General features: G+C 65.7%; 61 protein-coding genes and 3 pseudogenes (1 of these 64 cut by a window edge). 35 read left to right on the top strand and 29 right to left on the bottom strand.

From position 1 onward, the window contains the following. The 9 genes and pseudogenes from RTU05_RS02435 to RTU05_RS02400 form a co-directional block, all read left to right on the top strand. Window positions 1-543, top strand: partial view of a SulP family inorganic anion transporter gene (locus RTU05_RS02435; protein WP_291535263.1) — the end only. Its footprint begins 942 nt before the window's first position; the window shows 543 of its 1,485 coding nt (coding positions 943-1,485); its start codon lies beyond the left edge, outside the window; the stop codon is at window positions 541-543. Next, window positions 543-1,121, top strand: a complete 579-nt coding sequence (locus RTU05_RS02430) for a hypothetical protein (protein ID WP_291535265.1) — start codon at window positions 543-545, stop codon at window positions 1,119-1,121. Before RTU05_RS02435 ends, RTU05_RS02430 begins: the two co-directional genes overlap by 1 nt. Window positions 1,122-1,293: 172 nt before the next feature. Next, complete coding sequence (locus tag RTU05_RS02425; protein ID WP_291535266.1) at window positions 1,294-1,629, top strand: helix-turn-helix transcriptional regulator; 336 nt, start codon at window positions 1,294-1,296, stop codon at window positions 1,627-1,629. A gap of 6 nt (window positions 1,630-1,635) precedes the next feature. Then, window positions 1,636-2,058 (top strand): arsenate reductase (glutaredoxin), encoded by a 423-nt coding sequence (arsC, locus tag RTU05_RS02420; protein ID WP_291535267.1) that lies wholly within the window; start codon window positions 1,636-1,638, stop codon window positions 2,056-2,058. Continuing rightward, the gene (gene arsB, locus RTU05_RS02415; RefSeq protein ID WP_291535268.1) at window positions 2,058-3,146 is read left to right on the top strand and encodes an ACR3 family arsenite efflux transporter; all 1,089 of its coding nucleotides are present in this window, start codon (window positions 2,058-2,060) and stop codon (window positions 3,144-3,146) included. The genes arsC and arsB overlap by 1 nt, the downstream gene beginning before the upstream one ends. Next, entirely contained in the window at window positions 3,146-3,904 is a 759-nt protein-coding gene (arsH, locus tag RTU05_RS02410) for an arsenical resistance protein ArsH (protein WP_291535269.1), read from the top strand. The genes arsB and arsH overlap by 1 nt, the downstream gene beginning before the upstream one ends. 66 nt (window positions 3,905-3,970) lie before the next feature. Beyond that, window positions 3,971-4,267, top strand: a pseudogene (locus RTU05_RS18265) (FAD-dependent oxidoreductase); the annotation flags it as partial. Continuing rightward, the gene (locus RTU05_RS02405) at window positions 4,179-4,475 is read left to right on the top strand and encodes an NAD(P)-binding domain-containing protein (protein WP_312595367.1); all 297 of its coding nucleotides are present in this window, start codon (window positions 4,179-4,181) and stop codon (window positions 4,473-4,475) included. The pseudogene RTU05_RS18265 and the gene RTU05_RS02405, both read left to right, overlap by 89 nt. A gap of 42 nt (window positions 4,476-4,517) precedes the next feature. Next, entirely contained in the window at window positions 4,518-4,775 is a 258-nt protein-coding gene (locus tag RTU05_RS02400; protein ID WP_291535270.1) for a hypothetical protein, read from the top strand. Window positions 4,776-5,233: 458 nt separating this feature from the next. Here the strand turns inward: RTU05_RS02400 and RTU05_RS02395 are convergent, their stop codons facing one another. Together RTU05_RS02395 and RTU05_RS02390 are read right to left on the bottom strand one after the other, a co-directional pair. After that, a complete protein-coding gene (locus RTU05_RS02395; RefSeq protein WP_291535271.1) occupies window positions 5,234-5,563 on the bottom strand; it encodes a hypothetical protein in 330 nt (109 codons plus the stop codon). Then, window positions 5,560-6,561 (bottom strand): class 1 fructose-bisphosphatase, encoded by a 1,002-nt coding sequence (locus RTU05_RS02390; protein ID WP_291535272.1) that lies wholly within the window; start codon window positions 6,559-6,561, stop codon window positions 5,560-5,562. The genes RTU05_RS02395 and RTU05_RS02390 overlap by 4 nt, the downstream gene beginning before the upstream one ends. Before the next feature lie 561 nt (window positions 6,562-7,122). On the opposite strand from RTU05_RS02390, the gene RTU05_RS02385 reads away from it, so the two are divergent. Genes RTU05_RS02385 through RTU05_RS02360 form a run of 6 tightly spaced genes read left to right on the top strand, consistent with a single transcriptional unit; the run spans window position 7,123 to window position 13,069 of the window. After that, window positions 7,123-9,981, top strand: a complete 2,859-nt coding sequence (locus tag RTU05_RS02385; protein WP_291535401.1) for a monovalent cation/H+ antiporter subunit A — start codon at window positions 7,123-7,125, stop codon at window positions 9,979-9,981. A gap of 5 nt (window positions 9,982-9,986) precedes the next feature. Next, a complete protein-coding gene (locus tag RTU05_RS02380) occupies window positions 9,987-10,328 on the top strand; it encodes a Na+/H+ antiporter subunit C (RefSeq protein ID WP_409411586.1) in 342 nt (113 codons plus the stop codon). Continuing rightward, window positions 10,325-11,866 (top strand): monovalent cation/H+ antiporter subunit D, encoded by a 1,542-nt coding sequence (locus RTU05_RS02375; protein ID WP_291535276.1) that lies wholly within the window; start codon window positions 10,325-10,327, stop codon window positions 11,864-11,866. The genes RTU05_RS02380 and RTU05_RS02375 overlap by 4 nt, the downstream gene beginning before the upstream one ends. After that, window positions 11,863-12,354 carry a Na+/H+ antiporter subunit E gene (locus RTU05_RS02370; protein ID WP_291535277.1) on the top strand — a complete coding sequence of 164 codons (492 nt, stop codon included), beginning with the start codon at window positions 11,863-11,865 and terminating at the stop codon, window positions 12,352-12,354. The genes RTU05_RS02375 and RTU05_RS02370 overlap by 4 nt, the downstream gene beginning before the upstream one ends. Further along, window positions 12,351-12,632, top strand: coding sequence for a K+/H+ antiporter subunit F (locus RTU05_RS02365; RefSeq protein WP_291535279.1), 282 nt, complete (start codon window positions 12,351-12,353; stop codon window positions 12,630-12,632). Before RTU05_RS02370 ends, RTU05_RS02365 begins: the two co-directional genes overlap by 4 nt. Beyond that, window positions 12,629-13,069, top strand: a complete 441-nt coding sequence (locus RTU05_RS02360) for a Na+/H+ antiporter subunit G (RefSeq protein WP_291535280.1) — start codon at window positions 12,629-12,631, stop codon at window positions 13,067-13,069. The genes RTU05_RS02365 and RTU05_RS02360 overlap by 4 nt, the downstream gene beginning before the upstream one ends. A gap of 41 nt (window positions 13,070-13,110) precedes the next feature. On the opposite strand, the gene RTU05_RS02355 is transcribed toward RTU05_RS02360, so the two are convergent. From RTU05_RS02355 to trkA, 3 genes are all read right to left on the bottom strand, one after another. Further along, entirely contained in the window at window positions 13,111-14,070 is a 960-nt protein-coding gene (locus RTU05_RS02355) for a glutathione S-transferase family protein (protein ID WP_291535281.1), read from the bottom strand. Window positions 14,071-14,307: 237 nt separating this feature from the next. Then, window positions 14,308-15,798, bottom strand: coding sequence for a TrkH family potassium uptake protein (locus RTU05_RS02350; protein WP_291535283.1), 1,491 nt, complete (start codon window positions 15,796-15,798; stop codon window positions 14,308-14,310). Then, the gene (gene trkA / locus RTU05_RS02345) at window positions 15,798-17,183 is read right to left on the bottom strand and encodes a Trk system potassium transporter TrkA (RefSeq protein WP_291535285.1); all 1,386 of its coding nucleotides are present in this window, start codon (window positions 17,181-17,183) and stop codon (window positions 15,798-15,800) included. The genes RTU05_RS02350 and trkA overlap by 1 nt, the downstream gene beginning before the upstream one ends. A 146-nt stretch (window positions 17,184-17,329) precedes the next feature. Between trkA and RTU05_RS02340 the strand changes: the two genes are divergently transcribed. Beyond that, window positions 17,330-17,566 (top strand): hypothetical protein, encoded by a 237-nt coding sequence (locus RTU05_RS02340; protein WP_291535286.1) that lies wholly within the window; start codon window positions 17,330-17,332, stop codon window positions 17,564-17,566. Window positions 17,567-17,673: 107 nt separating this feature from the next. Here the strand turns inward: RTU05_RS02340 and RTU05_RS02335 are convergent, their stop codons facing one another. The 5 genes from RTU05_RS02335 to RTU05_RS02310 form a co-directional block, all read right to left on the bottom strand. Beyond that, the gene (locus RTU05_RS02335) at window positions 17,674-18,069 is read right to left on the bottom strand and encodes a hypothetical protein (RefSeq protein ID WP_291535288.1); all 396 of its coding nucleotides are present in this window, start codon (window positions 18,067-18,069) and stop codon (window positions 17,674-17,676) included. Window positions 18,070-18,099: 30 nt separating this feature from the next. Then, window positions 18,100-18,561 (bottom strand): Na+/H+ antiporter NhaA, encoded by a 462-nt coding sequence (locus tag RTU05_RS18260; RefSeq protein WP_409411584.1) that lies wholly within the window; start codon window positions 18,559-18,561, stop codon window positions 18,100-18,102. A gap of 251 nt (window positions 18,562-18,812) precedes the next feature. Beyond that, complete coding sequence (locus RTU05_RS02320; RefSeq protein ID WP_291535290.1) at window positions 18,813-20,372, bottom strand: acetyl-CoA hydrolase/transferase family protein; 1,560 nt, start codon at window positions 20,370-20,372, stop codon at window positions 18,813-18,815. A 144-nt stretch (window positions 20,373-20,516) separates the two neighbouring features. Beyond that, the gene (locus RTU05_RS02315) at window positions 20,517-20,957 is read right to left on the bottom strand and encodes a hypothetical protein (protein ID WP_291535291.1); all 441 of its coding nucleotides are present in this window, start codon (window positions 20,955-20,957) and stop codon (window positions 20,517-20,519) included. Next, window positions 20,957-21,790, bottom strand: coding sequence for a universal stress protein (locus RTU05_RS02310; RefSeq protein ID WP_291535292.1), 834 nt, complete (start codon window positions 21,788-21,790; stop codon window positions 20,957-20,959). The genes RTU05_RS02315 and RTU05_RS02310 overlap by 1 nt, the downstream gene beginning before the upstream one ends. 50 nt (window positions 21,791-21,840) lie before the next feature. On the opposite strand from RTU05_RS02310, the gene RTU05_RS02305 reads away from it, so the two are divergent. Beyond that, window positions 21,841-22,317, top strand: coding sequence for a cytochrome c (locus tag RTU05_RS02305; RefSeq protein WP_291535294.1), 477 nt, complete (start codon window positions 21,841-21,843; stop codon window positions 22,315-22,317). Here the strand turns inward: RTU05_RS02305 and RTU05_RS02300 are convergent. Further along, window positions 22,314-22,556 carry a hypothetical protein gene (locus tag RTU05_RS02300; protein ID WP_312595351.1) on the bottom strand — a complete coding sequence of 81 codons (243 nt, stop codon included), beginning with the start codon at window positions 22,554-22,556 and terminating at the stop codon, window positions 22,314-22,316. The genes RTU05_RS02305 and RTU05_RS02300 overlap by 4 nt on opposite strands. Window positions 22,557-22,767: 211 nt before the next feature. On the opposite strand from RTU05_RS02300, the gene RTU05_RS02295 reads away from it, so the two are divergent. Together RTU05_RS02295 and RTU05_RS02290 are read left to right on the top strand one after the other, a co-directional pair. Beyond that, window positions 22,768-23,361, top strand: a complete 594-nt coding sequence (locus tag RTU05_RS02295) for a cyclic nucleotide-binding domain-containing protein (RefSeq protein WP_291535296.1) — start codon at window positions 22,768-22,770, stop codon at window positions 23,359-23,361. Between the two features lie 76 nt (window positions 23,362-23,437). Next, window positions 23,438-23,986, top strand: a complete 549-nt coding sequence (locus tag RTU05_RS02290; protein WP_291535299.1) for a pyridoxamine 5'-phosphate oxidase family protein — start codon at window positions 23,438-23,440, stop codon at window positions 23,984-23,986. A gap of 269 nt (window positions 23,987-24,255) precedes the next feature. Here RTU05_RS02290 and RTU05_RS02285 read toward each other — a convergent pair whose 3' ends face one another. Then, window positions 24,256-25,104 carry a universal stress protein gene (locus RTU05_RS02285; RefSeq protein WP_312595347.1) on the bottom strand — a complete coding sequence of 283 codons (849 nt, stop codon included), beginning with the start codon at window positions 25,102-25,104 and terminating at the stop codon, window positions 24,256-24,258. 237 nt (window positions 25,105-25,341) lie between these two features. Between RTU05_RS02285 and RTU05_RS02280 the strand changes: the two genes are divergently transcribed. Both RTU05_RS02280 and RTU05_RS02275 read left to right on the top strand, forming a co-directional pair. After that, window positions 25,342-25,629: a hypothetical protein gene (locus tag RTU05_RS02280; RefSeq protein ID WP_312595345.1), complete on the top strand. Its 288-nt coding sequence runs from the start codon at window positions 25,342-25,344 to the stop codon at window positions 25,627-25,629. A gap of 30 nt (window positions 25,630-25,659) precedes the next feature. Beyond that, window positions 25,660-25,983 (top strand): HPF/RaiA family ribosome-associated protein, encoded by a 324-nt coding sequence (locus RTU05_RS02275; protein WP_291535304.1) that lies wholly within the window; start codon window positions 25,660-25,662, stop codon window positions 25,981-25,983. Between the two features lie 155 nt (window positions 25,984-26,138). Here the strand turns inward: RTU05_RS02275 and RTU05_RS02270 are convergent, their stop codons facing one another. Continuing rightward, the gene (locus RTU05_RS02270; protein ID WP_291535305.1) at window positions 26,139-26,444 is read right to left on the bottom strand and encodes a hypothetical protein; all 306 of its coding nucleotides are present in this window, start codon (window positions 26,442-26,444) and stop codon (window positions 26,139-26,141) included. 141 nt (window positions 26,445-26,585) lie between these two features. Here RTU05_RS02270 and RTU05_RS02265 point away from each other — a divergent pair, with 141 nt between their 5' ends. The 5 genes from RTU05_RS02265 to RTU05_RS02245 are packed head-to-tail and all read left to right on the top strand — an operon-like array spanning window position 26,586 to window position 30,429. Next, on the top strand, window positions 26,586-27,134 hold the full coding sequence (locus tag RTU05_RS02265; protein WP_291535307.1) for a BON domain-containing protein: 549 nt from the start codon (window positions 26,586-26,588) through the stop codon (window positions 27,132-27,134). A gap of 60 nt (window positions 27,135-27,194) precedes the next feature. Then, window positions 27,195-28,253: a sensor histidine kinase gene (locus RTU05_RS02260; protein WP_291535309.1), complete on the top strand. Its 1,059-nt coding sequence runs from the start codon at window positions 27,195-27,197 to the stop codon at window positions 28,251-28,253. Window positions 28,254-28,265: 12 nt separating this feature from the next. Further along, complete coding sequence (locus RTU05_RS02255) at window positions 28,266-28,985, top strand: alternative oxidase (RefSeq protein WP_291535310.1); 720 nt, start codon at window positions 28,266-28,268, stop codon at window positions 28,983-28,985. 4 nt (window positions 28,986-28,989) lie between these two features. Further along, window positions 28,990-29,955, top strand: a complete 966-nt coding sequence (locus RTU05_RS02250) for an L-lactate dehydrogenase (protein ID WP_291535311.1) — start codon at window positions 28,990-28,992, stop codon at window positions 29,953-29,955. Window positions 29,956-30,012: 57 nt separating this feature from the next. Continuing rightward, complete coding sequence (locus RTU05_RS02245; RefSeq protein ID WP_291535312.1) at window positions 30,013-30,429, top strand: cytochrome c; 417 nt, start codon at window positions 30,013-30,015, stop codon at window positions 30,427-30,429. On the opposite strand, the gene RTU05_RS02240 is transcribed toward RTU05_RS02245, so the two are convergent. The 9 genes from RTU05_RS02240 to guaB all read right to left on the bottom strand — a co-directional run bounded on the left by RTU05_RS02240 (window position 30,426) and on the right by guaB (window position 41,124). Further along, window positions 30,426-31,094, bottom strand: a complete 669-nt coding sequence (locus RTU05_RS02240) for a YoaK family protein (protein WP_291535313.1) — start codon at window positions 31,092-31,094, stop codon at window positions 30,426-30,428. The genes RTU05_RS02245 and RTU05_RS02240 overlap by 4 nt on opposite strands. A gap of 2 nt (window positions 31,095-31,096) precedes the next feature. After that, a complete protein-coding gene (locus RTU05_RS02235; RefSeq protein ID WP_312595335.1) occupies window positions 31,097-33,142 on the bottom strand; it encodes a cation transporting ATPase C-terminal domain-containing protein in 2,046 nt (681 codons plus the stop codon). Window positions 33,143-33,365: 223 nt separating this feature from the next. After that, on the bottom strand, window positions 33,366-33,905 hold the full coding sequence (locus RTU05_RS02230; protein WP_312595333.1) for a hypothetical protein: 540 nt from the start codon (window positions 33,903-33,905) through the stop codon (window positions 33,366-33,368). A gap of 136 nt (window positions 33,906-34,041) precedes the next feature. After that, window positions 34,042-35,295: a tyrosine-type recombinase/integrase gene (locus RTU05_RS02225; protein ID WP_312595373.1), complete on the bottom strand. Its 1,254-nt coding sequence runs from the start codon at window positions 35,293-35,295 to the stop codon at window positions 34,042-34,044. 290 nt (window positions 35,296-35,585) lie between these two features. Further along, a complete protein-coding gene (gene guaA, locus RTU05_RS02220) occupies window positions 35,586-37,148 on the bottom strand; it encodes a glutamine-hydrolyzing GMP synthase (RefSeq protein ID WP_312595331.1) in 1,563 nt (520 codons plus the stop codon). After that, on the bottom strand, window positions 37,145-37,630 hold the full coding sequence (locus RTU05_RS02215; RefSeq protein ID WP_312595329.1) for a 5'-methylthioadenosine/S-adenosylhomocysteine nucleosidase: 486 nt from the start codon (window positions 37,628-37,630) through the stop codon (window positions 37,145-37,147). The genes guaA and RTU05_RS02215 overlap by 4 nt, the downstream gene beginning before the upstream one ends. 219 nt (window positions 37,631-37,849) lie before the next feature. Further along, window positions 37,850-39,259: an RsmB/NOP family class I SAM-dependent RNA methyltransferase gene (locus tag RTU05_RS02210; protein ID WP_312595327.1), complete on the bottom strand. Its 1,410-nt coding sequence runs from the start codon at window positions 39,257-39,259 to the stop codon at window positions 37,850-37,852. 1 nt (window position 39,260) lies between these two features. After that, window positions 39,261-39,662: an MAPEG family protein gene (locus RTU05_RS02205; RefSeq protein WP_312595325.1), complete on the bottom strand. Its 402-nt coding sequence runs from the start codon at window positions 39,660-39,662 to the stop codon at window positions 39,261-39,263. Between the two features lie 4 nt (window positions 39,663-39,666). Then, window positions 39,667-41,124 (bottom strand): IMP dehydrogenase, encoded by a 1,458-nt coding sequence (gene guaB, locus RTU05_RS02200; RefSeq protein WP_312595323.1) that lies wholly within the window; start codon window positions 41,122-41,124, stop codon window positions 39,667-39,669. A 128-nt stretch (window positions 41,125-41,252) separates the two neighbouring features. Between guaB and RTU05_RS02195 the strand changes: the two genes are divergently transcribed. Further along, entirely contained in the window at window positions 41,253-41,795 is a 543-nt protein-coding gene (locus tag RTU05_RS02195; protein ID WP_312595322.1) for a DUF2061 domain-containing protein, read from the top strand. Between the two features lie 4 nt (window positions 41,796-41,799). On the opposite strand, the gene RTU05_RS02190 is transcribed toward RTU05_RS02195, so the two are convergent. After that, a complete protein-coding gene (locus RTU05_RS02190) occupies window positions 41,800-42,510 on the bottom strand; it encodes an RlmE family RNA methyltransferase (RefSeq protein ID WP_312595321.1) in 711 nt (236 codons plus the stop codon). Window positions 42,511-42,582: 72 nt separating this feature from the next. Between RTU05_RS02190 and RTU05_RS02185 the strand changes: the two genes are divergently transcribed. The 3 genes and pseudogenes from RTU05_RS02185 to RTU05_RS18255 all read left to right on the top strand — a co-directional run. Continuing rightward, window positions 42,583-43,044 (top strand): peptidylprolyl isomerase, encoded by a 462-nt coding sequence (locus RTU05_RS02185; RefSeq protein ID WP_312595319.1) that lies wholly within the window; start codon window positions 42,583-42,585, stop codon window positions 43,042-43,044. 73 nt (window positions 43,045-43,117) lie between these two features. Further along, the gene (locus RTU05_RS02180; protein WP_312595317.1) at window positions 43,118-44,215 is read left to right on the top strand and encodes a glycosyltransferase; all 1,098 of its coding nucleotides are present in this window, start codon (window positions 43,118-43,120) and stop codon (window positions 44,213-44,215) included. A 118-nt stretch (window positions 44,216-44,333) separates the two neighbouring features. After that, window positions 44,334-45,107: pseudogene (locus tag RTU05_RS18255) on the top strand (glycosyltransferase family 4 protein); the annotation flags it as partial. Between the two features lie 129 nt (window positions 45,108-45,236). On the opposite strand, the gene RTU05_RS02170 reads toward RTU05_RS18255, so the two are convergent. Then, entirely contained in the window at window positions 45,237-45,650 is a 414-nt protein-coding gene (locus RTU05_RS02170) for a DUF2177 family protein (RefSeq protein WP_312595313.1), read from the bottom strand. A gap of 10 nt (window positions 45,651-45,660) precedes the next feature. After that, complete coding sequence (locus tag RTU05_RS02165) at window positions 45,661-46,686, bottom strand: cyclopropane-fatty-acyl-phospholipid synthase family protein (RefSeq protein ID WP_312595311.1); 1,026 nt, start codon at window positions 46,684-46,686, stop codon at window positions 45,661-45,663. A 338-nt stretch (window positions 46,687-47,024) separates the two neighbouring features. Here RTU05_RS02165 and RTU05_RS02160 point away from each other — a divergent pair, with 338 nt between their 5' ends. Further along, window positions 47,025-47,750, top strand: coding sequence for a CoA transferase subunit A (locus RTU05_RS02160; protein ID WP_312595309.1), 726 nt, complete (start codon window positions 47,025-47,027; stop codon window positions 47,748-47,750). Between the two features lie 2 nt (window positions 47,751-47,752). Next, complete coding sequence (locus RTU05_RS02155; RefSeq protein ID WP_312595307.1) at window positions 47,753-48,403, top strand: 3-oxoacid CoA-transferase subunit B; 651 nt, start codon at window positions 47,753-47,755, stop codon at window positions 48,401-48,403. A 13-nt stretch (window positions 48,404-48,416) separates the two neighbouring features. On the opposite strand, the gene RTU05_RS02150 is transcribed toward RTU05_RS02155, so the two are convergent. Continuing rightward, the gene (locus RTU05_RS02150) at window positions 48,417-49,256 is read right to left on the bottom strand and encodes a hypothetical protein (protein ID WP_312595305.1); all 840 of its coding nucleotides are present in this window, start codon (window positions 49,254-49,256) and stop codon (window positions 48,417-48,419) included. A 28-nt stretch (window positions 49,257-49,284) separates the two neighbouring features. On the opposite strand from RTU05_RS02150, the gene trmFO reads away from it, so the two are divergent. Further along, on the top strand, window positions 49,285-50,682 hold the full coding sequence (gene trmFO / locus RTU05_RS02145) for a methylenetetrahydrofolate--tRNA-(uracil(54)-C(5))-methyltransferase (FADH(2)-oxidizing) TrmFO (RefSeq protein WP_312595303.1): 1,398 nt from the start codon (window positions 49,285-49,287) through the stop codon (window positions 50,680-50,682). A 15-nt stretch (window positions 50,683-50,697) separates the two neighbouring features. On the opposite strand, the gene RTU05_RS02140 is transcribed toward trmFO, so the two are convergent. After that, window positions 50,698-51,903, bottom strand: coding sequence for an MFS transporter (locus tag RTU05_RS02140; protein WP_312595301.1), 1,206 nt, complete (start codon window positions 51,901-51,903; stop codon window positions 50,698-50,700). Window positions 51,904-51,967: 64 nt separating this feature from the next. Between RTU05_RS02140 and RTU05_RS02135 the strand changes: the two genes are divergently transcribed. Next, window positions 51,968-52,459, top strand: coding sequence for a MarR family transcriptional regulator (locus tag RTU05_RS02135; protein WP_312595299.1), 492 nt, complete (start codon window positions 51,968-51,970; stop codon window positions 52,457-52,459). A gap of 1 nt (window position 52,460) precedes the next feature. Here RTU05_RS02135 and RTU05_RS02130 read toward each other — a convergent pair whose 3' ends face one another. Together RTU05_RS02130 and RTU05_RS02125 are read right to left on the bottom strand one after the other, a co-directional pair. Then, complete coding sequence (locus RTU05_RS02130) at window positions 52,461-53,108, bottom strand: squalene/phytoene synthase family protein (RefSeq protein WP_312595297.1); 648 nt, start codon at window positions 53,106-53,108, stop codon at window positions 52,461-52,463. 2 nt (window positions 53,109-53,110) lie between these two features. Further along, window positions 53,111-54,052, bottom strand: a complete 942-nt coding sequence (locus RTU05_RS02125; protein ID WP_409411585.1) for a polyprenyl synthetase family protein — start codon at window positions 54,050-54,052, stop codon at window positions 53,111-53,113. 225 nt (window positions 54,053-54,277) lie between these two features. Between RTU05_RS02125 and RTU05_RS02120 the strand changes: the two are divergent. Beyond that, window positions 54,278-54,412 (top strand): annotated as a pseudogene (locus tag RTU05_RS02120) (methyltransferase); the annotation flags it as partial.

The raw sequence follows: 54,412 nt of genomic DNA, 5'->3' as shown, positions 1-54,412 counted from the left end.
GCCCGGATTCCCATGGCGGCGCTGGTGGCGGTGATGATCATGGTTTCGGTCGGGACCTTCGACTGGGGTTCGGTGCTGAAGCTGAGATCGACTCCGATCCAGTCGTCGATCGTTATGATCGCTACGACGGCAACGGTGGTGGTCACCCACGACCTGTCCAAGGGCGTCGTTCTGGGCGTCATCCTCTCCGCCGTCTTCTTCATGCGGAAGGTCGGCAAGACCGTCGTCGTCCAAGAGATCGAGACCGAACAGGACGGTGTGCTGCGCTACCGGGTGACCGGTCAGCTCTTCTTCGCCTCGGCTGACTTTTTCGCAGCAGCCTTCGAACACCACGGCCATCCGACCCGGGTTGAGATCGATATGACCGACGCGCACCTTTGGGACCTCACGGGTGTCGCTGCGGTCGACAAGGTGGTCTTCCGCTACCGCCGCCAAGGGGCGCAGGTCGATCTCATCGGGATGAACGAAGCAGGGCGGACGTTGATCGACCGCGTCGGCAAACACGACAAGGACCATCTTCCCTCCGGTTCGGCAGCCCACTGATGACCGCGATCAGCGAGACCTCCACAAGGCGCTTTCAGGCTCTGATCGCAACGATTTCTGAGCTCGCGAAGACCGTTCGACCTGACAGCCACGTTGCGCTGGCCGATCGCAGTAGTCCCACCGTCGTTCAACGGCTGGACCTCGACACGGGAACCTTGAGCGGGGGAGAAGCGACTTACGACGTGGTCATTCTGGACAGCGAAGCGTCACGACGCCTGTCGACCGCTGACGTCGCCGATCTGTTTCAGCGCCTCAGCGCAGAGGGGGTGATCGCCATACACCTCCGACCTTCGCTCATGCCGGTGCTGCGGAAGCTCTTTCGGCGACGCAGCGACGATGTCGGTCAAGACCCCTTTCTTCGCGGTCTGCCTCGATCTGAAGCGGCCCTCCTCGCGTCTCGACTGTGTGTGCGGCAACTGAAGGTCCATGCCCGCCCCAGGCACGTCGAGCGCTGGGTGATCGGGAGCGCCGCGCCGCTCGTTGACACTCGTTATCGAGATCAGATTGGCAGGGTTGCTACGGATTATCTGAGAGCCGTCGGCCCCATCATCGGCGGGGGGCACATTCCGAGCATTTGATACCGAGGTCCACATACCACCCTGAGCGGTCACGGAGACTCCGCCCAGAACACGACATTCCGTGTGCTGAAGTCCGCTTTCAGGCGCGATGCCTTTATCGCAAAATCGACCCAAAGGAGACTTTTCGAAGACGCAGATTGTCACGCTTCGATTATTCCCGTAATAACGAAAGATGGACAACGAGCTCGCTGTCAGATGCTTCTCAGCTCTGGGTCATCCCCGGCGGTTGGAGGTTCTCCGGTTGCTGATCAGACACGCTCCCGACGGCCTTAGAGCCGGGAGCATCGCGCAGGAGTTCGGACAGCCCGCCAGCACCATGTCGTCCCATCTTCGCATATTGTCGGATGCGGGTCTGGTGTCGTCCCAGCGCAAAGGCCGAGAAATCTACTTCGCCCCAGACATTGATCGTCTCAGAGATCTGGTCTTGTTCCTCGTAGCCGATTGCTGCGGCGGCGAGGCGGTCAAGTGCGGGCCCTTGCTGGCCGAACTCCTGCCCTGCTGCCCCTGAGCCCCCATGGACATCGTCATCTATCACAACCCCGCTTGCGGGACCTCGCGCAACACCCTGGCCCTGATCCGTCACGCCGGGATCGAGCCGCACGTCATCGAATATCTGAAGACTGCGCCATCGCGGGCGATGGTCGCTGAGTTGGCGGCGCGGACGGGTCAATCGCTTCGGACGCTGCTACGCGAGAAGGGAACCCCATATGCGGACCTCGGCCTCGGCAACGACGCGATCACCGACGAACAACTCCTTGACGCCATAGAAGCGCACCCGATCCTGCTGAACCGGCCCCTCGTGGTCTCACCGCTCGGCGTCCGTCTGTGTCGTCCGTCAGAGGCAGTGCTGGACCTTCTCCCTGCTGAGGGGCTCAAGCCCTCCATCAAGGAAGACGGAGAGGTCGTCATCGACCAGACAGGGCGAAGGGTCCGCTGATGGTTGATACCCCCGTCGCCTATGACAACGAGCCGCGTCGGCTGTCCTTCCTGGACCGTTGGCTGACGCTCTGGATCTTCGTGGCCATGGGGCTGGGGGTGCTGCTGGGCACCGTGGTTCCCGGCCTGCCCGGGTGGCTGGACAGTCTGTCGGTGGGATCGTCAAACATCCCCATCGCCATCGGGCTGATCCTGATGATGTATCCGCCGCTGGCGAAGGTGAAATACGAGGAACTGCCGCGCGTTTTCGCCGACAAGCGGGTGCTGGCGCTGTCGCTGTTCCAGAACTGGGTCCTCGGCCCGGTGCTGATGTTCGCGCTGGCCGTGATTTTCCTCCGCGACCAACCGGAATACATGACCGGCGTGATCCTGATCGGGCTGGCCCGGTGCATCGCCATGGTGCTGGTCTGGAACCAGCTTGCGAGAGGTGACAACCAGTATGTCGCGGGGCTGGTGGCCTTCAACTCCATCTTCCAGATCGTCTTCTTCAGCGCTTACGCGTGGTTTTTTCTGTCCTTCCTGCCGCCGGTGCTGAGGCTGCAAGGCAGCGTCGTCGACGTCAGTTTTTGGACCATCGCGGGGGCCGTCCTGGTTTATCTCGGCTTGCCCTTCCTCGGCGGGTTCCTCACGCGCCGCGTGCTGATCGCGCGCAAGGGGGCCGACTGGTATGAGCGCCGCTTCCTGCCGCGCATCGGCGCAATCACCCTAATCGCCCTGCTGTTCACCATCGTCGCCATGTTCAGCCTGAAGGGCGGGGACGTGGTGGACCTGCCGCTCGACGCGCTGCGCATCGCGATCCCTCTGACCATCTACTTCCTCGTCATGTTCGTGGTCAGCTTCCTGATGGGTAGGCTGATCGACGCCGACTACCCGCGCACCACCGCGCTGGCGTTCACTGCCGCCTCGAACAACTTTGAACTCGCCATAGCCGTGGCGATTGCAGCTTTCGGACTGGCCTCGCCGGTCGCGTTTGCAGCTGTCATCGGACCGCTTGTCGAGGTGCCGGTGCTGATCCTGCTGGTGTCTGTCGCCCTGTGGCTGGGTCGCCGGTTCTTCCCTGCGACGGCTCCGACGAAGGATGTGTGCTGATGGATCGCTTGCGCGTGTTAACTGACCCGGACGATCTGCCCGCCCTAGACCCCGACCATCTCTCAAGGACACCGGCGTCCGCCCTTGGTCTGAGCCATCGTCCGCCCCGCATCCTGCTCCTCTACGGATCGCTGCGTCAGCGTTCCTACTCCCGGCTTTGCGTCGAGGAAGCAGCGCGCTTGCTCAAGTTCATGGGCTGCGACATCCGCATCTTCGACCCCTCGGACCTGCCCCTGCCCGGCTCCCCCGGTGACGAAGATCATCCGGCGGTCAAGGAGCTACGAGAACATGCCTTCTGGTCGGAGGGCATGGTCTGGTGCAGCCCGGAACGGCACGGGCAGGTCTCAGGCCTAATGAAGCTGCAGATCGATCACCTGCCGCTGAGCATCGGCGGCGTGCGACCCACGCAAGGTCGGACATTGGCGGTCATGCAGGTGTCTGGTGGCTCGCAGAGCTTCAACGCGGTGAATACCCTGCGTCTGCTAGGCCGGTGGATGCGGATGATTACAATCCCGAACCAGTCCAGCGTCGCAAAGGCGTATCAGGAGTTTGACGATAGCGGGCGTATGAGGCCGTCCAGCTACTATGACCGGATCGTCGACGTGATGGAGGAGCTTGTCCGGTTCACCGTGCTGACGCGGCCCTACGCCGCTGAACTAGTCGACAGGTATTCCGAGCGGAAATCTGCGGCAGCCACAATCGATCTGCGCACCGACCTTTCGGCGATTGCGATACGGCCAACGGCGCCGTCGCCGTAGCCAACATGATGCGGTCGCACATTCAGGTGTGGTCGTCACTGAGGCCTCACGGGACGGACACATCAAATGACGAACGATCCGAACGCCGACCTGGATGTCATCGTCATCGGAGGCGGACAGGCCGGTCCGGCGACCGCCTACTATCTGCGCCGCGCGGGCCTTCGGTATGAAGTGCTGGACGCTGGCGAGAAGCCTGGGGGAGCCTTGAAACCACGGATGGGATTCGCTCCAGCTCTTTTCGCCCAGTGGCTGGAGTTTGCTTCCATGCTGGCCGATGCCTCCCAAGCCTGGCGTCGACTTTCCCACGCGCGACGACGTCATCGAATATCTGAGCGCCTACGAGCCACGGTATCAGTTGCGGTCGAACGCCCCGTCAAGGCTTGCCGTCAATGCGATAGATGGGGGCCTGGAGGTCGTCACAGACCGTGGGCCGCGCAGGTCGAAAATGGTCGTCAGCGCCACCGGGACGTGGAGCCATCCCCTCATCCCCGAGTATCCCGGGCGGACGCAGTTCGCGGGCCTGCAGACCCACTCGGCGCAGTATCGTTCGCCAGAAGTGTCCACCGGCTAACGGGTCCTAGTCGTCGGGGGTGGAAACTCCGGCGCCCAGATCATGGCTTACGTTTCTCTGGTGGCCGATGCGACCTGGGTGACGACCACCGAGCCGCTGTTCCTGCCCGCCGATGCGGACGGTCGCGTCCTGTTCCAACGCGCCACCGACCGCTGGAAAGCGCAACTGGAGGGTCGCGCCGTCGAAGCTCCGATTGGCGGTCTTGGCGACATCGTCGCCATTCCCGGCGTGCGGGCCGCGCGGGCACGAGGCGTCCTCAGAGCAGACGCCCGTTTACGGCCATGCATGCGCTCGGAGTGACGTGGTTCGACGGGGCGACAGAAACCATAGACGCGATCATCTGGTGCACCGACTTTCGCCCCGCCCTGGACCATCTCGCCGTCCTCAGCGTCGTAGAAGCGGATGGACGGGTTGCGGCGGAAGGCAAACGATCGATCCAGCAACCTACGTCTCTGGCTCATCGGCTACGGCGACTGGAGGGGTGCGGCGTCGGCGACCATCGTGGGAGTTACCCGCACCGCCAGAGAGATGCGTATCCAGCAGGATATTCGAGCGCTGTAGGTGGGTCTTACATTGGCGATGCTGAGCTTGGGGCGTCTAAAGCTACTGTGCGCAAACGTCTGCTTTTCCACCCCTAGCAGACCCTCGCCCTGTCCGTTCTTGAGCCGAGGCCGCAATGTCGGGCCCCATCTATCGAGGCCAGCGTAGGCGTTTCAACTGTGGGGTCTTCTGGTGCGTCCCGCTGCTGACCACTGTCCTCAGTCCATAGCCCAAATGCTCCAACTTGTGGGGCTGACACGATGCCGTCCAAAGTTCCGATGCATAGCGACGCCGCGCTTCTGGCCAGCTGTAGTCATGACTGTGCCGCTTGTAGCCCGGTGGCATTCCGCGCAGATCGGAACATCTGGCGTCACCGCGTGCTGCTGCGCGACGCGATAAATAACGGGAAACAGTGCTTGTGTGGGTTCCACATCGTGCGCCGAAGCGGGATCGCCGCAATATAGGCAGACACCGGTTCTCAGGCATTTCAACAGCCACTCTTCATAGCGCGCGCGTCCCTCGGCGAAAGTTCGCGGCAGCGCGGTCATTGCTGGGCTCCGAAGAAAGCCTCGAAGGCTGTGACGTCCTCCGTCGAACCCAAGGCGACCGAGACCCGCTGATGGAGCGTCGAGGGTTCAATCGCGGTGATCGCCGTCCGACCATCCGTTGATCGCCCTCCCGCTTGTTCAATCAGCCAACCAGCAGGCGAGCACTCATACAAGAGCCGTAGCTTGCCATTAGCGTGTCCCGGCCTGCGGTCTGCGGGATAGATAAAGATGCCTCCTCGAATAAGGATGCGGTGAACATCTGCCACCATCGCGCCGCTCCAGCGCATGTTCCGATCTGCTCCCAACGGTCCTGACGCACCAGCTTCGCAGGCATCGACATAGGAGCGGACACCAGGCTCCCAGTGCCTGCGATTTGCTGCGTTGATAGCGTATTCATTGCTTCGTTGCGGAACCCTCATCTCTGCATGGGAGCGTCGCCACACACCTTCTAGGCGGTCCAGGGTGAATCCCACCACGCCCGAGCCCCGACTAAAAACCAGTAGCGTCTGAGCCCCATACAGCGCGTAACCGGCGGCCACCTGCCGGATACCGGGTTGCAGAAACTCCTGCTCCTGCACGGGTCCGCCAACGTGTTCCTTGGATCGTGGCAGGATGGAAAAGATTGATCCGACTGGTGCGGAAATTTCGATGTTGCTTGAGCCATCCAGGGGGTCGAACACCAGCAGATAAGGAGAGTCCGTGCGGTCTTTTCGTGCCCAGTGGACATCCATTTCCTCGGACGCGAGGCCCGCGAATGCGGTGGATTCTCCGCAGCCAAGCAGGAAGAGGTCGTTCGCAATGACGTCCAACGCCTTCTGGGTTTCGCCTTGGATATTTGATTGGTCGAGGGCACCCATGTGTCCCGTGAACGATGCCATCTCAATCCGCCGGTCAATTTCGCGACAGGCTGCGGCCACGCTCAACAAACCTTCGCGAAGCCGTGTGGGCAGGCCGTCGAGCTTGTCGAGATAAGTTTTGAGGGTTGCAGTGTCAGACAAGTGGAATCCTGCATGGAGAACGGCTGGGTTTGCAAGCCGAGTTAGATGCTCTCCTCATCAGCTTCCCGACATAACCTCATCAAACCTGTTTCGTTCAGGTCTGGACGATGTCGGCTACCCGCCCCAACGAGACATCGGGGAAATTGCTTCTCCGCCAATAGTCCTCGGACCGACGACCTGCCTAACACGCAGCCTCGCTCCAGCCAAAGCCCCTTCAGAAACCCGCGCCGAACTGAACCCGCGCGGATGGCAAACTGGATCTCTCGATCGTGGGCAGCGGCGCCGGATAGGCGTCGAACCCAGCTTCGCATCGGGATGAAATCCGTCACCGTATCGCGTACCGCGCCCAAACTCATCGAGCAGGCGGCGGGTCTTTGCATCAATCTGGGTGTCAGGCCGGATCATTGCTCATAGGTGTTGTCGGACACGAGAACGGTTCATTTATAAGGTTCTCAGAGTGGCCAGCCCTCCAACGGATCGGCTAAGGTCGTTGCGACGCCCATTCATCGCCTGCTTTCCACCACGATCTAAGCCGCCACGAGAGGGCAATCCTTGCTGTTTGTGCTTGCCCTGTTGCCTCTGATCGGCGCCCTCGCACCGGCCCTGGCCATTCGCGCGGGTCGCAATGCCAGCGCCGTGGCGGCCGGGACGGTCACGCTGGCGGCGCTGGTGATCCTCGGCTCGCTCGCCCCGGCCGTGCTGGCGGGCGAGGTGGTGCAGGTCCGGATCGATTGGATTCCGCTGCTGGGGCTGAACCTCACCCTGTTCCTCGACGCGCTCGGCCTGATGTTCGCGGGGATGATCCTGGGTATCGGCCTGCTGGTCATCGTCTACGCCCGGTTCTACCTGGCCAAGGCCGATCCGATGGGGCGGTTCTTCGTCTATCTGCTGCTGTTCCAGGGGGCGATGATGGGCATCGTCCTGTCGGACAACGTCCTGCTGCTGCTGATCTTCTGGGAGCTGACCAGTCTGTCGTCCTTCCTGCTGATCGGCTTCTGGCGGCATCTGCCCGAAGGTCGTCAAGGGGCGCGGATGGCGCTGGCGGTCACGGGCGCGGGCGGGCTGTCGCTGATCGGCGGGCTGCTGATCCTGGGCAACATCGCCGGCTCCTACGATCTGACCGTCATCTTGCAGAACCGCGAGGCGATCCAGGCCTCGCCCCTGTACCTCCCAGCTCTGCTGCTGATCCTCGGCGGCTGCTTCACCAAATCGGCCCAGTTCCCGTTCCATTTCTGGCTGCCCCACGCCATGGCCGCCCCGACGCCGGTCAGCGCCTATCTGCATTCCGCCACCATGGTGAAGGCCGGCATCTTCATGCTGGCGCGGCTGTGGCCGGTCCTGTCGGGCACGGATGAATGGTTCTACCTGGTGGCGACGACGGGTCTCGTGACCATGGTGTTCGCCGCCGTCGTGGCCCTGTTCAAGGACGACCTGAAGGGACTGCTGGCCTATTCGACCATCAGCCACCTGGGCTTCCTGACCATGCTGTTCGGCTTCGGCACGCCGATGGCGGCGGTGGTGGGGGTGTTCCACATCCTCAACCACGCCACGTTCAAGGCCGCCCTGTTCATGAACGCAGGCATCGTTGACCATGAGGCGGGCACGCGCGACATCAAGCGGCTGGGCGGTCTGGCGACCCTGATGCCGATCGCCGCCACCCTGGCGGTCGTCGCCGCCCTGTCAATGGCGGGCATCCCGCCGCTGAACGGCTTCATCTCCAAGGAGATGATGCTGGAGGAGGCCTCCCATACCGTTTGGTGGAGCCAGCCCTGGTTGGTGCCGGCCCTGGCGACCCTTGGGGCGACCTTCTCGGTGGCCTATTCGTTCCGCTATATCGTCCATGTCTATTTCGGGAAGACACGCACCGACTATCCGAAGACGCCGCATGATCCGGGCATCGGCCTGTGGGGCCCGCCCGCCGTTCTGGTCGGCCTGGTCGTCGCCATTGGCCTTTTCCCCGCCGTCGTCGCCGGGCCGCTGGTCGAGGCGGTTTCGCGGGCCGTCATCGGGGGCGACACCCCCTACTACTCCCTGTCGCTCTGGCATGGGGTGACCCCCGCCCTGTTCATGAGCGTCGCGGCCATCGGGCTGGGGCTGGTGATCCTCAGCGCGCATCGACCGATCGCCGCCGTCTGGCATCGTCTGGTGCTGCCCGATGCCAAGGCCCTGTTCGATCGGGGGCTCGGTGCGGCAAGCCGGGCGGCGACGGCCTTCACCGACCGCACCCAGAACGGGTCGCTGGAACGCTACATCGCCATGTTCATCGGCGCAGCCCTCGTGGTCGGGTTCGCGAGCTTTTCCGGTTTCGAGTTCGTCGCCGGCGACCGGCCGACGACTCCGGCCTCGCCGATGGCGATCATCGCCTGGGGCGCCCTGATCACGGCGACGGTTCTGGTGCTGCTCCATCACCGCGCGCGCTACCTGTCGCTGATCTATATCGGCATCGTCGGGCTGGTGATCTCGCTGGGCTTCGTGCACCTGTCCGCGCCGGACTTGGCCCTGACGCAGATCTCGGTCGAGGTCGTCACCATCCTGCTCATGCTGCTGGCGCTGAACCTGCTGCCCAAGACCAGCCCGCGCGAGAGCGGCCTGCCGCGTCGCCTGCGCGACGGCGGACTGGCCGTGCTGTCAGGTCTGGGGGTGGGCGGCGCGGCCTGGGCCGTCATGACCCGGCCCCTGGACAGCATCTCCGCCTATTTCTGGGAGAACGCCTATTCGGGCGGGGGCGGCACCAATGTCGTCAACGTCATCCTGGTCGATTTCCGGGGCTTCGACACCTTCGGCGAGATCATCGTCCTGGGCATCGCCGCCCTGGCCATCTTCGCCCTGCTGGAAACCGTAGGGACGGGGGCCAGTGGACGCCGGATCCTGGCCTGGGCGCCCGACACCCCGCGCTCGCCCGAGCACCACCCGATGATGCTGGTGGTCGCCACTCGCCTGCTGCTGCCTCTGGCCGTGATGGTGGGCCTGTACATCTTCCTGCGCGGCCACAACCAGCCGGGCGGCGGCTTCATCGCGGGCCTGGTCATCTCCATCGCCATCCTGATGCAGTACATGGCCTCCGGCTATCAGTTCGCGGCCCAGCGGCTGCGCGCGGACCACCACACCCTGATCGGCCTGGGCGTGCTGATCGCGGCCGCGACCGGCCTGGGCTCGCTGCTGTTCGGGGCCCCCTTCATGACCACCGCCTTCGACTATTTCAGCCTGCCCGTGATCGGCGCGTTCGAGCTCGCCACTGCCATGCTGTTCGACATCGGCGTGGCGCTGACGGTCATCGGCGCGGTGATCCTGGCCTTGGCCCAGCTGTCGCAGGTCGCCCAAAGCGCGGAGAAGCAGGGGCCCCTGCCCGCCGATGCGGCGATGGACATCGACCCGTCCCGCGCGACGCCGCACCCTGCCTCGACGGAGGCGGACCAATGATCAGCCTGGAGTTCCTGATCGCCTCGGCCATCGCCGTCCTGACGGCGGCGGGCGTCTATCTGGTCCTGCGGCGACGGACCTTCCCCGTCGTGCTCGGCCTGGCCTTCCTGTCCTATGCGATCAACGTGTTCCTGTTCGCCATGGGGCGGCTGGTGATCGACCGGCCGCCGCTCTACGACAAGGCGGCGGACAGCTACACCGATCCCCTGCCCCAGGCCCTCGTCCTGACCGCCATCGTCATCGCCTTCGGCATGACGGCCTTCGTCGTCGTCCTGGCCCTGCGTAGCTTCCTGGAGACGGGCGTCGACCGCGTCGATGGCCGCCCGGATGCGGAGGGCGACCAATGAACCTGATCGTCTCCTGGTGGGTGGTCGCCAGCCTCCTCCTGCCCGCCGTCGTGGGCGCCGCGATGGTCCTGCTGCTGCGCCATCGCCTGACCCTGTCGCGACTGGCCTCCATCGGATCCTGCCTGATCCTGATTGTCGTGGCCGCCGTGCTGGTGCACCAGGCGAGTGGCGGCACGGTCCAGAGCTATGCCCTGGGCAACTGGCGCGCACCCTTCGGCATCGTCCTGGTGCTCGACCGCCTGTCGGCGATGATGCTGCTGCTAACCGCGGTCCTGGCCCTGATTGTCATGGTCTATGCCATCAGCACCGGTACGGACCGCAAGGGGTGGCATTTCCACCCCCTGTTCCAGTTCCAGCTTCTTGGCCTGAACGGGGCCTTCCTGACGGGCGACCTGTTCAACCTGTTCGTCTTCTTCGAGGTCCTGCTGATCGCCTCCTACGGCCTGATGCTGCACGGCCAGGGCGGGCAGAGGCTGAAGGCGGGGGTCCATTATGTGATCATCAACCTGGTCGGATCCACCCTGTTCCTCGTCGCCGTCGGCCTGCTGTACGGGGTCACGGGCACGCTCAACATGGCCGATATGGCGGTGCGGGTGGCTGCGGCGCCGGCGGGGGATCAGGGACTGATCGCCGCCGCCGGCCTGCTGCTGACGACGGTTTTCGCGCTGAAGGCCGCGCTGGTGCCGCTGCATTTCTGGCTGCCCGGCACCTATGCGGCGACGACGGGGGCGGTTGCGGCCCTGTTCGCCATCATGACCAAGGTCGGGGCCTATTCCATCATCCGCACCAGCACGCTGATCTTCGGCGAGGACGCGGGCGGACTGGCGTTCCTCGTCGGCCCCTGGCTGCTGCCGGCCGCGCTCGTGACCATCGTCATCGGGTTCCTGGGGATGTTCGCGGCGCGCGGCCTGCGCGATCTGGCCGCCTGGGCCGTAGTCGGCTCGATGGGAACGGCGCTGTGCGCCGTCTCGGTCTTCACCGTCCAGGCCATGGGGCCGGCGCTCTACTACCTCCTGCATTCAACCCTGGCGGGGGCGGCGCTGTTCCTGATCGTCGACCTGATCGCGCAGCGACGCGCCCAGCACGGCGACTCCCTCACCCTGGCCCCCCGCTTCCGCCAGATCGAGATCCTGTCGGGCCTGTTCTTCCTGGCCGCCATCGCCGCCGTCGGCCTGCCGCCGCTGTCGGGCTTCGTGGGCAAGCTGCTGGTGCTGGACGGCGTGCGGGCCGCGCCGCAGGCCGCCTGGATCTGGGGCGTGATCCTGATCACCACCGTTCTCGGCGTGGTGGCCTTCGCCCGGGCTGGCAGCCTGATCTTCTGGAAGAGCGCGGCGGTCGAGGGCGAGATCGAGCTGCGGACCCTGCGCGGCACGCGCGGGGGCGTAGGGGCGGCCGCCGCCCTGTTGCTGACGCTCGCCGGTCTGACGGTGGTGGCGGGGCCGGTGACCCGCTATACTGCGGCCGCTGCGGCGCAGCTGTTCGCGCCGGCGCAGTATATCGAGGCCGTCCTGGGTCCCCAGTCCGGAGGTCGCCGATGATCCGCCGCCTCTTCCCTCATCCCGGCCTGAGCGCGATGCTCGTCGTGGTCTGGATGTTGCTGGTCAACGCCTTCACCTTCGGGGCCCTGTTCCTGGCCCTGGTGTTCGGGGTGCTGGTGCCGCTGTCCATCAGCCGTTTCTGGCCTGATCAGCCTAAGGTGCGTTTCGGCCGCGCCCTGATCGGTTACATCGGCATCGTCCTGTTCGACATCGTCATCGCCAATTTCCACGTCGCCTGGGTCATCCTGACGCGACGCAACCGCGACCTGCGCGCCCAGTGGCTGGTGATCCCGCTTGAGCTGCGCTCGCCGGAGGCGATCACGACGCTGGCGGCCACCATCAGTCTGACCCCCGGCACGGTCTCCAGCGACATCTCCGGCTGCGGCCGTTTTCTGTTGGTTCATGCCCTGGACGTGTCCGATCCGGAGGCGGAGGTCACCCGCATGAAACGCCGCTATGAGGATCGTCTGTTGAAGGTGTTCATATGACCGGAACCCTCCTGCCCATGGCGCTGGGCTTCGCCTTCTTCTGCGTCAGCCTGTCGATCCTGCTGAACCTGTTCCGGCTGTGGCGAGGACCGCTGTCGGCGGACCGGATCCTGGCGGTCGACACCCTGACGATCAACGCCATCGCCCTGATCGTGTTGTTCGGCATCGCCTATGCGACCTCGGCTTATTTCGAGGCGGCGCTGCTGCTGGCCATGGTCGGGTTCGTGGGCACCGTCGCCTACTGCAAATTCCTGCTGCGCGGGGACATCGTCGAATGAACCTGTTCGCCGAAATCGCGATCTCGCTGCTGCTGGTGGTCGGCGGGGCCTTCACCCTGGTCGGGTCCTGGGGCCTGGCCAAGCTGCCCTCGGTCATGACCCGGCTGCATGGACCGACCAAGGCCACCACCCTGGGCGTCGGGGCGTGCCTGATCGCCTCCATGATCTATTTCCCGGCCCGGGGCGGGGACTTTTCGGCGCACGAACTGCTGATCGCCCTTTTCCTGTTCCTGACCGCCCCCGTGTCGGCCAATATGATCGCCAAGGCGCACATCCACCGCCAGGGCCGCGGCGTCGACCCCAATCCCAGCGATCACATCATCAACGGCCTTCCGTCGCCTCCCGGGGATTCGGACTGGGCCACTTTCGTCGGCGCGGACAGGGCGGCCCACAAGGCGGCGACTGAGACGATCGAGACGCCGCCGCCCAGGCCCTAGGCGGTACTCGCGCGAAGGCGGGCGACACGTCTTCTGGACTGTCAGCGACGACCCCACGCAGGGATCGGTCCGGCCGGGACGATCCCTGACGGGTTGAGATCCAGATGGCTGGCGTAATAGTGCGTCTTGATCGGTGCAAAGTGGACCGTGCCGGCGATCGCCGGGATGTCCATCATGCGCTGGAGAAACGCCGACAGAGCGGGGTAGTCCGCGATCCGCCGCAGGTTGCATTTGAAGTGAGTGGAATAGACGGCGTCGAACCGGATCAGGGTGGTGAAGAGACGGATATCGGCCTCGGTCATTCGGTCCCCAACCAGCCATTCTGAAGTGTTCAGGCGCGCTTCCAGCTCATCGAGGGCATCGAACAGCGGAAACACGGCGGACTCATACGCCAGCTGCGTCGTCGCGAACCCCGCCTTGTAGACACCGTTGTTTACGGCCTCGTAGACCCTCGCGTTCACCTGATCGATCTCATCAATCAGGTCCGGGGGGGAGAGATCCAAACTCGTGGCGCCGAGATCGTCGAAGGCCCGGTTGAAGATGCGGATGATCTCTGACGATTCATTGTTGACGATCCTGCTGTCCTTCCGGTCCCAGAGGACGGGAACGGTCACCTTGCCGGAATAGTCGGGGCGCGCCTTGGCATAGAGCTGCCAGAGGAAGTCGAGACCGTTTTCCAGATCGCCGGTGGCATCTTCCCCCGCCTGGAACGTCCATCCGTCGTCACGCATCAGGGGATGGACCACGGAAACCGGGAGCAGCGGTTCAAGCTGTTTGAGCGCGCGGACGATCAGGGTGCGATGGGCCCAGGGACAGGCATGGCTGACATAGAGGTGGAAACGGCCGACTTCGGCGCAGACTGCCGGCTGGCCATCAGGACCCGGCTCGCCTTTCGCCGTGATCCAGTCGCGAAATCCGCTGTCCTGGCGCTTGAAGTCGCCGCCCTTGCTGGCTTCGGTGGCCTCTCCCGCGCGCCACCGTCCATCGATCATCTGTCCCATAGGCGCTCCTTACTTGGATTGCTCTGAACGAGCCCAAGCTGCGGTTGATCCCTAGTGGAGCTGTCGTGTCGCAGCGCCGATCGTCTCACCCGCGACAAACGGTCACCATGGCCGCTAGCCGTCAGGCGGCGCCCTCAACGTCCATGAGCGACCGAGTCCCACACTTGCATGTCTCCGCGACGATCCGTTCCTGTCTGTGGCGGATGGCTGTACTGCGGCGGCCGGCAACCTCGTGGCTCAGCGCTTCCAGAACCGAGGAAAGAAGAGAACCAGGATGGTGAAAAGTTCCAGCCGCCCGAGCAGCATGCCAAACGACAGAAGCCACTTCGCCTCTGCCGGCAGAGGCGCAAAGGTGCCGGCCGGGCCGATGATGGTCCCCAGACCCGGCCCGACATTAGAGAGCGCCGTCGCGGCGCCGCTGGCGCTGGTGAGGAAGTCCAGCCCGATCGCCATGAGGGCGATAGTGAGGACCGCGTAGGAGACGAAGAAGACGGAAACGAAGGCGACGACCGATCCCACGACATCATCGGCGAGGGGCCGTCCGGCATAGGAGCGCGGAAACACTCCTCTAGGATGTATCAAACGATCGAAATGGTCCTTCAGCATCACCGCCATGACCTCGAAACGGAAGATCTTGATGCCGCCTGAGGTCGATCCCGTGCACCCGCCAACGAACATCAGCCCGAAGAACAGGCCCACGGCAGCGTTGCCCCAGAGCTGGTAATCCGTTGTCGCATACCCGGTGGTGGTGACCACGGAGACCACGTTGAAGGCGGCATGCCGGAACGCCGCCTCGAGGCCGAACTGGCCCGAGGCCGCCAGCCACCCGCCGAGGCCGGCGGTCACGGCGGCAACGACGATCAGCAGCGTCCGAACCTGACGATCGAAGAAGGCTCTACGATCTCCGGCAATGAAACGCACATACAGGACGAAAGGGACGGCCCCCGCCAGCATGAAGAGCGCCCCGAACCACTGGATGCCGTTCTCGCTCCAGGCGCCGAAAGATCGGTCGGACGTCGAGAACCCGCCGGTGGCGATGGATGTCAGGGCATGGGCCAGAGCGTCGAACGGACCCATCCCGAGGACCCAGTAGACAAGGAAGGCGACTACCGTCAGCCCGAGATAGACGAGACTGAGCGTCGCCGCGATTTGCTTGACGCGCGGCATGGCCTTCTCGGAGCGATCGGAAGACTCTGTACGGAATAGCTGCATGCCCCCGATTCCAAGCGTGGGCAGAATGGCGATGGCGGTTGCGATGATGCCGATGCCACCCATCCATTGGAGCAACGCCCGCCAGAGGAGCAGGCCGGGAGGCGCGCGCTCCAGATCCGAGATGACAGTGGCGCCCGTGGTCGTGATGCCGGAGACGGCCTCGAACACAGCGTCAGGCAGGCTGCCGCTGACACTGCCAAAGTCCGACAGGAAAAATGGCGCGGCGCTGACGGTGGCGACGCTGAACCATGTCAGGGGGGTGAGCAGAAAGGCCTGGCGAACGGTCAGGCCTGCCCGCAGGGCGCCCCGGCTTGAGACCGTGGCGGCGGCGCCGATGACCGCGGCGACGCCTGCAGACCAGGCGAACGCCGTCCAGTCGGCGTTTCCGTAAGCCAGGTCGACGATCAGGGGAAACAGCATCATCCCGGCTGTCGCCAGCAGAACCAGGCCGATGACGTGGACCACCGGAGCCAGGCCCCAGAAAGACTCCGACTTCACCGGTCGTGTGCCGGCCATCACCGCTTGCGTCCCTGCTCGGCCCCGAGCCAGGCCTCCGCCAGTCGGAGATAGCTGTAAGTGACAAGGGCGATCACCTGATCGCCTTCCTGCAGTTGGGTGTCGTCGTTCGGCACGAAGGCGACGCCGTCTCGGACGACCGCGCCGATCCGCATCCCGGGCGGCAGGCCCAGCATTCCCAACGGCGCGCGCAGCAGCCTCGACGCCGCGGTGATATCAGCCTCAATAACCTCCCCGAAATCCTCGCGAAGCGTGTAGAGGGCCGTAATCGACCCCCTGCGCACATGCCGCAGCACCGACGAGATTGTGACGGCGCTGGGGCTCACCACGGCGTCGATGCCGAGAGTGGGGATCAGGCCCTCGTAGGTGCGTTTGTTGACGAGGGTGATAGCGCGCCTACAGCCAGCCTGTTTGGCCAGGACCGACACGAAGATGTTCGTTTCGTCATCATTAGTGACCGCGACGACGGTCTCGGCCCGGCCGACTTGAGCCTCGTCCAGGAGGTCGCGATCCAGGGCATCCCCCTGCAAGACAATGATACCCGAGCCGAGTTCGCGCGCCACGGCTTCGGCCCGGGCTTTGTTCTGTTCGATCAGGGTGATCGAGATGCGGCGCGATGCGCGCCGCAGCTTCTGAGCCAGGTGAACACCCACATTGCCCGCGCCGACGATCACGATCTGCCTGGCGATCTTGTCCCGATGGCCAAAGAGCGCCATCACCTCGCTTACGCGCGCCGTGGGGGCGATGACATAGACGTCGTCTCCGATCTGCAGGCGATCATCGCGGTCGGGGACGAAGGACCGGCCGTCCCTCATGATGGCTACGATGGACATGGGTTGGCTGGCCTCGCCATCCTGCCAGTCGGCCAGACGCCGGTCGAGGATCGCGCAGCCCCCCGTGTCCACATGGATGCCCAGCAACTCGACCCGGTTGCCCGCCATGGGGACCATGTCGAAGGCGCCAGGCGCGCGCAGGCGGTGACTGATCCCTTCGGCGACCTGGATTTCGGGAGAGATGATGACGTCGATCGGCAGGTGTTCGGCGGCGTAGAGGCCGGCCTTGTCCTGGGCGAGGTATCCGGCGTGGCGTAGACGGGCGATCCGGCGTTTGACGCCGAAGAGGGAATAGGCGACCTGGCAGGCGACCATGTTGACTTCGTCGGACTGAGTGACGGCGATCAGCATGTCGGCGTCGCGCGCGCCGGCGTTAGCCAAGACGTGGGGATGAGAGGCGTGCCCCACGACGCCCCGGACATCATAGCTCTCATCCACACGCCTGATCTGGTCCTCATCCAGATCGATGACCGTGACGTTCATACCTTCGGTCGACAGGTGCCGAGCAATCGTCGTGCCGACTTGGCCCGCGCCGCAGACAATGACCTTCATGAGTGCCTCTGGTCCGCTTCGCGGATTGCGAGATCAGAGCCGATCACGCACTGCGGCTCAACGACGCTGCCGGCTAATCCCCGCCGGTCTGCGTTGACGCGTGGCGCTTTCCCTGCGTCCCTGAGGCATCGATAAGGAGGATAGATATGGTCACCTCTCGTTTGCTCGTTGAGCGTGGCTCCAGCAAGGACCCATCCCAGGACTGGGGAGAGTTCCACTTTCTGGGCCTGCCGTCGCCTGCCGACCGCATCGCGGTGGAGTATGAGGGGCGTGTGCAATATCTCACCGTGCTCAGTGTTCACCACCGACCTGTCCCGAGCGGTACGACCACGGAGGCGCCGGCTGGTGACGTGGTCGCCAAATGGACAGGGGCCGAGCCCTGAGGCTTTCATTCTGCGTTTCGAGGTCCGTTCGGCGCGGGCAAGGTAGACTCCTGCCTCGCGAACTCCCCAATAGGTCCGACAACGCAGCGTGCCAAAGCCAACGCGCATCAGGGCTGGACGAGGACCCAGATCACCAGCCCTCCCATCGCGATGGAAACAGGCGCGATAGCCCGGACGCCTCCCACCGGGATTCGCTTGGCCCACCAAGCCGAATAGGCCGCGTGCCACAGACGCGGCAAGGCCAGGATCACACAGGCCGACAGAACCAGGAACAGGCCCACGACGGACATCAAGGTCGGATGGCGGGTGGACGCCGAGGCGATCAGGAACGCGGCCCCGGCGAGGAGGCGGAGCATCATCTCACCGATATGAACGCCCGGCGACCCACCGAGCCGGGCGAGAGCGGCCAAGGCCAGCCGTGGCCGGGCCAGCATAAATACGCCCAGCCCGACGAGCCAGACTCCGACAAGCACGACGAAGCCTCTTGAGGCCCAGACGATCATTGATGTTTCCTGCATATGCCGGCCCGTTCTTCAGGACTGCTCGACGCCGATCGGTTCGACGTTCGGGTCCGCCGCGACGGGATCGACTTCCCGACGTCGGCTCGCAAGGCCCAGCACAATGGCTGCGCCGATCGCTGACAGGATCGAACCGCCGATGACACCGAGTTTGACCTCTATCTGCTCGGGCGAATCCACCGCGCCCGGGAAGGCGAGAACGCCGATGAAGAGGCTCATCGTGAAGCCGACGCCGCACAGGAGCGACACGCCGTAGACCTGCATCCAGGTCGACCCTTCCTTGATCCAATCGGATATGGTCTCCTCCAGACGGATCGGACCGATCTGAAGCGCATGGGTGCTCTTTAGCCATGTGAAATAATCCGCCGACCAGGGTGAGTTGGCGACGGCGACCGCCGCGAGGCCCAGAACCGTGCCGGACGCAGCCTCGGTCTCCAGAAAATCGAGCGTCAATTTGCGCGCCACGGCGGCCTCCATCAATGCTGAAGCGTTCGTGACGCCAGGTTATCGACGGGCGTCGGACCGGATTCATCGCCACAGCGACGCCAGCCTGGCCGCGCAGCGGCCTGATTTCTACGTCAGTCCTTAGCTGATATCGACCAGACATCAAAGATGGACGATCAGAGATGAGCCGATCATGCCGCCAGCGGAGCTTCCTCGACGCCTCATAACCGGATTGTCGGCGCGAAACGCCATAAGCGTCGGCGACACCGTGCGTCATGGCGCGATCATTGACTTGACCGCGCCACCTCGAAGCTCCCGTCCGAAAGCGACGCCTGGACCATGGATTGGGTGCTTAGGTATCGCCTGTGCCAGGACAGTGCTTCGTCAAGCAGCATCGGCGTTTGCTGGCCGTATGATCCATTTACAGCCCGCTGATAGTAGTCCGCCAGCATCGGCCGATAGATGGGGTGGGCGCAGTTTTCGATCACGACCTTCGCGCGTTGCTTGGGCGACAGGCCGCGAAGGTCCGCAAGCCCCTGCTCCGTGACGATAACCTGGACATCCTGGTTGATGTGATCGACATGCGAGGCGTGAGGGACGATCGTCGAGATCGCCCCGCCCTTCGCCGTCGATGCGCTCATGAAGATCGAGATATAGGCGTTCCTGGCGAAGTCACCGGAGCCGCCGATGCCGTTCTGGATGCGCGAGCCCATAATATGGGTCGAGTTGACGTTGCCGTAGATGTCCGCCTCGATCATTCCGTTCATCGCGATGACGCCGAGACGCCGGATCAACTCGGGATGGTTGCTGATCTCCTGGGAGCGCAGGATGATCCGGTCGCGATATCCGCCCATGCGTCGGTTGACGCTCTCGCTGAGGTCCGGGCTCAGGCTGAGGGCCGTTGATGACGCCATTCGCAGCTTGCCGCTGTCCAGCAGCGCCATCATCCCGTCCTGGATCACCTCCGTGTAGGCGGTCAGGTTCTCGAACGGCGCCTCGATCAGACCGGTCAGGACCGCATTGGCGGTGTTTCCAACGCCTGACTGCAGCGGCAGCAGCGACGGCGGCAGGCGGCCCTTCTTCACCTCATGCTCGAGAAACTCCAGCAAATGCCCGGCGATGGCGAGGTCGTCGGCGCCAGGGATCGTAAACCCGGCGTTGCGATCCGGCCGGTCCGTCTCGACGATGGCGACGATCTTTTCGGGGTCACAACGGAAACAGGGTTCGCCGATCCGGTCGCCTGAACGGACCAGCGGGATGGGCACACGGTTTGGCGGCAGCGCTGCGCCGTAGTAGACGTCGTGCACGCCCAACAACTCGGGGCTCTGCCAATGGTTGACCTCGAGGATCACCTGGGTGGCCCGATCGAGCCAGGTCTTGTTGTTGCCCACTGACGACGCGGGGATCAGCGCTCCGTCTTCCCGGATGCCCGTCACCTGGATGATCGCCGTATCGAGCGGGCCAAGAATGCCCTGCCAGGCCGCGGGCGCGACCTGGCTGAGGTGCATGTCGAAATACTCCATCTGGCCACGGTTGATCTTGTCACGGCAGGTCGGGTCGGAGTTGTAAGGCAGCCGGAACTCGATCCCGTCGGCCTTGGCCAGGGCGCCGTCCAACTCCGGTCCGGTCGAGGCGCCGGTCCAGATACGCAGCTTGAAGGGTCGCCCCGCCGCATGCTCGGCCTCGATCCGGGCGGCGAGCGCCAAGGGCACTGCCGTCGGATAACCCGAGGCCGTGAAGCCGCTGAGACCGACCGTGGTGTTCGGTTCGATCAACCGAGCCGCGTCCTCGGCCGACATGATCTTGGCGCGATGTTCCGCGCTAAGGATGCGTTGATCAGTCATCTTCGGTTCCAATGCTCAATACAGTCCCAGCCGCAGGCCGCCGCCCGGCTCGATCTCCTCGGCGTCTTCGCGCGCAAACAGGCTCCCTTCGCGCACCCTGCCAACAGGCGACGTCGACAGCGGTCGAGGGCGGCCTTTGACAGGTCAAGGCGGCGCCGCACCGATGATGCCCACCGCCCGCGCGGCGAGCAGCATCAGCGCCACGGCGAGAACCGGCCCGAAAATCACAAACGTGTGGCGGGTGAGCCGTTCAGGCAAATAGGTGTCGGGAACACACGCTTGCCCCTGGGCGAGCCGGTTCACAACGGTTGTCAGCGGACAACTCAGGCCGCTCATCACGAAGAGCCCGATCTCCGCCGCCAGAAGCGGGCCGATGACGGACAGGGTCGCCAAGGCCTCGCCAGTGATGGCGACGAAAATGAGCATGGCGGTGGCGCCCGTCATCACGGCATAGATGAGCGTATGGAGCCCTCGCACTGCCTCGATCATGAGATCCGCGGGCGCGCGCGGCGAGATCTCGGACTCCCGCCTGGTTTTGTTCAGGCGTGCTGCTGGGGCTTCCGCGACGCGGGTTTGACGATCCATCAATGGCTGACGATCAGACAGACGGGAGCACCGATGAGAAGGTCATGGGTGACACCGCCCGACGCCCCGTCACGCATCTGAGCGTGTCCAGAGCCGCCAGCGACGATGAGGCCTGCTCGGGCGGTCTGGGCGAAACGAATGATCTGCTCGCCCCGTGCCGATCCGTCGCTCCGGACGACGTGTGCGCTGGCGACGACGCCATGGGTTCCCAGATAGTCCGCGACATCGGCCGTTCGCACCTTAGCGCCTGAGAGGGCGCCTTCTGCCGCGATCTCGATGACATGGACCCCTGAGGCTGACTTCAACATCGGCAAGGCGCCCAGGACGGCGCGCTGGGCCTCCGGACTGTCGGTCCAGGCGACGACGGCCGCCTCACCAATGGGCCCGCGCTCGGGATGCGACGGCGCTATGAGCAGGGGTCGCCCCGTGGCCATCAGAAGGTCTGCCGGATCGAGCGCCTCTATGGAAGCCGTCTCCACCCGGCGTTGGCCAAGCATCAGGATGTCCGCCGCCCGCAAGGTCTGGATCACGACCTCGCGGGGGCAACCTGTGCGTCCGCGCCACTCGAACCGCCCTGTCGTCGCATTCGCGACTTCCCAGAACGCCGCCTCGGCCCTGTTGACCCGTGTCGCCCCAATGTCCTGGTAGAGGGTCGCCGCTTCGCCGAGCATGGCTCCGCTCGTGTCGCCGTCTGTCGCCGGAGCCTCCGTCGGGCTCCCCATCACACCTAAGACACGGCCCCCAAAACGGGCGGCGATGTCTGCCGCGAGCCTTACGCGGGCCATGCCGACCTCGTTGTCTTCGACGTGGACCATCACGCTCGAGTAGTTCATCGCCGGCCTCCTGTGAGCCGACAGGAGATCGCAACGGCGAACGTCTCGCATTGATCGGGATCAACGAATTTCGGGCCGAACTCTGGGAGAAACGCTTTTCCCTCGAGGATTCACCCATGGTCATCCGGTCCGCCGTGGCGGCACTACTGCTTGCGTCGTGCGCGGGGGCAGACCACACGACGGCGCTCTCGGCTACCCCCATGACGGATGTCCCTGCCCTCGACCTGCCCGCTTCGGCTCAGCGCGGAAGGGCGTTTGCCCAGGCGCAGTGTTCAGCCTGTCATGCGATCGGTCCCGAAGGGACAAGCCCGCTGTCGCAGGCCCCGCCGTTGCGGGACCTCAGTCAACGCTACCCCGTCGAAGAGTTGGGGGAAGCCTTTGCCGAAGGCTTCTCCACCGCCCACACCACGATGCCGGAGTTCGTGCTCGATGCAGCCGATAACCGGGACCTGATCGCCTACCTGGCCTCCATCCAAAGCCGCCCCGCCCAGCCGAGGCGCGCTGTGCGACAACCCACTCGCCCCTAGTTTTGTCCGGGCCTTCGCGCCCGTCCGGAGAAGGTTTCGAAAAGGGCGAAGGGGCCGAGATGGCTGCTCAGGCGATGCAAATAGATTGCTGTCGAGCGGTAAACCTTCAAGAAAAACGCGACCGCTCGACAGGACGCTCCATCACGATCGGCTATCAATCCTTCCAAGGCGAAGCTTACATTTGAGACGATAGTGGCCGGCTTCAATATTTCCGGCAGCGTCATTTTGATCCAGGTCAAGCAATTGCCTAGGTGATCGCCCCATCTGGGCGCACAGTGTCTTATGTTGGTCGTTACGAAGCCTTTGCTTGCGCCGCGATCACCTCCGCCCCCCGGATGTGCCGAACGGCCCAAGGTCGCCGATTGCGACAGCTGCGGCGCTCGCGCGCTCAGCGTCTGCGGGGCCGTTGATGCGCCCGATCTTCAACGACTCGGCGACCTGGCCGAGGTGATGAAACTGAGAACGGGCGCCGTACTGATCCGCGAAGGCGAGCCGGCGCCGCATGTCTTCAACATCACGACGGGGTCGCTGCGGGTCTATAAGCTGCTGCCGGACGGGCGACGTCAAATCACAGGCTTCCTGTTCGCGGGCGATTTTCTCGGGTTGGCGATCGGCGAGACCTATGTTTTCTCGGCGGAGGCTATGGAACCCTCGACCGTGTGTCGGTTCCGCAAGGGCCCCTTCCGCGCGCTTGTCACGCAGTCGCAGCCTCTCGAGCACATGCTGCTGCATCGAACGTCCCACGAGCTTGCGGCGGCCCAAAACCAGATGTTGCTTCTGGGCCGCAAGACGGCGATCGAGCGGATGGCGTCCTTCCTGCTCGATCTGCCCGGGAACGATCCGGCCCGTCCATCGGCGCCGGGCCACGTCCGCCTGCCCATGAAACGCGGCGAGATCGCCGACTATCTCGGCCTGACCATTGAGACCGTGAGCCGCGTTCTCACCCGGATGAAGGTCAAGGGACTGATCTCGATGCCGTCGCGCAATGAACTCATCGTCGAACGTCCGCTGCGGCTCCGGCAGCACGCGCTTGGCGAAGTCTGACCGAAGCTGTTTGCGCCAGATCAAGGCTCGCGCGGCGCGCTTGCGCTAATGGGCAGGACCTGAGGAGATCTAGACCATGACGACGCCTGACATCTATCCGCCCATTTCCGGCGAGGCGGTCGAGGCGATCGCGCGCCTGTTGGCTCACGAACGGCTCCTAAGCATCGGGATCAATCGACCGGACGGATGGCCTCAGGTGACCACAGTCGGCTACATCAACGACGGGCTGAACCTGTATTTCGTCACCGGCCGCGAGAGCCAGAAGCTGGCCAATCTCCAGGCCGATCCTCGCGTCTCGATCGCGATCCATGCGCACGGCGATGCAAGCGGCGCCGTCGGAGTGTCTATGGCGGCCCGCGCCGCCGAGGTGACGGACGCTCATGAGGTCGAGCGCCTCAACCAGCTGATGTTCGCCAGTTGGCCGTTGATCAGCGTCTATTGCCCGGCGAGCAGCTCCGTCGCAATCATTCAGGTCAAGCCCGAGCTCATCTGCGCCATCAGCGCTTTCAAGGGACGCAGCAAGACCGAATGCTTCTCCCTCGGAGACGCCGCCATGCCACGATCGGCGGCGCCCGCAAAACGCGACGACGCTCAGACAGCCAGTCTGGAAGCGCGGTTGTTCTGACCACGAGGCCTTGCCGGCGGGTCGGCTCCGAACCCGGCCCTCCGGCCAGCGCCGCCGCGCCGTCGTCGGCGTCCCCAGCCTTCCGTCGCCTTGACCGCTGACCGGACAGCGGGGTCTGCAGCCTTGCGGCCTGCCGGCATGAGGACCCATGCGGTGCTGCGTCGGCCAGGACGACAGCCTTGCTCAGCTCTGTGATCTTGCCGTCCTGACCCGTTTTCCGCACCAGTAGCGACGCACAGAGCAGTTGCGCCCGATCGGCGAAGCCTCTGTCAGTGCGACAGCATCACCGGCGCCGTCATCGTTGCGCTCAACATGTGCTGCGTTGCGCCGCCCAGAATGAAGTCTCTCACTCTCGAGTGGCCGAAGGCGCCCATCACCAAAAGATCGACGTGGCGTTTCGCGACATAGGTCGACAGGATCTGACCCACGCCTTCACCTTGGGCAGGGACGACCTCGGCGACACCCTTGACGCCATGACCGGCCAGATGACGAAGGACGTCGACGCTCCGGTCGGCATCGACTCCCGGTTTGTCGCCAGCGACCGTCACGACCCGAACTTCGCCGGCCTGCTTCAGGATGGGCATGGCGTCGGCCATCGCCCTTGCTGCGGCGCGGCTGCCGTCCCAGGCGAGCACCACGAGATCAAGGGTCTGCGCACGATCCGGAATAGCGTCGTCAAACACGATCACCGGCTTTCCGGAGTCGAACAGGACAGCGCGTGCGACGTCCTGCTGCCCGTCGTAGGTCCCACCCAAAGGTACGATGCAGAGATCGCGCGTTCGCGCCGCCGAAGCGACATTGCCCGATATGTCGAACAGCTGGGCGCGCGACTGAAGGGTTTCGTACGGGACGCCGGCGGCGCCGGCCGCCGCTGCAAAGGCGATTAGGATTTCGTCGCACTGGCGGCGTGACCGTCCTTCTTCGTCCCGGGCCAGGCCGGTGAGATCGATCAGATAGTCGGCCAGATGATTGCTTCTGACCGGGAACGCCACCTCCGCCACCAGGCCGGTGAGCGTGCCGCCCAGGACCCCCGCAATGGCGATGCCGCGCGCGACCGACTGCGGCGACGCGGGCTCCGGATAGCTGTCGATGTGGAGCAGAATATCCGTCATGGCCATGGGGCAATCCTCGTTGAATGCCGACATTTCCATCATCCAGGGCGACGAGGTCGTTGACCCAGGTCAAAGACTTGAGCGCAATGGCAGAAAGTCTCCGCCAAGCATATCTGCGTCCAAATGCCACGCAGGTCTTTTTGGAACAGTTTCATATGCCGATCCCGTCCTCGCTAGAGAAAGTAGACCGGCTCTCATGACTGTATATTGGACTCCCATGCATTCTTTTTTCATCATGCGAACGTGATCAGCGACTCCGCAACCAATAACGCTCTCGACCGCTACTTTCATAGAACAATCACGGAGAGAATTATGTCGTCGAACCAGACTGAACAGGACGCCGCGCAGGTCGAGATCGCCAAACGGGCGATGGAAATGAAGACAGCTGCGCCGGCGCCCCATCACCCCGCTCCCGACCAGACTTCGAACCCGGGCATGAATGACACGCCCAATACAAAGATCGCGCCCTCCGGCGCCTTTGATGCGGAGGGCCAACGGCCTGTGCTGGAGCGGTCTCGCAAGGTCCGTTGAATTTTGAGTTACATACAGTTGGGAGACACCATGGATATTCAGATCAACACTTCGAACAACCTCGAGGGCCGCAATGCCGTCGTCGAGCATTTGGAAACCGTCGTCCGCGATCGGCTCTCGCGCTTTGAAAACCGCCTGACGCGCGTCGAACTCCACGTCGGGGATGAGAACGGCGACCGAAGCATTGGCGGTGACATCCGATGCCAGATCGAAGCGCGCCCGGCGGGTCGGGATCCGGTGTCGGTCAGCGAGCAGGCCGACACGATTGATCAAGCCGCCAGCGGCGCGCTCGGCAAGCTCGCAACGCTTCTGGATCGGTCGTTCGGAAAACTGACCGACCGAAAAGGTCACTAGGCGCCAAAACCGGTGACCGCCGCGCCGCACTGAAGGGTGCAAGGATCGCGCTGTCGTGAGGCCTGGGGAATCAGGATCATCCTTCAGACGCGCGACCGACGCGAAGAACCGACGACAGGTCCCGGCGCCAAAGGCGCCGGGGTCTGCGTTTGCGGTCACGATTGTGAGAAGCGGATCAAGGCGAAGGTGGCGAGCAGGGCCACGAGTCCACCGGCGACCACGCTGGTCGTAACGGGATAGGCGCGCACAGTCGCCGAAACCTGTTCGCGCGTGGTTGCGGCGGACGAACCTGCCGCCTCGCTTAACTGCTCGGCCGCCCGCGTGATGGCCTCTGCCGAACGTGCGACAGCGTCTTCGGCGTCTGCGCCAGTCTTCTTTGCGGCGTCCTGAAGGTGGTTGGCGGCTTCGTCGGCAAGCGCGTGCAGATCACGGCTCAAGGTCTTCAAGGCGGAATGCGTCATGGCTGACTCCTTTGGATGACGCCCACACTGAAGCCGACCCCACGCTGCAAGTCGGTGATCTGGATCAAGGTGACGACGGGGCGACAGGCCTAGGGTCCGGCCATCGCAGGACACGCTCTTCTCGAGCAGGCCGCTCCGGCGATGGAGGCCATCGTGAGAACCCAAACCTTAAGCACGCTTGTCGGGGCGGCCCTGTCGTCCGAACCGGAGTTGGACGCCGGCGCGATCACGGTGATGAACGACGGCTGCGTGGTCACCCTAGGAGGTTCGGTCGACAGTCTGGCCCAGCGGATCGCCGCCCAAAAGGCTGCGCTTCGAGCCGACGGCGTCCACGGCCTGGCGATGGACATTGAAATCAGACGTCCTGGCGAAGAAGACTTTTCTGACGGCGCGATCGCCAGGGACGCCGTGGACTGTCTCGAACGCGACAAGATCGTCGCAGGGGCGAAGATCCAGGTCATCGTCGATGACGGCATCCTCACCCTCAGCGGGAGAGTGCAACATGCTTGGCAGCGGCTGGCCGCGAGCAGCGCCGTGCACGAAGCGCACGGTCTCCTGGGCGTCATCAACGACATCATCGTCTCGCCCCCCATCGGCGCTTCGCGCAGGCCCGCGCCGTACCCAGGGCGGTCGGCGATCACGCGGGCCTGGCCGGCGCCCGGTGACTACGGCCGGTCGACGACATCTTGAAACCCTATGCCTGGGTCGGAACATCCGGCTGGCGTTATGGCCCCCCGGGAGTGGCCCTCTATGTCCACATCACTTGATCCGCCTCATGACACCGCGTTGAATCTTGCGCTGTCCCTAATCTCCGCCTCGGTCGCGCCTGTCTTGCTGCTCGACGGCGACCTTGCGGTCGTCGCCGCCAGTCAGAGCTTCATGGAGACTTTCAACGTCGGACTCGAAGATATCCCTGGCGCGCGCCTTGCCGATCTTGGCGACGGCGAATGGAATGTGCCGCAGCTCTGGTCGTTGCTCAAGGCCACCGCCTATGGGCAGGCTTCGATCCGCGCTTATGAAATGGACCTCAGGTCGTCGCAAGGCGTGCGTCGCCTCGTCGTGAACGCTCAACGTCTCGACTACGGCGACGGACACGGTGTCCGGCTTTTGCTCTCCATCCAGGACATCACAAACGCGCTTGAGAGAGAGCGCCAGCGAGAGTCTCTCATCCGGCAGAAGGATGATCTCATCCGCGACAAGGCTGTTCTGGTGCAGGAGGTCCAGCACCGAACCGCCAATAGCCTTCAGATCATCGCCAGCGTCCTGATGCAGGGTGTCCGCAAGGTGGGATCGGACGAGAGCCGCGATCATCTGCGAGACGCTCACCAGAGGATCATGTCCGTCGCTGCCGTTCAGCGCCAGCTGGCCGGTTCGGATCTGGGCGACGTGGAGTTGCGCGGCTACTTCACGGACCTGTGCCGTAGCATCGGGGACTCGATGATCCGCGATCACAACCAGCTCAGCCTGAAGGTCACGGTCGATGACAGCATCGCCCCATCGGGGAAGTCTGTCAGCCTGGGCCTGATCGTCACCGAACTGGTGATCAACGCGCTCAAACATGCCTTCCCCAACGATCGCGACGGCGAAATCGATGTCGATTATCGCGCGCAGGGCGACGGCTGGACGCTCATGGTCTGCGACAACGGCGTCGGCCTGCCCGAAGGTCCAGGCACAGCAAAGCCTGGACTCGGCACGGGCATCGTCCAGGCGCTCGCCAACCAACTCGGCGCGGTGATCGACGTGGCGAACGGCAAGCCAGGGCTGCGCGTGTCGATCGTCTGCCCTCCCTCCACCCTCGCCAAGTCCTGAAAGGACGCCCCTATGGTCAACTCCATCCTCTCCCCCGATCACGAGGCGCTGACTGCAGAGCGGAAGGCGGAGCCCTCCATCCACCATATGCCGCACGGGTTCTCGGACCGGTTCGCCCTGGGGTTCACCAAACTCCTTCGGGTCTGCGCCGACACCTTCTTCGCCAAGCGATACGGACACCGGGCCATCGTGTTGGAGACCGTGGCGGCCGTGCCCGGCATGGTGGGAGCGACGATCCAGCACCTCACCTGCCTGCGCCGGATGAAAGACGACGACGGCTGGATCCGCACCTTGATGGAAGAAGCGGAGAACGAGCGCATGCACCTGATGACCTTCATCGAGGTGGCCAAGCCGACGTACTTCGAACGGCTGGTGATACAACTCGCCCAGGCGATCTTCTATGTCGGCTTCTTCCTGCTCTACCTGGTGTCCGCACGCACGGCTCACCGGGTTGTCGGCTATTTCGAGGAGGAGGCGGTGATCAGCTACACCCTCTATCTCAACGAGATCGACGAGGGCCGTTCTCCCAATGTCCCCGCACCAGAGATCGCGATCCATTACTGGAAGATGGCGCCGGATGCGACCTTGCGGGACGTCGTACTCCTCGTCCGGGCTGACGAGGCTCACCATCGCGACGTCAATCACGGCTTCGCCAGCACCTTGAACGGCGAAATCACCGATCGCGCCCAGGCCGCGCCCTACCCTGCCCACGCTGCAGAAATCCGGGCCTGAGCCGATGTCTCTTGCGTCTCCTGTCCCTTCGTTCGGCCGCATCGCGATCATCGGCGCCGGGCACGTCGGTGCGACCGCCGCTTACGCCATCATGCTTCGCGCCCTCGTGCGCGAGATCGTCATCATCGACCAGAACGCCGCCCTGGCCGAAGCCGAGGCGGCGGACATCGCCGACGCCAACGCCCTGGCGCGACCCGCTCGGGTCTGGGCCGGAGACTACGCTGACGCCGCCAGCGCCGGTATCGCCGTCATCACCGCCGGCGGCGCAACGCAAGGGTCGCAGAGCCGGCTTTCCGTAGCGGCCGAAAGCGCAGCCATCGTCAAAGACTGCGTGGGCAGTCTGATGAGGGCGGGCTTCAAAGGCGTCTTGCTCGTCGCGGCGAACCCGGTCGATTTGATGACCCTCGTCGCCGCCGGATGCTGCGGACTTCCTGCGGGGCGGGTCATCGGCACCGGCACTCTTTTGGACACCAGCCGGCTGAAGCAGACGCTGTCGCAAGCGCTCGCCGTCGCTCCGGCGTCGATCGAGGGCCTCGTCCTTGGCGAGCACGGCGACAGCGAAGTCGTTTGCTTTTCGACGGTCCGGATCGGCGGACAGCCCCTCGATCCCTGCGGTGGAGACCAGCCTCGGATCGACAAGGCCTTGATCGCGCGCCAGGTTCGTGACGCTGGCTACGACATCGTCAAGGGAAAGGGGTATACCTCCTACGGCGTGGCGACAGCGATCGTTCGCATTTGCGAAGCGATCATACGCGACGAGCGCGCCGTTTTGCCGGTGTCCACACAGCTCACCGGTCAGTATGGATTTTCTGGGCTCTGCTTGAGTCTGCCCTGCATCATCGGCGCAGAAGGCGTGGAGAAAATCCTCGCCCCCGAACTTGATCCGCATGAGGTGGCCGCGCTGGCGACATCCGCCGAGGTGTTGCGGACAGCCTTTGAATCCCTGTCCGCTTCAGGGCTGATGCCGTGACCCTGCCGTTGACCTGGATCAACGACGGGGTGTCGTAACGCGGGTCAATGTCGGGGTATGTCCCTACTCTCCGCCGCGCGCCACACCGTGGTCCTGGTCACTGCTCTGACCCTGGCCTCGTGCGAGTCCGCCGTTCCCAATCCATCCCAGGGTCCGATGACGACCCAGACTCCATCATTGTCGATCGCCCTGCAAACCGAGGCCGCCTCACGCGGACGCGCCCTGGCGATCATCGGCTGCGCGAGTTGCCACGCCATCGATCCCACCGGATCGAGCGCCTTGGCGTCCGCTCCGCCCTTCCGCGATGTGGTGCGTCGCCGATCGCTTGACGATCTTGAGACAGCCTTCGCCACAGGCCTTGTCACCTCTCACCCCGCCATGCCCGCTTACGTTTTCAGGGCCAGCGAAATTGACGACCTGGTCGCCTATCTGGAGACGCTTCGGTCGCGGCCGATGTCCGAGGCCTCTCGCTAGCTGCGGCGAACCTTTGCTGACGCGGCGCTCTCTTGGGGCCCCATGAAGAGCGTGACTGTCGTCAGGCTTGCCATGACGAACACCGCGCCGACCAGGGCGTTCGGTCCGAACGCGCGATAGGCCAGAGCGCCGATGATCGCCCCGGCCAAAAGCCCGCTCCACAGAAGCAGGAACGGCGCCCAGCCGAACCGGTCGCCGCCCACAAGCGCCGCCGTCAATCGCTTTCCCATCTTCACAAGGGCGCCGGTCATGTAGGTCAAACCGATCCGGACCTCGCCATCTTCCGCAAACACGGTGTTCTCGGCTCCCATGGCGAGCACCATCGGTATCGCCACGAGCAGCCCGGCCCCAAGCCAGTGAAGAACCACGGCCAACGCGAGCAGAATGGTCACCAGGCCTAGCACAGCGGGGCGCCGCCAGATCGTGGCGAGCCGACCGACCAGCGCACCGAGCATTACGCCGATGACGAAGGTCACGAGCAGCAAGGCCGCGAGCCCGGCGTGCGCCGGCTCTTCGACCAGTCCGATCCCAAGCCGGGTGGTGTTGCCGCTCATGAAGGACACGAAGAAGCCCCCCGTGACCAGAAACCCGATCGCATCGACATAGCCGGCGACCGCGGAAAAGGCGGCGGCCAGCGCCCGCGTGCGATTATCGGACTGCAGCACCGCTACGCCGCCGCCAGAGACGGACCGCCGTCCCGGTAAGCAAGAGGCATCCGCTGAAGCTGTCCGGGTTCGAGCCAGTAGCGCGCGTCACCGACATAGGCCGCCATCGCCTCTCCAGTCCTGACGACGATGGAGAGGCTCTGACCGACGGCGTCGATGGCGACCTCAAGCGCGCGCCCCCGCCATTGGAGAGGGATATGCATAGTCGTCCAGTCCGGCGGAAGCTGAGGGCGCAGCCTGATCCCGTCTTCCGTGAAGGAAACACCGGCAAACCCCATGACCGTCGTCATCCACACCCCCCCGAGCGCGGCCATGTGAAGTCCCCCGCCGATCGCCGCCTTGGCGTCGCTGAGGTCAATCGCGGATGTCCGCCGGAAATAGTCAAGCGCCTGACGGGTCCGGCCGAGGCGGGCGGCGGCCAGACCGTGCATTGCAGTGCTGAGCGAGCTGCCATGGCTGCACCGCGGCGCATACCAGGCGAAGTTCGCGGCATCTGCACCATCCGGGAAGGCTTCCGGCAGAAGAACAAGGAGCGCCACGACATCCGCCTGTTTGATGATTTGGGAGGCTGCGGTGCGGTCGCGACCGAGCACGACGTCTATCGGGACGGAGCGTCCTTCATAAGCCTGCAGGTCGATGTCTTCGAGGTTGGAGTAGCCTTCGAACTGTTCGAACAGGCCCGTGTCAGCGTTGAAACCGGTCGAGAGGGCTTCAGCGGCGGCCGGCCAGCTCGCGAACTCGGTATCGGTCAGGCCCAAATCCATCGAAAGCGCGGCCCACCGGTCCGGCCAGTGCTGCCGCAGCAAGTTCGCCACCTCGACGCCGCGCTCGATGTTCCAGCGCGCCATGACGTTCGTGAACGCATTGTCGTCGATGCTCTCATGATATTCGTCCGGGCCGATCACCTCTCGGATGTGCCGGCGCCCGTCTTCTTCGGGGACCGCGCGGCTGACCCAGAACCGAGCGGTCTCCAGCAGGATTTCCGCGCCAGCGTTCAGCAGGAAGGCTTCATCGCGGGTCAGGGTCCAGTACTGCCAGACGGCATAGGCCACATCCGCGCTGATATGCTGTTCCTGGGAACCGCAGAGGATGTCGAACACCTGCCGATCGGGCGCCACGGCCTGGTCCGGCGTGACATCGGCGCCTGTGTCCGCCGATTCCCACGCATAGAGCGCACCGCGCCATCCGAGGCGCGCGGCCTTTTCGCGTGCGCCGTCCAGCGTGTGGAAGCGGTACATCAGCAGCGCGCGCGCCGCCTCGGGCCAGGTGAGGCAATAGAAGGGCAGCAGGAAGATCTCGGTGTCCCAGAAGACGTGGCCCGCATAGTCCTCGCCTGTCAGTCCGCGCGCCGCGACAGAGACGAATTCATTGTCCGGATTGACCGCGCCGTTCAGGTGATAGGCGGCGAATCGCAGCGCCTGTTGCGCCGCCGGGTCGCCCTCGATCTGGACATCACTGGCGCGCCAGAAGATGCGGCGATGGGGGTCGAACAAGGGCACGCCAGAAGACGCGGAGTCCGTGAGCGCCAGCACCATGTTCGCCATGGCGAGGGCGACGAACGCCGCCGCCCGCGCTTGGGTCTCGGGGATCTGTTGCAGGGCCCAGAGATAGAAGCTCAGCACGCCGAAGAGGATCACGAGCCCCTGAAGGACGCCGAACGCGATCTGCCTCGGCCCAAACAGAGCGGCGTCGACCTTGCGCGGCGGTTTGCGCATGGCGTCCTTCTCGCTCGGCTCGGCCTCAAAGACGAGCGAGCAGACCGGGTCGATGACCAGTTCGAGGAAGATGGGGTGGGCTGGGAAGAGCATGGGAGGCGCGCCGAGCAGGATTGGAAGGAGCGCCAGGCCCGCCAGCGGGACATGGACGGCCACGATGAAGGTCAACGCCTTGCGCAGATTGGCGAAAATCCGCCGGCCAAGCCTGATGCCGCCCACAATCGAGCCGAAGCTGTCGTCAAGCAGGACGATGTCGGCCGCTTCGCGCGCGACGTCGGTGCCCCGCCGGCCCATGGCGATTCCGATAGATTCAGAAAGCGGCGAGCGGGTCATAGCTTGCTTCAGCCGGGGATGGTTGAGCCCCGGACGACGGGACCGGGGCATCCATGGCCGATAATTGATTTCTTCACCCCCGGGGCTTATATGTCCTCCCGAGGCCAGATCGGTTGAAACAGCCTCACCCGCCTCTTCGGAGGTCCACGCGTGAGCGAGATAGGGATTTCGGTCCCGGAAGCGGCTACCGAGTGACTTCTGATAAGGGCGCCTCCGGGCGCCCTTATCTTTTCCGGTGAAACTTCAGCTTCTCGCCCTTCAGCGTCTTGTCGATCAGCACGGCGAAGCGAACCTTGCTCATGTGGGCGATGGCGAGCGCCTGCGACGGTTCAGGGCTGTAGGCGCTTTCCACGAAGAGCTTGAGATCGATGCCGGCATCGGCGCCGCGCTTGACCCGGAAGAAAACCCTGTAGTCCCCTGCTCCGCCGTCGTTGCGCACACCGATACGCAGGAAGTTCGCCTCCGGGGTCTGATAGACATGCGCGGTCGGCAGACCTTTCAGGATGTGCGGCAGCGCCTGCGACAGCCCGTAGCGGATGGGGCAGAAGACGCGCCGCCTCGGGCCGTCCCAGACCGTGACCGCAGTTTCGTTGTGCTGGGCGGCGTCGAAGGTTTCACTGAAGCAGTGGTTGCTGAACCGGACATCGATCTTCACGCCGTTCGGACGCGACTGGGTGGCCATCTCCAGCACGAAGGGCTCGAGATGGTCGAACGCGAGCGTCTGCCCCGCGACTTCCAGCGGCGGAAAATACGGCCCGGCCATGGCCTACAGTCCAAGCAGGTCCGGCGACCGCTTGCGCAGTCTCGGCCGCACCGCCGCGCGCTTGGTGGCGGCAGCCTTATCCCGCGCGTCGATCATGTCCTTGTCCCTGCATTTTCTGCTGGCATCCCGACGCATTTCAGAATTTCGGATCAAAACGCGGTGCGCTGACCTCTGACACGGTCAGAACCGGCGTGTAGGCGCGGCCCGCTTCCCAGGCGTCCACGGCGTTCGACCATTCCTGCGCCATGTGGCGGCGCTGGGTCTCGAACTCCGCCTTGTTGTAGACGCCTCGCGAAGATCGCTCTTCGTGAGCGAGCCCTTTCTCGATCCAGTCCGAGTTGAAGCCCATCTCGTGCAGCAGGGTCGAGGCCGTCCGCCGCAGGTCGTGCACGGTGAAGGGCTCGAGCGGAAGGTTACCCTTTCCGGCCCTTTCAGCGATTGCACTGGTGACGCGGTTGAAGGTCGCCCGCGACATCGGCGCATCGGCGTCATAGCGCGACGGCAGGATGTATTTCGAGTTCCCGGCGCAGGTCTTCAGGGCGACCAGGATGTCGAGCATTTGGGTGGAGAGATAGACGTTGTGGGGGCGTGAGCGCTTCATGCGTGCGGCCGGGATCGACCAGACCGCATTCTCAAAATCCACCTCGGTCCAAACCCCGTCCTGAAGTTCGCTCTTCCGAACCATGCTGAGGAGGATGAACTTCAAGCCGAGCCTGATGGTCGGCAGGGTCGCCACCTCACCCAGGAGCATCAGCATGATCCGGATTTCGGCTGGGGTGAGTGACCGATCGCGCGGCCGGAAGGTGGCGATCGAAGCCGGACCCACGTCATCCGCAGGGTTGTCGATCTTCTCGCCGTGGAGGATCGCCCAGCCATAAATCTGTTTGACGATATCCCGGACATGGATCGCCGTGGCGGGTGCCCCGCGATCCACAATCGCCTTGCAGTGGGCTCGGAGGTCGTCGGGCGTGATCTCGCTCAGCAGGCGGTTCTTCCACTTCGGAAGGATGTCCCGATTGAAAATCGCCCGGCGCATGTCGCGGGTGCTGTCCGCCATCGGCGCGCGGTCCATCCAGCCCTGGGCGACCTGTGCGAAATCGTGAGCTTCCTTCAGGCGACGTTTGGCGCGCTGCTTTTCAACGGCGGGCGACACCCCGTCCGCGATCGCCTTCTTCACCTCGATAAGCCGCTCGCGGGCTTGGGCCAGCGTCAGTCCGGCCCGACCGTAACGCCCGAGCGTCAAGGTCTCTCGACGGCCGTTGAAGCGATAGTCGTAGCGGAATGAGATTACGCCGCCCGTCGAGACATAGACGTACATGCCGTCCCTGTCGGTACTCTTGTAAGCCCTTGCTTTCGGACGCAAATTCTTCAGTGCGGTGTCGGTAAGCACGGTATAATCGCCTCTGTCCGTCGATCCTCGAATTCGGTCACGCCGAGACGGTTTTTTCCTAGTTATCTCAACGACTTGCTGGGAATGAATACCGTCAGGGCGTGGCCCGATGTCAGGACGGTATGAGCCCGAGTCCGCTAGATCAATGCAGCGGCGTACCGTCGGGCAGTCCGACAAAACGAAAAAAGACCCTCCAAATGGCTCCGAAGGGTCTCGACAGAATTCACAATGTTGTCAGGCCTTTAGAGGCCGCTTCGGAAGCGATACCGAATGCTACCGAAGGGTCGGGACTATTCCCACTCGATGGTCCCCGGCGGCTTGGACGTCACGTCGTAGACCACGCGGTTCACGCCGCGGACTTCGTTGATGATGCGCGTCGCCGTCCTGGCCAGGACGTCCCAGGGGAATTGGTAGAAGTCGGCGGTCATGCCGTCGGTGGAGGTGACGGCGCGCAGGGCCAGGACCTTTTCGTAAGTGCGGGCGTCGCCCATGACGCCGACGGTCTTGACCGGCAAGAGGACGGCGAACGCCTGCCAGATGTCGTCGTAGAGGCCGGCCTTGCGGATTTCGTCCAGATAGATGGCGTCGGCGTCTTGCAGTGTGGCGACGGCGTCCGGTGTGATCTCGCCGGGGATGCGGATGGCCAGCCCCGGTCCGGGGAACGGGTGGCGGCCCACGAAGGCGTCGGTCAGGCCCAGTTCGCGGCCCAGCGCCCGAACCTCGTCCTTGAACAGTTCGCGCAAGGGTTCGACCAGCTTCAGCTTCATATAGTCGGGCAGGCCGCCGACATTGTGGTGGCTCTTGATGACGTGGGCCTTGCCGCTGGACGAGGAGACGCTCTCGATCACGTCGGGATAGAGGGTGCCCTGGGCCAGGAATTCGGCGCGCTCGATCTTGGCGGACTCGCGGTCGAACACCTCGATGAACAGGCGGCCGATGGTCTTGCGCTTGGTCTCCGGGTCCGAAATCCCGGCCAGCTCGCCCAAGAATTCCTTCGATGCATCAACATGCACCAGCGGGATGTTGTAGTGCTCTCGGAACAGGGTCGTGACCTGGCTCGCCTCGTCCTTGCGTAGCAGGCCGGTGTCGACGAAGACGCAGGTCAGCTGGTCGCCGATGGCCTCGTGGATCAGCACGGCGGCGACCGAGGAGTCCACCCCGCCCGACAGACCGCAGATCACCTTGGCGTCGCCGACCTGTTCGCGGATCTGGGCGATCTTCTCGTCGCGATAGGCGGCCATGGTCCAGTCGCCCTTCAGGCCCGCGATGCGGTGGGTGAAGTTCTTCAGCATCTGGTGGCCGCGCGGAGTGTGCATCACCTCCGGGTGGAACTGCACGCCATAGAAGCGGCGGGTCTCGTCGGCGATCACCGCATAGGGCGAACCGTCCGAAGAGGCGACGACGTCGAAACCTTCGGGGATGGCGACGATCTTGTCGCCATGGCTCATCCAGACGGTTTCTTCCTCGCCGACCGGGGCCAGTTCCGCCAACAGGGGCGAGGCCTTTTCGACCGTGATCTCGGCGCGGCCGAACTCGCGGGTGTGGCCGCCCTCGACCTTGCCGCCCAGCTGTTCGCACATCGTCATCTCGCCGTAGCAGATGCCCAACACCGGAACGCCCGCCTCGAACACGCCCTGCGGCGCGCGGGGGCTGCCTTCCTCGTGAACGCTTTCCGGCCCGCCCGACAGAATGATGGCCGCCGGGTTCATGGCGGCCAGGGCGGCCTCGGCCTTCTGGAAGGGGTGGATTTCGCAATAGACGCTGGCCTCGCGCAGGCGGCGGGCGATCAGTTGCGTCACCTGGCTGCCGAAATCGACGATGAGGACCTTTTGGTGGTCTTGCGGCGTGGTCATGGCGTGATCGAATCCGGGGCGGGAAGTTGCGCGGGGTCTTGGCCGGGTAGGGCCAAAAGTTCAAGGGCGGCGAGGCCATCGGCCTCAAGCACGCCAATCAGCCGATCGAGGGCGATCGCCAGATTCTGATCGACGTGATCCAGGGTGGAGGTCCAGTCCTCCAACGCCTTCAGCTCGGCGCGGCCGTCCGATACGCCGCGCAGGGCGATCAACGGCAGGCCGAACGTCTGGGCGGCGCGGACCAGGGCCCAGGTCTCCATGTCCACCATCTCGGCGTCGATGGCGTCATAGGCGGGGCCGGACACGACATTGCCGCCGGTCGACAGGCGCGCGACCGGCACGCCGGGGATGGGGCATGGCAGGGGCAGGACCGCAGGCTGGTCCAGCAGAGGCGTCACGCCCTTGGGAAAGCCCAGCGGGCTGGCGTCCATATCGCGATAGGCGACGGACGAGGCCTGATAGACGACGGCGTGCTCCAGCACCCGCGATCCGCACGACCCCCAGCGACACGATCAGGTCCGGCAGGTCCCCCGTCGCCTCCAGCCGCGCCAGAGCCGTGCCCAACACCACCGCCGCCTCGACGGGTCCGATGCCGGTCATCAGGGGCTGGATGCGGGCGCGCAGGTCTTCGCCGTATTCGGCCGGGGCCGCCATGACGCACAGGACCGAGACGTCGCCGTATCGTTCCTGGCGCCCCGTCCTCACGCGGTGCGCTCGTAAACGGCGGCGAAGAAGCCGTCGGTGTCGGCGGATGCCGGCGACAAACGCAGACGCGCGCCGGACGCCAGTTCGGCGAACTTCGCGCGGGCCGCGTTGGTCAAGTATCCTCCCCCGTTCACGGGGGAAGGGGACCGCGAAGCGGTGGAGGGGGCGGACGCCTCCCCGGCGCCGGAACTGTGGCCGCCCCCTCCACCACGCTGCGCGTGGTCCCCCTCCCCCGCTTCGCTGGGGAGGATCGGAACGGGCGTGAAGTCGGGATGAGTGGCCTCGAAGGCGTCCACGCTGGCCTCGTTCTCGCGCGCCAGCATCGAGCAGGTCACATAGACCAGTCGTCCGCCCGGCTTCACCAGCTTGGCCGCCTGCCCCAGGATGCGGACCTGCAGGCCGTGCAGCTTCTCGACCTCTTCCGCCGTCAGACGCCAGGCGTCCTCCGGGCGGCGACGCCAGGTGCCGGAACCCGAACAGGGCGCATCGACGAACACCAGATCGGCCTGACCGTTCAGGTCTTCCAGACCGCCGCCGTTCTGACCGATCAGGACCAGATCCGCCTCCACGCCTGCGCGTTGCAGACGCGGGCGGATGTTCTCCAGACGCTTGTTCACGACATCAGACGCGACCAGCTTGCCCTGTGCGGACATGGCCTGCGCCAGACCCAGGGTCTTGCCGCCGCCGCCCGCGCAATAGTCCACCACCGTCGAACCCGGTTCGGCGCCCGCCAGCCAGCAGACGACCTGACTGCCTTCGTCCTGAATCTCGAACTTTCCGGCCTTGAAGCCTTCCAGCGCCTGGATGTTGGGCGGCGGCTCGGACGGCACACGCAAGCCCCACTCGGACCAGGGCGTGCGAGCCACGTCCAGACCGGCTTCGCGCAGTTCGCTCTCGACCTCTTGCACCGTCGCGACCGCGCCGTTGACGCGCAGGTCGATGGGCGCGCGGGGCGCCATCAGGGCGTGGGCTTCCTCGGCCCAGCGCTCGCCGAAGACCGCCTTGAAATCCTCGACCACGAACTCGGGCAGGCCGGCGACGACCCAGCCGGGCAGTTCGCCCTGCCCGGCCGTGATGCGGCTGCGCTCCTGTTTGGACAGCGGACGCGGGCCATAGCCGTCGCCCGAATGCAGGGCCTCGATCTCTTCCAGAGGCAGGCCGTCGATGGCGTGCAGCGAGCCGATCACCAGGGCGCGGCCATCCTCGCGCCCGCCCATGATCCACGACAGGCGGCCGCGCGCACGCAGCACCTTATAGACCCGGTCGGCGATGGCGCGACGATCCTTGGACCCGGCGTAGCGGTTGGCGCCGCCCCAGGCCTTCAGGACGGCCTCGGCCGGTTGGCGGCCCTGGGCGATGGAGTCCAGGATGGAGGCGGCGGCGGCGAGACGGGCGGCTGGGGTCAATTCAGGCTTTCAGGAAAAACAGGGACGCCAGCACCATGACCAGTCCCGCAAGCGAGACCAACCAGACCAGCGACCGAACATAGGGAACGCCAAGGGCGTAGAGCGGCACATAGACGACGCGCGCCCAGAAATAGAGCGCCGTCCCCCACAGGGTCAGGGGGCTATCCGCCCCGATCACATGGGCGATCAGCACGGCGCCGATGAACAGCGGCAGGGTCTCATACAGATTGGCCTGGGCGCGTTCCAGACGGCCCGTCAGCGGCTTCTTCGCCACCGGCGTCGTGTCGCGCGCGCCCGCATTCCATTTCGAACCGAACTCGACCGTCCGCGCCCCTGCCGGCAGGAAGACCTGCACCAGCGCCAGGATCAGCGTCAAGGCCAGATAGGTCAGTTCGGTCGTCATGGCCTCAACCCTGTCTGTAGTTCGGCGCCTCGCGCGTGATCATCACGTCGTGGACATGGCTTTCCCGCAGGCCCGCGCCGGTGATGCGCACGAAGCGCGCACGGTCCTGGAAGTCGGTGATCGTGCCCGCCCCGACATAGCCCATGGAGGCGCGAAGCCCGCCGACCAGTTGGTGCAGCACCGGCGCGATCGGCCCCTTGTAGGCGGTCTGGCCCTCGATGCCCTCGGGCACCAGCTTCTCGGACGAGACTTCCTTCTGGAAGTATCGGTCGGCCGAGCCGCGCGCCATCGCCCCGACCGAACCCATGCCGCGGTACGACTTGTAGCTGCGCCCCTGATACAGGAAGACCTCGCCGGGGCTTTCGTCGGTGCCGGCGAACATCGAGCCCATCATGGCCACATTGGCGCCGGCCGCGATGGCCTTGGCCAGGTCGCCGGAATATTTGATGCCGCCGTCGGCGATGACCGAGGCGCCCGTGCCCCGCGCGGCGCGCGCCGCATCCATCACCGCCGTCAGCTGCGGCACGCCCACGCCCGCCACGATGCGGGTGGTGCAGATGCTGCCCGGACCGATGCCCACCTTCACCGCATCGGCGCCCGCGTCGATCAGGGCGCGCGTCGCGTCATAGGTGGCCACGTTTCCGGCGATGACCTGCAAACGGTTCGACTCGCGCTTGATCCGCTCGACGACCTGGGCGACCGAGGCCGAATGGCCGTGGGCGGTGTCGATCACCACCACGTCCACGCCCGCCTCCGCCAACGCCATGGCCCGCTCGTAACCGGCGTCGCCGACAGTGGAGGCGGCGCCCACCAGCAGGCGCCCCTGCTCGTCCTTGGCGGCGTTGGGGAAGGCCTGGGCCTTCTCGATGTCCTTCATGGTGATCAGGCCCACGGCGCGATAATCCTCGTCCACCACGATGACCCGCTCGATCTTGCGGGTCCGCAGCAGTTCGCGCGCCTCTTCACGGCTGGCGCCCTCGCGCACCGTGATCAGGTCGCCCGTGGTCATCAGCGAGGCGGCCGTGACGTTCAGGTCGCTCTCGAACCGCATGTCGCGGTGGGTCAGCATCCCGACCAGTTTGCCGGTCGCCGGATCGACGACGGGGAAGCCGGTGATCTTCTTGGCCTCGACGATCTGGCGCACCTCGCCCAGCGTCGTCTGGGGGCCGACCGTCACCGGATTGACCACCATCCCGCTCTCATAGCGTTTGACGGCGCGGACCTGATCGGCCTGCTCCTCGATGGTCATGTTGCGGTGCAGAACGCCCAGGCCGCCCGACTGGGCCATGGCGATGGCCAGGCGGCTTTCCGTCACCGTGTCCATGGCGGACGACAGCAGCGGGATGTTCAGTCTGATGTCGCGCGTCAGCTGGGTCGAGACATCGACCATCGCCGGCATGAACTCGGACGGGCCGGGTTCCAGCAAAACATCGTCGAAGGTCAGTCCTTCGCGTATCTCCATAGGGGAGTCTCCGTTTTGCGGGCCGCGTATAACGGGATGCGGGGGGGCGGGGCAAGGGCCTTGCCGCTTATGGGCGCGATAGATTTTATTGCTTTGCAACCGTAACGGCGGCTCACCATTCTGATCGCATGGTCGGCGTCATCCTCAGCACCGCGCGAAAACTGGCGATGAAGATCGCCAGCTATGGGCTGATGCATCTGGTGGTGGCCATCTTGACCGCCTTCGTCATCACCGGCGACTGGCGCATCGCCCTGGCGGTCGGGGTTGTCGAGCCGATCTTCCAGACCATCGCCTATTCCATCCACGACCGCGTCTGGCACCGCATCGAACGCCGTCGCCTGGCCTCGGGTCTGGAAGAGGCGACCGAGGCCGTCGCCGCCCGTCTGGACGTCATGTCGCCGGACGAACAGGCGCGCGTCCACGATCATGCGGGCCACAGCCACGCCCTGCCCCGCTCGTTCCGGCAGATCGCGATGAAGACGCTGACCTACGGCGTCATGCATTTCACCGTGGCCGTCACAGTCGCCTTCGCCCTGACCCACGACATCCGCACGGCCCTGGCCATCGGCATGATCGAGCCGCTGGTGCAGACGGTCTTCTTCACCCTGCACGACCGTATCTGGTCCCGGATCGAAGCCCGACGCGCCCGCCAGCAGGTCGCGGCCGCCTAAAGTCTCAGCGCTTGTTCAGCGCCACCAGAAACACCTCGGCGCTGTCCTTACGGCTGGACGCCGGCTTGACGTATTTCACCGTCTCGAACTCCTCGCGCAGCCGCGCCAGAACCCCGCCGGCGTCGCCGCCCTGGAAGTTCTTGGACACGAAATTTCCGCCCGGCCTCAGGGTGCGGATGGCGAAATCGGCGGCGATCTCGATCAGGGCGATGATCTTCAGGTGGTCCGTCTGGCGGTGACCCACGGTGTTGTGCGCCATGTCCGACAGCACCAGATCAGGCGCTCCGCCGACCGCGTCCAGCAGTTGCTGATCCACGCCCGGATGGGTGAAGTCGGCCTGGAGGATCGTCGCGCCGGGCACGGGCTCGATCATCAGCAGGTCCACCCCCGCCACCGCCGCCGCGCCGCGATCGACCGCGACCTGCAGCCAGCCGCCCGGCGCCGCGCCCAGGTCGATGACCCGCGACCCGCGCTTGATCAGCCGGAACTTGTCGTCGATCTCGATCAGCTTGAAGGCCGCGCGCGAACGCCAGCCTTCCGCCCGCGCCCGCTCCGACCATTTGTCCGACAATTGGCGCTTGATCCATTGCTGGCTCGACATCGACTTGGTGTCGGCCGTCTTCATCTTCGTGCCCATGCCGCGTCCGGCGGCGGTCCCGCCCGTGGGGGGACGCACCATCCGTCTGCGCTCTTGGGGCTTTTCGTCTTCGCTCATCGTTCCCACATAGCCCCGACCGACGTTGCGGGCTATGTCCCGCCCCAAATCAACCGCAAGAGGACGACCGACATGGCCGACACCCTGACCTTCACCCTGGACACCGGCGACGGCGAAGCCCGCGACGTGGTCATCAAGCTGCGCCCCGACCTGGCCCCCGGCCATGTCGCCCGCATCACCGAACTGGCTTCGGAAGGCTTCTATGACGGCGTGGTCTTCCACCGCGTGATTCCGGGCTTCATGGCCCAGGGCGGCGACCCCACCGGCACCGGCACCTCCGGCTCGACCAAGCCGAACCTGAAGCAGGAGTTCTCGGCCGAGCCGCACGTGCGCGGCGTCTGCTCGATGGCCCGCACCTCCGATCCCAACAGCGCCAACTCGCAGTTCTTCATCTGCTTCGACGACGCCACCTTCCTGGATCGCCAGTACACCGTCTGGGGTCAGGTCGAATCGGGCATGCAACACATCGACGCCCTGCCCAAGGGCGAGCCGCCGCGCAGCCCCGGCAAGATCGTCAAGGCGACGGTCAACTAAGAATACAATCTTGACGTTTTCCGACGATGGCTTGCAGTTGCGAAACTGATCCATCGTTCGGGGGACGGCTGGTGTGCGTATTCTCCAGGTCATCGAGCCGTCAGGCGGCGGCTCGGGACGCCACGTCGTCGATATGAGCGCCGCCCTGATCGACGACGGCCATTCGGTCGCCCTGGCCTATTCGCCCCTGCGCGCCGAACCGGGTTTCGAGGCTGGGATCGCGACCGTGCCCTTCACCGCCGTCGAACAACTGCCCTTGCGCCGCGCGGTCGGTCCCTGGGATGTTTCAGCGCTCAAGGCCCTGAACCGGTTGATCGCCCAACGGGGTCCGTTCGAAATCCTGCATGGCCACAGCGCCAAGGCCGGGGCCTTGGTGCGTCTGGCCCACGCGCCCGGCGCCGCCAGGATATACACGCCTCATGCCCTGCCGATGATGGGCGACGCAGGCTTGGCCAGGGTCGTGGCCGGCGCGGTGGAATGGACGCTGGCCCGCGCATCGACCGACGCCGTCATCGCCGTCTCGACTGAGGAGGCCGCCGTCGCTCGTCGATGGGGCCTGCCGAAGGACCGCCTGCGCGTCGTGCCGAACGGTCTGGCCGCCCCGCCCCGGCCCGACCGCGCCGCCGCCCGCCGGATCATGGGCGCACCGGACGACGCCCTGATCGTCGGTTTCGTCGGCCGCCTTTGTCGCCAGAAGGACCCGCTGCGCTTCGCCAAAGCAGCGCGATTGGCCCAACAGTGCAACCCCCGCCTTCTCGGCGTCATGATCGGACAGGGCGATCTGGCGGCCGCCGTGGCGAGCAAGGGCGGCGCGGCCGTGCGCCTGCTGGGCCAGGCGGATGCGCGCGAAATGATGGCGGGCTTCGATCTGTTCGCCCTGACCAGCCGCTACGAGGCCGACGCCTACGCCCTGATCGAGGCCGCCGCCCTGGGCCTGCCCATCGTCGCGACCGAGGTGGGCGGAACCGGCCGTCTGATGGCGGCCGGCGCGCGGATCGACCGTCTGCCCGTCGATGCGCCCGCCGAAGACCTGGCCCAGGCGATGCTGGCCGCCCTGGCCCGCCCGCCCAGGCTCTGCGCGGGGGCGACCCTGCCTTCGGCCGCGCAGATGGCGGCGCAGACAGCGGACATCTATCGCCGAGCCTTCCAGGGGCGCCGTCTGGGTGGCTGACCCCATACTGATAAACGGGCGGTTCCTGAGCCAGCCCCTCGGCGGCGTACAGCGCTACGCCCGCGAGATCGTTCGCGCCCTGGACCGCCTGCCAGACGCCCGCCTTCGCTACCGGCTGATGGTCCCCGATGGCGCCGATGTCCTGGCCCAGGACCGGATTCCCACGTCCCGCCTGTCCGGTCCCGGCGGCCATCTGTGGGAGCAGGTTCGCCTGGCGGATGCGGCGCGCAGCCATCGTCTGCTGTCCCTGTGCGGGGCCGGGCCGGTCGGGCATTCGCGTCAGTTGGTGGTGATCCACGACGCCGCCGTCTTCCGTCGCCCCGACATGTTCAGAGCCCGCTACGCCCTGGCGCATCGGATTCTGGATCGACGGCTGGCCAAACGGGCGCGACTGGCCACCGTGTCGCGGTTTTCACAGCGTGAACTGGCGGCCGTGCTGAACCTGGCGCCCGACGCCATCGCCGTGGCGCCGAACAGCGCCGATCATCTTCGGGACATCTCGCCGGACACGGAAATCCTGCGGGCGCTGGACCTGCCCGGACGACGCTACTTCATCGCCGTCGGCAATCTTGCGCCGAACAAGAACCTCGCCGTCGCGGCCCGCGCCCTGGCCCATCTTCCCGATCCAGACCTGCGGCTGGTGCTGGTCGGCGCGCATCTGACCGGCGTGACCAGGGCGTCGCTTGTGCCCGACGACCCACGCATCGTCCTGGCCGGTCGCCGCACGGACCCTGAGGTCGCCGCCCTCCTGCGCGGCGCGGCGGGGCTGATCTTCCCCAGCCTGTACGAAGGCTTCGGCATCCCGCCGCTGGAGGCCATGGTTCAGGGCTGCCCCGTGATCGCCTCCGACATCCCGGGGACCAGGGAGGTCTGCGCCGACGCCGCCCTCTATTTCGACCCGACCGACGACTTCGCCCTGGCCGACCGGATGCGGACGCTGCTGAACGCCCCGGCCCCTCAACCCTGGCGCGACACCACACACGCAAGGTGTAGGCCTGCAAGAGCGGGGCCGGTCTTGAGTTCAGCCGAACCGGCCCTCGGCCCAGCGCGCGGCGAAATAGCCGCCGGTCGCCGAGGTCGCGGTCAGCACCGTGCCCCACATCAGGTCCACCACCGTCAGCCTGGTCTGCCACGCCGCCAGCGTCGCCTGGTTGGTCAGGTCATAGGTCGCATAGGCCACGAACCCCAGCACCGCCCCGCTCAACGCCGCCCGCGTCCAGTTGCCGTCCTTCAGCGCGGGCGCGATGGCCAGAAAGACGGTCCCGGCGATGGAGATCAGATAGAACAGCACCGCCGCCTTCATGTCCGGCTTGTCCGCCATGATCGGCCCCAGCACGGGCCGATACAGCCGCTCTGTCATGGTGGTCAGCCAGACGAAGTCGATGGCGGCGAAGGTCAGGCCGGCCCCCAGATAGGCCGCGACATATTTGATCATGCTCGTGTCCTCAAACAGGTTTCAGTCGGTAATGGCTGACCGCCCAGGTCCGCCCTTCGTCGTTGCCGAACAGGCCGGCCGTCGCCAGGTAGAACCGCCGCCAGCGACGGGTCCACAGTCTGGCGTCGTCGCCATAGGTCTGGCGCATCAACACCGCGACCCGCTTGGCGTTCCGATCCATGTTGGCCAGCCAGTCGTTGGCCGTCCGGGCGTAATGACCGCCGTTCCAAGTCCATTCCTGCTCCACCGCGAACAGGTCGGGGAACTGCCGGATCAGGCCGCGGCTGGGCATGACGCCGCCGGTGAAGAAATGCTGGGCGATGAAGTCGTCGCTGTCGGTGTGGTCGAACCGATAAGGGGCTTCGCGGTGGGTGAAGACGTGAATGAACATCCGCCCGTCGGCCTTCAGCCAGCCCCGCGCCTTGGTCAGCAGGGCGCGCCAGTTGGCCATATGTTCGAACATCTCCACCGAGACGATGCGGTCGAACCGCTGATCGGTGTCGAAGGCGTTCATGTCGCGGGTGATGACGGTCAGATTGGTCAGGCCCCGCGCCGCCGCCTGGGCCTCGATATGGCCGCGCTGCCCGTGGCTGTTCGACACCGCCGTGATCTTCGCATTGGGGTATGTCTCCGCCATCCACAGCGACAGCGATCCCCAGCCGCAGCCCATCTCCAGGATCGTCTGACCGTCCATCAGATCGGCATGGGCGCAGGTCTCGGTCAGCGCCGCCGCCTCGGCCTGATCCAGGGTTTCCGCGCCGGTCGGATACAGGCAGCAGGAATATTTCAGCCGCTGGCCCAGGCACAGCTGAAAGAACTCGGGCGGCAGTTCGTAATGCTGCTGGTTCGCCGCATCCGTATGCTCTGCGATGGCGCGCTGAGCCATGTCGCGGGCGAACGCCGCCTCGTCGTGCGGACCGTCGCGATCCAGCCGCTTCCTGGCCTCCGTCACCAGGCTGTCGATCGCCGGACGGGTGATGAAATCGGGAAAGGGCGCGTCCTGAAGCTGGCGAATGGCGACATTGGTCAGGGTCATCGGGCGTCCTTGGCGATCAGGCGAAGCTTGCAGGTCTCAGGGAATACGCCGCCTCGCCTCCAGCGGATGCATCCGCCCTTGCACACGGCGCCCCCGATGCCGACATCCGGTCCGAAGCGGCGCGATTTCGGACGAAGTGCACACTTTGCACCCTGTCTTTTTCAGACGCCGATGCGGGGGAGTTCTGGACGAAGTGCACCAATTGCACCCTGTTTTTCGCAAGGGGTGCGTCTGAAAATCGCGACGCCCGATCCACGCCGCGACTTGCCCCTCGCCCGCCCCCGCGTTAGGCGTGGTCAACAGCCGATATTCACCAGATGATGAAAAAAGGGAGAGCGATGGGAAAGATCTACGCTGACGTCACGTCCGCGCTTGAGGGACTGACCTTCGACGGCATGACGGTCATGTCCGGCGGCTTCGGCCTGTGCGGCATCCCCGAGAACCTGATCGCCGCCCTGCGCGACAGCGGCGTCAAGGGCCTGACGGTCATCTCCAACAACGCCGGCGTCGACGGCTTCGGCCTGGGCCAACTCCTGGGCACCCGCCAGATCGCCAAGATGATCAGTTCCTACGTCGGCGAGAACAAGGAGTTCGAGCGCCAGTATCTCGCCGGCGAGCTGGAGCTTGAGTTCAACCCCCAGGGCACCCTGGCCGAGCGCATCCGCGCCGGCGGCGCAGGCATTCCCGCCTTCTTCACCGCCACCGGCGTCGGCACCCTGGTCGCCGAGGGCAAGGAGGTCCGCAACTTCGACGGCCGCGACTATGTGATGGAAACCGGCCTGGTCGCCGACCTTTCCATCGTCAAGGCGTGGAAGGCCGACGAGCGCGGCAACCTGGTGTTCCGCAAGACCGCCCGCAACTTCAACCCGATGATGGCCACGGCCGGCAAGGTCACGGTCGTCGAGGTGGAGGAGATCGTCCCCGTCGGCTCGCTGGATCCCGACCACATCCACACCCCGGGCGTCTATGTCGACCGCCTGGTCCAGACCGTGTCCGAAAAGCGCATCGAACAGCGCACCGTCCGTCAACGTGTCGCCGGCGCCGCCGCCGGATCGGAGGTCTGATCATGCCCCGCACCCGCGAACAACTCGCCGAACGCGCCGCCCGGGAACTGCAGGACGGCTTCTATGTGAACCTGGGCATCGGCATCCCGACCCTGGTCGCCAACTACATCCCCGCCGGCATGACCGTGACCCTTCAGTCCGAGAACGGCATGCTGGGCATGGGCCCCTTCCCCTATGAGGGCGACGAGGACCCCGACCTGATCAACGCCGGGAAACAGACGATCACCGAGATCCCAGAGTCGTCCTACTTCAGCAGCGCCGACAGCTTCGCCATGATCCGCGGCGGCCACATCAACCTGTCGATCCTGGGCGCGATGGAGGTGGCCCAGAACGGCGACATCGCCAACTGGATGATCCCCGGCAAGCTGGTGAAGGGCATGGGCGGCGCCATGGACCTGGTTGCGGGCGTCAAGCGCGTGGTCGTGGTCATGGAACACGCCAACAAGCACGGCCAGTCCAAAGTGCTGAAATCCTGCACCCTTCCCCTGACCGGCACCGGCGTCGTCAGCCGCATCGTCACCGACCTGGCCACCTTCGACGTCAAGCCTGACGGCGCCGGTCTGGAACTGATCGAACTGGCCGACGGCGTCACCCTGGACGAGGTCGCCGCCAAGACCGAGGCCGCCTATACGGTCGCGGCCGGCCTCGCCTGATCGAACGGCCGCCTCAGGCTCGGTCCTGGGGCGGCGTCCAGCCGTCCAGCCTGCGATAGGCGGCGCCGACGAAGGCCATCGTCAGCGGCGCCTGGATGGCGGTCAGCACCACGACGAACACGACCCAGCCCGCCATGCCGGACAGCAGGCCCGCGCCCCACAGCAGCACCAGGCCGATCTTGGGCGCGCCGGTCACGATCAGACCGGCCAGCAAAGACCAGAAGGCCCCGCGCGCAATGGTCATGCTGTTCAGCGACATCATGTGGCCGCGCCCGACCGTCGCCGGAGCGAACAGCGACAGCCGCACGCTGAAGGCCACGACTGCGAACAGGGCGAAGGCCGTCACCAACGCCAGAAGCCCCAGCTTCCAGACCGGCCCGACCGCGCCCCACCGGCGCATCTGGATGGCCTGGGCGTTCAGCTCGGCCATGCCGAACACCGCCAGCAGGACCAGGGCGACGACCGACAGGATCATGGCCATGAACACCGCGCACAGCAGGCCCGCGCCCAGCAGCCGCAACTCCGGCCGCCCGAACTGAAGCCCTGCCGGCCCCAGGCCCAGCCCGCGCGCCTGCACCGGGTCGTCGGTGATGGATAGCCGCGCCAATGCGCCGACCAGCGCCAGCGTCGCGGCCAGAGCGAACAGCGCCCAGACCAGCTCCGTCGCGCCCGCCGCCAGCGGCTGGACGCCCCAGAACCCGGCCGCCAGCAGGATCGCGCCCCAGGCCCCGCGCCACAGCCGAGGCAGGGCCGATCCCGCCGCCGACAACGTCTCGCCCAGTCGCAGAATCCGCCGTCCGTCCAACACCCGCCCCCGATTGCCGGGGGCGGATATAGCAGGGGACCATGACACCGCGCCAGCCAATGGCTAGAAGGCCGCGATGACCGCTTCCTCTCCCTCCCCCTCGCCCATCCATGTCATCGGCGGCGGCCTGGCCGGTTCCGAGGCCGCCTGGCAGATCGCCCAGGCCGGCGTGCCCGTCATCCTGCATGAGATGCGCGGCGTTCCGGGCGTCAAGACCGACGCCCACCACACCGACGGCCTGGCCGAGCTGGTCTGCTCCAACTCCTTCCGGTCCGACGACTGGGAGTTCAATGCGGTCGGCCTGCTGCACGCCGAGATGCGGGCGCTGGATTCGATCATCATGGCCTGTGGCGACGCCCATCAGGTGCCGGCCGGCGGCGCCCTGGCCGTGGACCGCGAAGGATTTTCCGCCGCCGTGACCGCCAGGCTTGAGGCCCATCCGCTGGTCACCATCGTCCGCGAGGAGATCGCCGGCCTGCCGCCAGAGGACTGGGACAACGTCATCGTGGCCACCGGCCCCCTGACCTCGCCCGCCCTGGCCGAGGCCATCCTGAAGGCGACCGGCGAGGAGTCCCTCAGCTTCTTCGACGCCATCGCCCCCATCGTCCATGCCGACAGCATCGACTTCGACATCGCCTGGCGTCAGTCGCGCTACGATAAGGAAGGCCCCGGCGGGGACGCCGCCGCCTATGTCAACTGCCCGATGGACAAGGCCCAGTACGACGCCTTCATCGACGCCCTGCTGAACGGCCCCAAGGCCGAGTTCAAGGACTGGGAGAACGTGCCCTATTTCGACGGCTGCCTGCCCATCGAGGTCATGGCCGAGCGCGGCCGCGAAACCCTGCGCCACGGCCCGATGAAGCCGGTCGGCCTGACCAACCCGCGCGACCCGACGGTCAAGCCGCACGCCATCGTCCAACTTCGTCAGGACAATGCGCTGGGCACCCTGTTCAACCTGGTCGGCTTCCAGACCAAGCTGAAGCATGGGGCGCAGGCCGAGACCTTCCGCATGATCCCGGGGCTTCAGAACGCCCAGTTCGCGCGCCTGGGCGGCCTGCACCGCAACACCTACCTGAACAGCCCCCAACTGCTGGACAAGCAGCTGCGCCTCAAGGCCATGCCGCGCCTGCGCTTCGCCGGTCAGGTGACGGGGGTGGAAGGCTATGTCGAAAGCGCCTCCATGGGCCTGCTGACCGGCCGCCTCGCCGCCGCGCAGGCGCTGGGTCGCGACCTGTCCGCCCCGCCGCCCGAAACCGCCATCGGCGCCCTGGTCGAACACATCACCGGCGGCCATCTGGAAGGCGCAAAGTTCCAGCCGATGAACATCAACTACGGCCTGCTGCCGCCGCTGGAGGCGCCCAAGGTCGACGAGGACGGCAAGCGCATCCATCCCAAGGAACGCGGTCGCGCCAAGAAGCGGCTGATGAGCATCCGCGCGATGGAAAGCCTGAAAGCCTGGCGCGACGCGGGCTGATCTGGTGGGCCCTGCTCAGCGCAGCTTGGGCAGGCCCGGCCGGAACCCTAGCGTCATCACGCCCAGCAGGACCACGCCGACGCCCATCAGCACCCACGCCTGGGTCAGGTCGGCCATGTGGTCGCGCAACAGGCCGGCGGCCAGCGGCGACAGGCTGGCGATGATGTATCCGCCGCCTTGCACGAAGGCGAGCAGGTCGCCCGACCGTGCGGGATCTTCGATCTGATCCATCGCCAGGATCAGGCTGAGGGGGAAGATGGCCCCGATCCCCAGGCCGAGAACCAGAACGACCGGGACCGCCAGGCTGATCGGCGCGATCACCAGCCCCGCCAGACCCAGCAGGGCCAGCACCAACGCCGTCAGGATCGGTCCGCGTCGATCCGGGAAGCGGCCGATGGTCATCGACACCATCAGGCCCGCCGCGACCTCGGCGCCGGTCATGCCGCTGAGCAGATAGCCGGCCGTGGCCCTGGGTTCGCCCAGGTCGATGTAGAAGGGCGGCAGCCAGGCCAGCACCAGCGTATAGGCTGATGTGCCCAGCCCCATGATCAGGATCAGCCGCCACGCCCGGTCCTGGCGCCAGAAGGGACGTTCCGGGTCCGTGGCCTCGACCAGGGCGGCGCGGTTCGGCTCCTCGGCCGCCGGATCGCGCGACGCCGCCAGCCAGATGATCGCGGCGACGAAGGCCGGCAGGCTCCAGAGCGCCAGCGTCCCGGCCCAGCCGACCGTTTCGGCCAAACCCGCCGCTGTGGCCGCCGCGATCGCCGCGCCGCCCATGATGCCGGTCGTGTATAGCGCCATGACCGTGCCGAACCGGGCCGGAAAGGCCCGTTTGATGACGACCGGCGCCAGGGCCTGGATCAATGCGACGCCGACGCCGACGACCGCCGCGCTGGCGATCAGCCCCGCCGTACCTTTGAGCGTAACCCGCACCAGACAGGCCCCGCCGATCAGCAGCGCGCCCAGCAGGACCCCGCGCCGCTCGCCCAGCCGCCGCCGCAGGGGCCGGATCGACAGAGCGCCCAGACCGATCATCAAAACCGGCAAGGTGGTCAGCAGGCTGGCGGCGGTCGAACCCATGCCCGTCGCCCGTTCGATCAGGTCCAGCAAGGGTCCGACCGCCGCCATCGCCGGACGCAGGTTCAGCGCCAGGGCGACGATGGCCGCCAGCAACAGCAGCGACGCGCCGCGCGTCGGCGTGGCGTTGGATCGTGTGGACATGGAGGACTCCGGCTGAAAATCGCGCTAGTCTCTCGACCTCAAGTATCTCGATGTCAAGATAACCATGCCCGACCGAGCCTCCCGCGCCGCCGCCCAATGGGCCGTGCAACGCCCAGACCTGGATATGCTGCCGATGGAGGTGCTGGGCCGGCTGAACGAGGCGTCCCAACTGGTGATCCGCGAGCGACAGACGCCCCTGTTCGCCCGCCATGGCCTTCAGCATGGAGAGTTCGATGTCATGGCGACGCTGCGTCGCTCGGGAGAGCGCGACGGCCTGACGCCGACCGCCCTGTTCGAGGCGGCGATGATGTCTTCGGGCGGCATGACCGCGCGGATCGACCGGCTGGAGAAGGCGGGCCTGGTCGAGCGCCGCCCGCATCCCGGCGACCGTCGCGCTACGCTGGTCCGGCTGACGGACAAGGGTTTCGCCTTGATCGACGCCATCATGCCCAGTCATCAGGACACGGCGCGAGAGGCGCTCTCCGGTCTGTCGGTCGATGAGCAGAAGACGTTGAACGGCCTGCTGGCGCGCCTGATCGCCGGCCTGAGCGGCTAGGTCAGATGCGGCCGAGCAGCACGGCCCACAGCAGGCGCAGCCGCTTCAACGGCTCGGGCCGATCAGGGTCGGTCAGGGCGGCGTGGGCCACGGCGGGGAAGCCGAGGGGCGGCAAGTGTTTCAGCCCCGCATTGGCCGTGGATCGCAGGGCGGCCGCCTCATGGCCCCGGCCGGTCTGCGTCAGTCCCCGGACACGGCCCGCGTCCGCGACGGCCGCGTCATGCCCCTCGCCCGCCAGGATCCGAACCCCGACCTGCATCGGCCCGACGTAGAAGGCGTCCAGGTCGTGCGGCTCTTCGCGCACGCGCCCGATATGGGCCTCGATCAGGGCGTCGAACGGCGCGCGGTCCAGGCCGTGGCGCGCGACCAGATCGGCCAGGGCCTCCAGCACAGGATGGCCCTTGCGCGGCGCGCCCGCAAAGACGCCGTCCATCTGTTCCGCCCACCAGGTGTAGCGCATCTCGGCCAACAGCGGCTGGGTCACGCGGGTCGGTATGGCCATCAGCTCGGCCTCGAAGGCGTAGAGCGTGATAAGATCGGCGCGCGCGGCGGGCTCCGCGACAAGGCGGCTGGACAGCCAGCGATCCGGATCGGCGTCGCGGACCTGCTGGTCCAGGGTGTCGGCGGGGGCCGGGGCGGCTTGGGTCACGGTCAGGCCGCGCGCGACACCGCGAAATCGGCCAGGTCCTCCAGCGCCGCGCGCCAGTCGCCGGCGGGCAGGACCGACAGGGCGGCCTTGGCGGCGTCGGCGTATTCGCCGGCCAGATCCAGGGTCGCGCCGATGGCGCCCGAGCCGACCACCAGTTCGCGGGCGCGGGCGAAATCCTCGGGCGTGCGTTCGCCCTTGGTCACGGTGCGATCCCAGAAGGCGTCCTCGCGCCCCCTGGTGCGGGCGACCGCCAGCAGCAACGGCAGTGTGGCCTTGCCCTCGTTGAAGTCGTCGCCGGCGTTCTTGCCCAGGGCCTCGGCCGTGGCGCCGTAATCCAGGGCGTCGTCGGCCAGCTGGAAGGCGATGCCCAGCGCCATGCCATAGTCGCGCATCGCCTTGACGGCCTCGGCCGAGGCGCCCGCCCCGACCGCACCCGCCTCGGCGGCGGCGGCGAAGAGTTCGGCGGTCTTGGCCGAGATGATCTGCAGATAGGTGTCCTGATCCAGATTCAGGTCGTGGGCGCGCGTCAGCTGCAGCACCTCGCCCTCGGAGATCACGCGCGACGCCGAGGCCAGAATACCCAGCGCCCGAAGCGAATCCGTCTCGACCATCAGTTCGAAGGCGCGGGCGAACAGGAAATCGCCGACCAGGACGCTGGTGGGCGCGCCCCAGATCAGATGGGCGGCGACCTTGCCGCGACGCAGTTCGGACGCATCGACGATGTCGTCATGCAGCAGGGTGGCGGTGTGGATGAACTCGACGGCGGCGGCCAGCTTCTTGGGCGACAGAATGTCGTCGTCGGCGCCCGCCGCGCGCGCGGCGGCGACGGTCAGCAGGGGACGCAGGCGCTTGCCGCCGGCCGACACCAGATGTTCGGCCAGTTTGGGAATGATCGGCACGTCCGACTGCATCCGATCCAGGATCAGCGCGTCCACGGCGGCCATGTCGCGCTCGGCCAGCCGGACAAGAGCGTTGACGTCGCCCTTGGAGCGGGGAGCGGCGGCGAGAGCGACTTCCAAGAGATACTCTTTCACTGGCGCGGCGAACCGCGTCGAAGGATGGGCGGCCGGTTCGACTTGCCCCGGCGCACTGCGGCGCACAATGATGTTCGCCCCCTTGAGGGTCAAGGAGATTGAGGCTTGGACGCGGTCGAAACGACGCCGCCGCAGATCGTGGAGAACGGCCTGCTGAACGGACGGGTGCGGTTGCGCCAGCCCGCGCGCGGCTATCGCGCCGGCATGGACGCGGCCCTGCTGGCGGCGGCGGTTCCCGCCCTGCCGGGGCAGACGGTGATCGAGGCCGGC

Origin of the sequence: Brevundimonas sp. (genome assembly GCF_032017145.1) — a bacterium.
Lineage (GTDB): Bacteria > Pseudomonadota > Alphaproteobacteria > Caulobacterales > Caulobacteraceae > Brevundimonas.
This window is presented reverse-complemented; position numbering and strand designations above follow the sequence as displayed.

Bases quoted from the DNA above. Each gene is read 5' to 3' on its own strand.
- RTU05_RS02430 (WP_291535265.1), top strand. From the start codon at position 543: ATGACCGCGATCAGCGAGACCTCCACAAGGCGCTTTCAGGCTCTGATC.
- RTU05_RS02425 (WP_291535266.1), top strand. From the start codon at position 1,294: ATGGACAACGAGCTCGCTGTCAGATGCTTCTCAGCTCTGGGTCATCCC.
- arsC (WP_291535267.1), top strand. From the start codon at position 1,636: ATGGACATCGTCATCTATCACAACCCCGCTTGCGGGACCTCGCGCAAC.
- arsB (WP_291535268.1), top strand. From the start codon at position 2,058: ATGGTTGATACCCCCGTCGCCTATGACAACGAGCCGCGTCGGCTGTCC.
- arsH (WP_291535269.1), top strand. From the start codon at position 3,146: ATGGATCGCTTGCGCGTGTTAACTGACCCGGACGATCTGCCCGCCCTA.
- RTU05_RS02405 (WP_312595367.1), top strand. From the start codon at position 4,179: ATGCCTCCCAAGCCTGGCGTCGACTTTCCCACGCGCGACGACGTCATC.
- RTU05_RS02400 (WP_291535270.1), top strand. From the start codon at position 4,518: ATGGCTTACGTTTCTCTGGTGGCCGATGCGACCTGGGTGACGACCACC.
- RTU05_RS02395 (WP_291535271.1), bottom strand. From the start codon at position 5,563: ATGACCGCGCTGCCGCGAACTTTCGCCGAGGGACGCGCGCGCTATGAA.
- RTU05_RS02375 (WP_291535276.1), top strand. From the start codon at position 10,325: ATGAACCTGATCGTCTCCTGGTGGGTGGTCGCCAGCCTCCTCCTGCCC.
- RTU05_RS02370 (WP_291535277.1), top strand. From the start codon at position 11,863: ATGATCCGCCGCCTCTTCCCTCATCCCGGCCTGAGCGCGATGCTCGTC.
- RTU05_RS02365 (WP_291535279.1), top strand. From the start codon at position 12,351: ATGACCGGAACCCTCCTGCCCATGGCGCTGGGCTTCGCCTTCTTCTGC.
- RTU05_RS02360 (WP_291535280.1), top strand. From the start codon at position 12,629: ATGAACCTGTTCGCCGAAATCGCGATCTCGCTGCTGCTGGTGGTCGGC.
- RTU05_RS02355 (WP_291535281.1), bottom strand. From the start codon at position 14,070: ATGGGACAGATGATCGATGGACGGTGGCGCGCGGGAGAGGCCACCGAA.
- RTU05_RS02350 (WP_291535283.1), bottom strand. From the start codon at position 15,798: ATGGCCGGCACACGACCGGTGAAGTCGGAGTCTTTCTGGGGCCTGGCT.
- trkA (WP_291535285.1), bottom strand. From the start codon at position 17,183: ATGAAGGTCATTGTCTGCGGCGCGGGCCAAGTCGGCACGACGATTGCT.
- RTU05_RS02340 (WP_291535286.1), top strand. From the start codon at position 17,330: ATGGTCACCTCTCGTTTGCTCGTTGAGCGTGGCTCCAGCAAGGACCCA.
- RTU05_RS02335 (WP_291535288.1), bottom strand. From the start codon at position 18,069: ATGATCGTCTGGGCCTCAAGAGGCTTCGTCGTGCTTGTCGGAGTCTGG.
- RTU05_RS18260 (WP_409411584.1), bottom strand. From the start codon at position 18,561: ATGGAGGCCGCCGTGGCGCGCAAATTGACGCTCGATTTTCTGGAGACC.
- RTU05_RS02320 (WP_291535290.1), bottom strand. From the start codon at position 20,372: ATGACTGATCAACGCATCCTTAGCGCGGAACATCGCGCCAAGATCATG.
- RTU05_RS02315 (WP_291535291.1), bottom strand. From the start codon at position 20,957: ATGGATCGTCAAACCCGCGTCGCGGAAGCCCCAGCAGCACGCCTGAAC.
- RTU05_RS02310 (WP_291535292.1), bottom strand. From the start codon at position 21,790: ATGAACTACTCGAGCGTGATGGTCCACGTCGAAGACAACGAGGTCGGC.
- RTU05_RS02295 (WP_291535296.1), top strand. From the start codon at position 22,768: ATGAAACTGAGAACGGGCGCCGTACTGATCCGCGAAGGCGAGCCGGCG.
- RTU05_RS02290 (WP_291535299.1), top strand. From the start codon at position 23,438: ATGACGACGCCTGACATCTATCCGCCCATTTCCGGCGAGGCGGTCGAG.
- RTU05_RS02285 (WP_312595347.1), bottom strand. From the start codon at position 25,104: ATGGCCATGACGGATATTCTGCTCCACATCGACAGCTATCCGGAGCCC.
- RTU05_RS02275 (WP_291535304.1), top strand. From the start codon at position 25,660: ATGGATATTCAGATCAACACTTCGAACAACCTCGAGGGCCGCAATGCC.
- RTU05_RS02270 (WP_291535305.1), bottom strand. From the start codon at position 26,444: ATGACGCATTCCGCCTTGAAGACCTTGAGCCGTGATCTGCACGCGCTT.
- RTU05_RS02265 (WP_291535307.1), top strand. From the start codon at position 26,586: ATGGAGGCCATCGTGAGAACCCAAACCTTAAGCACGCTTGTCGGGGCG.
- RTU05_RS02260 (WP_291535309.1), top strand. From the start codon at position 27,195: ATGTCCACATCACTTGATCCGCCTCATGACACCGCGTTGAATCTTGCG.
- RTU05_RS02255 (WP_291535310.1), top strand. From the start codon at position 28,266: ATGGTCAACTCCATCCTCTCCCCCGATCACGAGGCGCTGACTGCAGAG.
- RTU05_RS02250 (WP_291535311.1), top strand. From the start codon at position 28,990: ATGTCTCTTGCGTCTCCTGTCCCTTCGTTCGGCCGCATCGCGATCATC.
- RTU05_RS02245 (WP_291535312.1), top strand. From the start codon at position 30,013: ATGTCCCTACTCTCCGCCGCGCGCCACACCGTGGTCCTGGTCACTGCT.
- RTU05_RS02235 (WP_312595335.1), bottom strand. From the start codon at position 33,142: ATGACCCGCTCGCCGCTTTCTGAATCTATCGGAATCGCCATGGGCCGG.
- RTU05_RS02230 (WP_312595333.1), bottom strand. From the start codon at position 33,905: ATGGCCGGGCCGTATTTTCCGCCGCTGGAAGTCGCGGGGCAGACGCTC.
- guaA (WP_312595331.1), bottom strand. From the start codon at position 37,148: ATGACCACGCCGCAAGACCACCAAAAGGTCCTCATCGTCGATTTCGGC.
- RTU05_RS02205 (WP_312595325.1), bottom strand. From the start codon at position 39,662: ATGACGACCGAACTGACCTATCTGGCCTTGACGCTGATCCTGGCGCTG.
- guaB (WP_312595323.1), bottom strand. From the start codon at position 41,124: ATGGAGATACGCGAAGGACTGACCTTCGACGATGTTTTGCTGGAACCC.
- RTU05_RS02195 (WP_312595322.1), top strand. From the start codon at position 41,253: ATGGTCGGCGTCATCCTCAGCACCGCGCGAAAACTGGCGATGAAGATC.
- RTU05_RS02190 (WP_312595321.1), bottom strand. From the start codon at position 42,510: ATGAGCGAAGACGAAAAGCCCCAAGAGCGCAGACGGATGGTGCGTCCC.
- RTU05_RS02185 (WP_312595319.1), top strand. From the start codon at position 42,583: ATGGCCGACACCCTGACCTTCACCCTGGACACCGGCGACGGCGAAGCC.
- RTU05_RS02170 (WP_312595313.1), bottom strand. From the start codon at position 45,650: ATGATCAAATATGTCGCGGCCTATCTGGGGGCCGGCCTGACCTTCGCC.
- RTU05_RS02165 (WP_312595311.1), bottom strand. From the start codon at position 46,686: ATGACCCTGACCAATGTCGCCATTCGCCAGCTTCAGGACGCGCCCTTT.
- RTU05_RS02160 (WP_312595309.1), top strand. From the start codon at position 47,025: ATGGGAAAGATCTACGCTGACGTCACGTCCGCGCTTGAGGGACTGACC.
- RTU05_RS02155 (WP_312595307.1), top strand. From the start codon at position 47,753: ATGCCCCGCACCCGCGAACAACTCGCCGAACGCGCCGCCCGGGAACTG.
- trmFO (WP_312595303.1), top strand. From the start codon at position 49,285: ATGACCGCTTCCTCTCCCTCCCCCTCGCCCATCCATGTCATCGGCGGC.
- RTU05_RS02140 (WP_312595301.1), bottom strand. From the start codon at position 51,903: ATGTCCACACGATCCAACGCCACGCCGACGCGCGGCGCGTCGCTGCTG.
- RTU05_RS02135 (WP_312595299.1), top strand. From the start codon at position 51,968: ATGCCCGACCGAGCCTCCCGCGCCGCCGCCCAATGGGCCGTGCAACGC.
- RTU05_RS02125 (WP_409411585.1), bottom strand. From the start codon at position 54,052: ATGGCCGCCGTGGACGCGCTGATCCTGGATCGGATGCAGTCGGACGTG.